The sequence below is a fragment of the Paenibacillus sp. Marseille-Q9583 genome (assembly GCF_976954365.1).
This window is the reverse complement of sequence record NZ_CDRJTB010000063.1, coordinates 1-41,894: the sequence shown is the minus strand read 5'-3', so window position 1 is coordinate 41,894 and position 41,894 is coordinate 1. Positions and strand designations below refer to the sequence as shown.

General features: G+C 42.5%; 40 protein-coding genes and 1 pseudogene. 32 read left to right on the top strand and 9 right to left on the bottom strand.

Annotated elements, in window-relative coordinates; translation table 11 throughout:
* From ACWNM1_RS23715 to ACWNM1_RS23690, 6 genes are all read left to right on the top strand, one after another.
* On the top strand, nucleotides 1-954 hold a 954-nt coding region (locus tag ACWNM1_RS23715; RefSeq protein WP_449602863.1), incomplete at its 5' end, for a LacI family DNA-binding transcriptional regulator.
* Between the two features lie 276 nt (nucleotides 955-1,230).
* Complete coding sequence (locus ACWNM1_RS23710) at nucleotides 1,231-2,172, top strand: ABC transporter permease (protein WP_042193674.1); 942 nt, start codon at nucleotides 1,231-1,233, stop codon at nucleotides 2,170-2,172.
* A 14-nt stretch (nucleotides 2,173-2,186) separates the two neighbouring features.
* Nucleotides 2,187-3,074, top strand: coding sequence for a carbohydrate ABC transporter permease (locus ACWNM1_RS23705; protein ID WP_060622426.1), 888 nt, complete (start codon nucleotides 2,187-2,189; stop codon nucleotides 3,072-3,074).
* A gap of 120 nt (nucleotides 3,075-3,194) precedes the next feature.
* Complete coding sequence (locus ACWNM1_RS23700; protein WP_449602862.1) at nucleotides 3,195-4,832, top strand: sugar ABC transporter substrate-binding protein; 1,638 nt, start codon at nucleotides 3,195-3,197, stop codon at nucleotides 4,830-4,832.
* A gap of 63 nt (nucleotides 4,833-4,895) precedes the next feature.
* On the top strand, nucleotides 4,896-6,239 hold the full coding sequence (locus tag ACWNM1_RS23695; protein ID WP_449602861.1) for a glycoside hydrolase family 30 protein: 1,344 nt from the start codon (nucleotides 4,896-4,898) through the stop codon (nucleotides 6,237-6,239).
* Nucleotides 6,240-6,353: 114 nt separating this feature from the next.
* Nucleotides 6,354-6,782 (top strand): hypothetical protein, encoded by a 429-nt coding sequence (locus ACWNM1_RS23690; protein ID WP_449602860.1) that lies wholly within the window; start codon nucleotides 6,354-6,356, stop codon nucleotides 6,780-6,782.
* Nucleotides 6,783-7,000: 218 nt separating this feature from the next.
* Here the strand turns inward: ACWNM1_RS23690 and thiD are convergent, their stop codons facing one another.
* Nucleotides 7,001-7,813, bottom strand: coding sequence for a bifunctional hydroxymethylpyrimidine kinase/phosphomethylpyrimidine kinase (gene thiD / locus ACWNM1_RS23685; RefSeq protein ID WP_042187061.1), 813 nt, complete (start codon nucleotides 7,811-7,813; stop codon nucleotides 7,001-7,003).
* A 133-nt stretch (nucleotides 7,814-7,946) separates the two neighbouring features.
* A complete protein-coding gene (locus tag ACWNM1_RS23680; RefSeq protein WP_449602859.1) occupies nucleotides 7,947-8,828 on the bottom strand; it encodes a DUF4850 domain-containing protein in 882 nt (293 codons plus the stop codon).
* Between the two features lie 212 nt (nucleotides 8,829-9,040).
* Between ACWNM1_RS23680 and ACWNM1_RS23675 the strand changes: the two genes are divergently transcribed.
* Nucleotides 9,041-10,135, top strand: a complete 1,095-nt coding sequence (locus ACWNM1_RS23675; protein WP_449602858.1) for a glycosyltransferase — start codon at nucleotides 9,041-9,043, stop codon at nucleotides 10,133-10,135.
* 64 nt (nucleotides 10,136-10,199) lie between these two features.
* On the opposite strand, the gene ACWNM1_RS23670 is transcribed toward ACWNM1_RS23675, so the two are convergent.
* Both ACWNM1_RS23670 and ACWNM1_RS23665 read right to left on the bottom strand, forming a co-directional pair.
* Nucleotides 10,200-11,810: a response regulator transcription factor gene (locus ACWNM1_RS23670; RefSeq protein WP_449602857.1), complete on the bottom strand. Its 1,611-nt coding sequence runs from the start codon at nucleotides 11,808-11,810 to the stop codon at nucleotides 10,200-10,202.
* An 18-nt stretch (nucleotides 11,811-11,828) separates the two neighbouring features.
* Complete coding sequence (locus ACWNM1_RS23665; RefSeq protein WP_449602856.1) at nucleotides 11,829-13,547, bottom strand: sensor histidine kinase; 1,719 nt, start codon at nucleotides 13,545-13,547, stop codon at nucleotides 11,829-11,831.
* Between the two features lie 258 nt (nucleotides 13,548-13,805).
* On the opposite strand from ACWNM1_RS23665, the gene ACWNM1_RS23660 reads away from it, so the two are divergent.
* From ACWNM1_RS23660 to ACWNM1_RS23645, 4 genes are all read left to right on the top strand, one after another.
* Nucleotides 13,806-15,410, top strand: coding sequence for an extracellular solute-binding protein (locus ACWNM1_RS23660; RefSeq protein WP_076283055.1), 1,605 nt, complete (start codon nucleotides 13,806-13,808; stop codon nucleotides 15,408-15,410).
* Nucleotides 15,411-15,491: 81 nt separating this feature from the next.
* Complete coding sequence (locus tag ACWNM1_RS23655) at nucleotides 15,492-16,415, top strand: ABC transporter permease (RefSeq protein WP_449602855.1); 924 nt, start codon at nucleotides 15,492-15,494, stop codon at nucleotides 16,413-16,415.
* A 17-nt stretch (nucleotides 16,416-16,432) separates the two neighbouring features.
* Nucleotides 16,433-17,356: a carbohydrate ABC transporter permease gene (locus tag ACWNM1_RS23650; RefSeq protein WP_042187073.1), complete on the top strand. Its 924-nt coding sequence runs from the start codon at nucleotides 16,433-16,435 to the stop codon at nucleotides 17,354-17,356.
* A 45-nt stretch (nucleotides 17,357-17,401) separates the two neighbouring features.
* Nucleotides 17,402-19,006, top strand: coding sequence for an extracellular solute-binding protein (locus ACWNM1_RS23645; protein ID WP_449602854.1), 1,605 nt, complete (start codon nucleotides 17,402-17,404; stop codon nucleotides 19,004-19,006).
* A 108-nt stretch (nucleotides 19,007-19,114) separates the two neighbouring features.
* On the opposite strand, the gene ACWNM1_RS23640 is transcribed toward ACWNM1_RS23645, so the two are convergent.
* Nucleotides 19,115-20,458, bottom strand: a complete 1,344-nt coding sequence (locus ACWNM1_RS23640; RefSeq protein ID WP_449602853.1) for a glycoside hydrolase family 30 protein — start codon at nucleotides 20,456-20,458, stop codon at nucleotides 19,115-19,117.
* 135 nt (nucleotides 20,459-20,593) lie between these two features.
* Between ACWNM1_RS23640 and ACWNM1_RS23635 the strand changes: the two genes are divergently transcribed.
* Entirely contained in the window at nucleotides 20,594-21,388 is a 795-nt protein-coding gene (locus tag ACWNM1_RS23635; RefSeq protein ID WP_449602852.1) for an AraC family transcriptional regulator, read from the top strand.
* A 12-nt stretch (nucleotides 21,389-21,400) separates the two neighbouring features.
* On the opposite strand, the gene ACWNM1_RS23630 is transcribed toward ACWNM1_RS23635, so the two are convergent.
* The 3 genes from ACWNM1_RS23630 to ACWNM1_RS23620 form a co-directional block, all read right to left on the bottom strand.
* Complete coding sequence (locus ACWNM1_RS23630) at nucleotides 21,401-22,447, bottom strand: glycosyltransferase family 4 protein (protein WP_449602851.1); 1,047 nt, start codon at nucleotides 22,445-22,447, stop codon at nucleotides 21,401-21,403.
* 118 nt (nucleotides 22,448-22,565) lie between these two features.
* Entirely contained in the window at nucleotides 22,566-23,411 is an 846-nt protein-coding gene (locus ACWNM1_RS23625) for a sugar phosphate isomerase/epimerase family protein (protein ID WP_449602850.1), read from the bottom strand.
* A gap of 50 nt (nucleotides 23,412-23,461) precedes the next feature.
* On the bottom strand, nucleotides 23,462-24,370 hold the full coding sequence (locus ACWNM1_RS23620) for an alpha/beta fold hydrolase (protein WP_449602849.1): 909 nt from the start codon (nucleotides 24,368-24,370) through the stop codon (nucleotides 23,462-23,464).
* A 377-nt stretch (nucleotides 24,371-24,747) separates the two neighbouring features.
* Between ACWNM1_RS23620 and ACWNM1_RS23615 the strand changes: the two genes are divergently transcribed.
* The 10 genes from ACWNM1_RS23615 (at nucleotide 24,748) to ACWNM1_RS23570 (ending at nucleotide 35,926) form a co-directional block, all read left to right on the top strand.
* Nucleotides 24,748-25,251 (top strand): GNAT family N-acetyltransferase, encoded by a 504-nt coding sequence (locus ACWNM1_RS23615; RefSeq protein WP_449602848.1) that lies wholly within the window; start codon nucleotides 24,748-24,750, stop codon nucleotides 25,249-25,251.
* 224 nt (nucleotides 25,252-25,475) lie between these two features.
* Nucleotides 25,476-27,545, top strand: a complete 2,070-nt coding sequence (locus tag ACWNM1_RS23610; RefSeq protein WP_449602847.1) for a bifunctional aldolase/short-chain dehydrogenase — start codon at nucleotides 25,476-25,478, stop codon at nucleotides 27,543-27,545.
* A 40-nt stretch (nucleotides 27,546-27,585) separates the two neighbouring features.
* Complete coding sequence (locus ACWNM1_RS23605) at nucleotides 27,586-28,344, top strand: DeoR/GlpR family DNA-binding transcription regulator (protein ID WP_042187090.1); 759 nt, start codon at nucleotides 27,586-27,588, stop codon at nucleotides 28,342-28,344.
* A 26-nt stretch (nucleotides 28,345-28,370) separates the two neighbouring features.
* Nucleotides 28,371-29,099: a (Fe-S)-binding protein gene (locus ACWNM1_RS23600; protein WP_449602846.1), complete on the top strand. Its 729-nt coding sequence runs from the start codon at nucleotides 28,371-28,373 to the stop codon at nucleotides 29,097-29,099.
* Nucleotides 29,096-30,649: a LutB/LldF family L-lactate oxidation iron-sulfur protein gene (locus ACWNM1_RS23595; protein ID WP_449602845.1), complete on the top strand. Its 1,554-nt coding sequence runs from the start codon at nucleotides 29,096-29,098 to the stop codon at nucleotides 30,647-30,649. Before ACWNM1_RS23600 ends, ACWNM1_RS23595 begins: the two co-directional genes overlap by 4 nt.
* The gene (locus tag ACWNM1_RS23590) at nucleotides 30,642-31,370 is read left to right on the top strand and encodes a LutC/YkgG family protein (protein WP_449602844.1); all 729 of its coding nucleotides are present in this window, start codon (nucleotides 30,642-30,644) and stop codon (nucleotides 31,368-31,370) included. Before ACWNM1_RS23595 ends, ACWNM1_RS23590 begins: the two co-directional genes overlap by 8 nt.
* A gap of 27 nt (nucleotides 31,371-31,397) precedes the next feature.
* The gene (gene rhaB / locus ACWNM1_RS23585) at nucleotides 31,398-32,885 is read left to right on the top strand and encodes a rhamnulokinase (protein WP_449602843.1); all 1,488 of its coding nucleotides are present in this window, start codon (nucleotides 31,398-31,400) and stop codon (nucleotides 32,883-32,885) included.
* Between the two features lie 528 nt (nucleotides 32,886-33,413).
* A complete protein-coding gene (gene rhaA / locus ACWNM1_RS23580) occupies nucleotides 33,414-34,688 on the top strand; it encodes an L-rhamnose isomerase (protein WP_449602842.1) in 1,275 nt (424 codons plus the stop codon).
* Between the two features lie 117 nt (nucleotides 34,689-34,805).
* Nucleotides 34,806-35,444: a Vat family streptogramin A O-acetyltransferase gene (locus tag ACWNM1_RS23575; protein ID WP_449602841.1), complete on the top strand. Its 639-nt coding sequence runs from the start codon at nucleotides 34,806-34,808 to the stop codon at nucleotides 35,442-35,444.
* A gap of 110 nt (nucleotides 35,445-35,554) precedes the next feature.
* The gene (locus ACWNM1_RS23570; RefSeq protein WP_449602840.1) at nucleotides 35,555-35,926 is read left to right on the top strand and encodes a YkvA family protein; all 372 of its coding nucleotides are present in this window, start codon (nucleotides 35,555-35,557) and stop codon (nucleotides 35,924-35,926) included.
* A 16-nt stretch (nucleotides 35,927-35,942) separates the two neighbouring features.
* Here ACWNM1_RS23570 and ACWNM1_RS23565 read toward each other — a convergent pair whose 3' ends face one another.
* Entirely contained in the window at nucleotides 35,943-36,335 is a 393-nt protein-coding gene (locus tag ACWNM1_RS23565; protein WP_449602839.1) for a winged helix-turn-helix transcriptional regulator, read from the bottom strand.
* 151 nt (nucleotides 36,336-36,486) lie between these two features.
* Between ACWNM1_RS23565 and ACWNM1_RS23560 the strand changes: the two genes are divergently transcribed.
* The 10 genes and pseudogenes from ACWNM1_RS23560 to ACWNM1_RS23515 all read left to right on the top strand — a co-directional run.
* Nucleotides 36,487-37,161, top strand: a complete 675-nt coding sequence (locus ACWNM1_RS23560; protein ID WP_449602838.1) for an NAD(P)H-dependent oxidoreductase — start codon at nucleotides 36,487-36,489, stop codon at nucleotides 37,159-37,161.
* 209 nt (nucleotides 37,162-37,370) lie between these two features.
* Complete coding sequence (locus ACWNM1_RS23555; RefSeq protein ID WP_449602837.1) at nucleotides 37,371-37,781, top strand: CidA/LrgA family holin-like protein; 411 nt, start codon at nucleotides 37,371-37,373, stop codon at nucleotides 37,779-37,781.
* Entirely contained in the window at nucleotides 37,781-38,467 is a 687-nt protein-coding gene (locus ACWNM1_RS23550) for an LrgB family protein (protein WP_076283038.1), read from the top strand. Before ACWNM1_RS23555 ends, ACWNM1_RS23550 begins: the two co-directional genes overlap by 1 nt.
* Before the next feature lie 91 nt (nucleotides 38,468-38,558).
* Nucleotides 38,559-38,738, top strand: a complete 180-nt coding sequence (locus ACWNM1_RS23545; protein ID WP_042126589.1) for a hypothetical protein — start codon at nucleotides 38,559-38,561, stop codon at nucleotides 38,736-38,738.
* A gap of 176 nt (nucleotides 38,739-38,914) precedes the next feature.
* A complete protein-coding gene (locus ACWNM1_RS23540) occupies nucleotides 38,915-39,103 on the top strand; it encodes a hypothetical protein (protein WP_449602836.1) in 189 nt (62 codons plus the stop codon).
* 164 nt (nucleotides 39,104-39,267) lie between these two features.
* Nucleotides 39,268-39,834 carry a putative ABC transporter permease gene (locus ACWNM1_RS23535; protein WP_449602835.1) on the top strand — a complete coding sequence of 189 codons (567 nt, stop codon included), beginning with the start codon at nucleotides 39,268-39,270 and terminating at the stop codon, nucleotides 39,832-39,834.
* Between the two features lie 145 nt (nucleotides 39,835-39,979).
* A pseudogene (locus ACWNM1_RS23530) lies at nucleotides 39,980-40,444 on the top strand (DUF523 domain-containing protein).
* A 61-nt stretch (nucleotides 40,445-40,505) separates the two neighbouring features.
* The gene (locus ACWNM1_RS23525; protein ID WP_156113097.1) at nucleotides 40,506-40,652 is read left to right on the top strand and encodes a hypothetical protein; all 147 of its coding nucleotides are present in this window, start codon (nucleotides 40,506-40,508) and stop codon (nucleotides 40,650-40,652) included.
* A 210-nt stretch (nucleotides 40,653-40,862) separates the two neighbouring features.
* On the top strand, nucleotides 40,863-41,336 hold the full coding sequence (locus ACWNM1_RS23520; protein WP_449602864.1) for an NUDIX domain-containing protein: 474 nt from the start codon (nucleotides 40,863-40,865) through the stop codon (nucleotides 41,334-41,336).
* A gap of 18 nt (nucleotides 41,337-41,354) precedes the next feature.
* On the top strand, nucleotides 41,355-41,894 hold a 540-nt coding region (locus ACWNM1_RS23515), incomplete at its 3' end, for a histidine phosphatase family protein (RefSeq protein ID WP_449602834.1).

The window sequence follows — 41,894 nt, the reverse complement described above, 5'->3', positions numbered from 1 at the left end:
GTTTCCAATGCATTAAATGACGTAGATGTATTAAACCCGGAGACGAAATCACATGTTCTTAAGGTCGCGAAGCAATTAAATTATGTTCCGAACCTAAATGGCAAGCTCCTAAGGAATGGAAAAACTAAAATGCTTGGTTTTTTTACAACGAGTGTATCGGGTCCATACTTCTATAAGCTGGTGGAGTCCATGTCTCGAGAATGTGACCGGCTAGGTTATGGGCTAAATGTATTTGTTACAAAGGATAAACAAGTAATTATGAGCAATATTTTAGGCAGACGTGTCGATGGTGTCATTATCTACGAAGAGATGAGAATTGATGAAGAAGAAATTGCTGCAATGGTGAAAGACAAGATCAAAGCAGTGTTTCTCGATCGACCACTTAAGAATGAAACGATGGGAAGCGTGATCTTTAATTCGTTTGAATCTGCTTACGAAGCAACGAAATATTTAATCAGTCTGGGACACAAGAAAATTGCTTACATATCTGGTGTAGATGAGATGTATGACAGTGTTCAGCGGAAAGAAGGATACTTGGCCGCCTTGCGTCAATATCAGCTTCCAACGAACGAAGAGTATATTATCCAAGGATATTTTGAGGAAGAGAGCACCTATAACGCTATAAAGTCTCTAGTTCACTTAAGTCCTGATAAGATGCCTGATGCTTTTTTAGCAGGAAATGATTTGAGCGCCATTGGATGTATTCAAGCTTTGAAATCGAATGGATATGAAGTCCCGTTGGATATAAGCGTTATGGGGTTTGACGATATTGATATCGCGCAGTATTTCTCACCGCCATTAACGACGGTAAGAAATCAAATTGCCAGACAAGGTATTCTATCCATAAATCACTTGGTTCGCATGATTCAGAAGAAGGAACAGGGCGAAATGATGAAATTGCCGGGTGAGCTAATTGTACGTGGTTCTACTCAAGTGAAGATTGATCGGTACTAACGCTTTCAAGAAGGGCAACAAGATAGTATCCGATCATTTTCTAAATATAAGAAAGTATAAGTTTGCACCTATACTTTATATCTTATATTTCTCGCTTAAACGCATATCGTCCTGATAAGGACACTGAAGGCGTTTATGCTTGATAATTTCATTGCTTTTAGGAGGTTTTTTTTAAAAAAAAATAAAAACGTTTTTATTGTTTTGGGGATCATGATTTGGAGGGAGAAGAAAAACGTGGATAAATTAGCCGTAGTGCCAGTAAACGGGAAGAATCCAATGAACAGTAAGAAACCTATGGGACAGAGGGTCAAAGAATTTGTGATTGATTATAAGAGGCAATGGGAGATTCAGTCCATGGTCATCCCGGGAATCATTTTTATGATTATCTTTTGTTTCATTCCTATTTACGGATTAACGATTGCTTTTAAAAGCTACACCGTAATAGACACGCTCGATTCTGCACCATGGGTGGGGCTTGATAATTTCAGAATTATTTTATCAGACAAATATTTTTGGGATGCTGTAGTTAATACCTTGGGGATCAGCTTTCTGAAATTAGCTATAGGTTTTGTTATTCCAATTATTTTATCCGTCATGATTTATGAATTAAGCGGTGGACGCTTTAAGAAAATAGTACAAACAATCTCTTATTTACCACACTTTCTGTCCTGGATCGTTCTGGGCGGGATGTTGATTGCTTGGTTCTCTTCCTCCGGTATGTTTAATGAAATCCTGCTCAATTTGGGGATCATTTCGAAACCGGTAAATATCTTGCTTGATGCGAACAAGTATTGGTGGATTGCAACGTTATCGGATATTTGGAAAGAGGCAGGTTGGGGAACAATTTTATACTTAGCCATCATGTCCAAAATTGATCCTACTTATTATGAAGCTGCCAAAATAGATGGGGCAAGTCGTATGAGACAAATTTGGAATATTACCCTACCTAATATGAAGCCAATTATCAGTTTAAATCTAATTCTGACTGTAAGCGGTTTATTAGGATCAAATCTGGATCAAACATTGGTCTTGATGAATTCTCAGAACCGTGCCAAAGCAGAGGTAATCAATTCTTATGTGTATCGTATGGGTATGACGCAAGGTGACTTCTCTTATGCTACTGCTGTTGGTTTAGGTGTCTCCATTGTTTCTGTGATCCTACTGATTAGTGCCAACAAAGTGTCCAGCAAATTAAATGATAATCAATCAGTTCTGTAGAAGGAGGCATTTTTGTGAATCGTACGGTAGCTAAAGAAGATCTCGACAGTCGAATCTTTAACACTATAAATATTATTTTACTCTGTATCTGTACTGTAATTATCGTTGTTCCTTTATGGAATGTGGTCATATCCTCCTTAAGCTCAGGTAAGGCGCTCGCGGAAGGCGGATTTATATTCTGGTCTACTGATTTCTCCTTGGAGAATTACCGCGCAGTATTTAATGACGAGACGATTGGATTAGCCTTTCTGGTCTCCATTGCCAAAACGTTCATCGGTGTCATTACCCACGTATTCTTTTGCGCGATGATCGGTTATGGCTTGAGTAAAAAATACATACGTGGCCGCAAGTTATACGTTGCCATGGGTGTAATCACCATGTTCTTTTCAGGTGGTATGATTCCAACGTATTTATTGATTAAATCACTCGGTCTATTGAATAGCTTTTGGGTTTATATTATCCCAGCCCTGTTCAGTTATTATGACGTAGTTATTCTAATGAACTTCTTCAGAAACGTGCCGGATTCACTTGAAGAGTCAGCCAAAATCGATGGTGCGGGTGACTGGCGTATATTCCTGAAGATTTTTATCCCTCTTTCCATGCCGGCTATGGCTACGATCGCGTTGTTTAACGGAGTTGGGCAATGGAATGACTTTATGACTACTAAATTATACATTACCGATCAAGCACTCTATCCGCTGCAGATGAAGCTCTATGAAATTATCGTTCAGTCGCAAACGCAAGCCATGCAAAATGTTGGTGGATCTGCCATCATCGAAACTACAACTAAAGGGGTTCAACTAGCAACAATTGTCATTACAACTTTGCCGATTGTTGTGATGTATCCAATATTACAGAGGTACTTTATTTCAGGAATGATGATGGGGGCGGTGAAAGAATAGAAAGATTGGAGGGGTTTTATAACAAACACATATGTACGGAATGATCCATCGGAAGTGTACCTTGTACTATCAGATCTACACTTCCGTTACTACCAAAACTTTTTTAGGGGGAAACAAGGGATGAACAAAGCATTTGGGAAAAAAGGACTCAAACTTTGTACTGCACTTATGGCTGTTGTATTAGTATTTACGGGATGTGGATCAAAAGGAAATTCTGATAGCTCCAGTAAAGAATTAAGTTCCATTGAAGGCCGTTATACAATAGATCCGGAAACACCGGCATGGAAGCTGGATAAAAAAGAGGAAACTACGGATCTCACTTGGTACGTGAATGCAGACTGGTGGAACACTGATTTCGGTAAAGATCTCGTTACTAAAAAAATTAAAGAGGATCTAAATATCAACATTAAATTTATTAAAGGCGATGACACTAAGCTGAATACTATCTTTGCCGGTGGCGAAATGCCGGACTTGTTGACTATCTTTGATTCGAACTCACCAGTGGTACAAAAAGCGGCAACTTGGGCATTGCCTTTGAATGATTTGGCGGATAAATATGATCCTTATTTCAATAAAGTAGCAGCAAAAGATACGATGAACTGGTTCCAATTAGCAGACGGAAAGACTTATGGCTATCCTAACTATTCTAATACGCAAAATGATTTTGATAGCGGTAACATTCCTGCTAAAACGGCATTTGTCATCCGTAAGGATGTTTACGAGGCGATTGGAAAACCAAGCATTGGAACTCCTGAAGAATTCAAGAGTGTTATACAGCAAATCAAAAAGCAATTCCCGGCAATGATTCCTTTTGGTTTTAACTCCATTGGTACAGGTACTGGTTCTTTGGGAGATGTACTTCAGGACTTTATCGGCGTACCGATGGAAACCGAAAATGGTGAATTCTACAACCGTAACTTGGATGAGGATTACCTAACTTGGTTGAAAACATTAAATGAAGTCTACAGAAATGGTGACATTAGTGATGACAGTTTTGCTGATGATGGTACTGCCTTTGAAGAAAAAGTGAAATCCGGTAAATATGCAACAATGCTGCTCGATGGAACGCCTCAACAAAGTGGTAACCTGCAAATCTTCATGACTGAAAATTCAGGTAAAGAATATATTGCTATTGATGGACCACAAAGCACAGTGGGACATGAGCCAACATTGAATCAGTCAGGAATTACAGGCTGGATGATCACCTATGTTACTAAAAAGGCTAAAGACCCTGCTAAAGCGATTCAAATCTACACTTATCTATTAAGTGAAGAAGGACAAAAGCTAATGAATTATGGTATTGAAGGGGAAACCTATAAAGTTAACGAAGCCGGTAAAATTGAATTTTTGCCAGAAATCAAAGACCTTCAATTGAATAATGCTGATAAATTTAAAAAGGATTACCGGATGGGCGAATTTATGTTCTTTGGACATGACCGCGATAAAGCGCTAAGTAATGACGCATTCGCAGAATCTATTAAACAAATGCAAGAGTGGGGTAAAGGAAAGCTGAAACCACACTTTATTCTTGAAAATATCAACCCGGCTCAAGGAACACCTGAAGCTCGTAGTCTGTCTGCAATCGATACGAATTGGAATACTACGCTTGTGAGTATGATTCGTGCCAAGGATGAGGCAACATTTGATAGCAGCTTAGCTGCTTACAAAGCATTCTTGAAGGATAACAACTGGGATAAGATTGTAGAAGTTCGTTCTGAAAAAATGAAGAAAAACAAAGAAAAACTAGGTCTTAAATAAGTTGGATTATTGAATGCGGCCCCTTAATTGGGGCCTCTTCATAGGAAGATGGAGGGAAACAACATGCCAGAGCTTAAAATTTATCAATCCACAGGGGAGAATTCATTATTTGTAGAGCAAAGTCTACAACAATTAACTCCAATTGCTAACGCTGAGGCGACCACTACTGTAACTATTGATGAGAATCAAACCTTTCAGGAAATGGATGGCTTTGGGGCATCCTTTACGGATTCATCCGCATATTTGATTAACCAAGTTCTTGACAATGAACAGAAAAAAGAAGTCATGAGCAAGCTTTTTGATTCCCAAGATGGAATTGGCTTGTCCGTATTAAGAAATCCAATGGGAGCATCGGATTATGCTAGAGATATTTATAGCTATGACGATATGCCTGCTCAGGAAACCGATACAGAATTAACTCATTTCTCCATCATACATGATGAGGCTGATATTATCCCTTTGTTACAACAAGCGTTGGAGCTTAATCCTGAGATCAAGCTGATGGCTTCACCTTGGAGTGCACCAGGCTGGATGAAGACTAGCGGATCTATGATCGCCGGTGAACTTAAACATGAACATTATCAGGCTTATGCCGATTATTTTGTACGATATATTCAAGCATTTGAAGAGCACGGCCTGCCAACTTATGCGGTAACACCGCAGAACGAGCCTCTTTTTGAACCAAAGCACTATCCAAGTATGTTAATGCTGCCTGAGGCGCAAAGAGATTTTATTAAAAATTATTTGAAGCCTAGCTTCGTGAAAAACAACATCCATACAAAAATTCTCTGCTATGATCACAACTGGGATCGTCCGGATTATCCACTCACGGTGCTCGATTATGCGAAAGATGAAGTGGACGGTGTTGCCTGGCACTGGTATGGCGGGAATGCGTCAGCACAATCAGAGGTGCTGAAAGCTTTCGCGGATAAAGAAGTGCATTTCACAGAAGGTTCTGGTGGCGAATGGATTCCTCCGTTTGAACAAGCCTTCTCAAATGTCATGAGAACAGGGATTGATATTCTAAGAAATCATAGTAAATCCTTTGTCTTGTGGAATATGGCCTTAGATGAGAAGAACGGTCCAACTGTCCCGGGCTTTGGTAAAAGTACTTGTCGCGGTATTGTGACGGTTAATCAAGAGACTAAGGAACTTACGTATACACTGGACTACTATGCACTGGCACACTTCAGCAAATTCATTCGCCCTAAGGCTGTACGTATTGACGCTTCCACTAATCAAGAAGTGATTCGTTCCGTAGCGTTTAAGAATACAGATCACTCTATTGCGGTTGTTCTGTTCAACGATAGTGAAAAGGCTGAGAATGTAGCTGTGAAATTGCAGGGTAAGGATGATTTATCATTCCGTTTAGGCTCTAAAAGTGCTTTATCTATTTTGATTAAATAATAAGTGTATGAAGTGCTCGAATTTAGATTCGAGTACTTTTTTTTGCCAAAAAACGCATAAAAAATCAGTGTTCGTAAATCTTAAACGCATACCTATAGCGAGGAGATATGAGCATTGAATAGAAGGTTTGTGCTGACGCTGCTAGTTCTGTGTTTGATGATTACTGGTGGCTCTAGTATTTATGCAGTTAAAAGTATGCTACCTATAAGGAGTGAAACAACCAAATGGGCAGTGGAGCTTCATAAAAGTAAACTGCCTTCGCCACAGCCGGAAAAATTTAAAAGCTACGAGCTATTAGTCACAAATTTGAGTGAAGATACGATAGATGTAACCTTTGAGTTGTATCGACCAGTACAAGACGCTAATCTGGAACAAATTATCTTAGCTGATCCATTTAGCTATGATATGAGACCGAATGAGATGGTTAGCTTTAGTCAATTTTTTATAAAGAGTGGGGCAAAAGAACTGGAAGTCGTTCTCTCGTGGAATGATCAGAATAGACGTAAGCATAAGCAAAGTATTAGATTTACTGATTTTGAATAATGGATCCTAGAAACACTAAATATTAAGGGGATAATCCAATGGAATATGCTCTTGTTGGTTTGCTCCATCCCTTTATTATGTACTTGCTTTCGTTATGACAGGCTCGGGAAAAGAAGCGGGTTCAAAAATGCGCATGGATAATTTAAAAAATGGCAGTTCAGTGCTGAATTACAGCATCTGGACTGCCATTTTTGTTTCAGGATCTGTAGCTTAGAGGTTTAACGTTCTAAACGATAGCCACCATGAAATACAGGACCCACATATTCATTGAATGCAAAGCCATTGCGAATGGCTGCGGAGACAAAATCTTTAGCTTTTGCTACAGCTTCATGAACGGACAGACCGTTAGCTAAACCGCCTGTAATAGCAGCGGCGAAGGTACATCCAGCCCCATGATTGTGAGCAGGTTCGATTTTGGCTGTTTGAAATACGGTGTACTCAGCACCGTCGAAGAAGACATCAATCGCTTGATCGCCCCCGAGTGCTTTGCCGCCTTTAACCACGACATTACTTGCTCCGAGCTTATGAATCAGACGAGCAGCTTCTTTCATATCCTCTAGGGTAGAAAGTTTGCCAAGACCTGAAAGAACGCCAGCTTCAAACAGATTTGGTGTAACCACAGTGGCAAGTGGCAGCAGTAAATCACGAATAGCCTCCGCGCTGTCTGGGTTCAAGACTTCATCTTCTCCCTTGCAGACCATGACCGGATCAATCACTACATTGGTTTGTAGATTTTCTTTGATCGCTTGCTCAGCAACACGCACAATTTCAACACTTCCCAGCATACCTGTCTTCATGGCATTTACTGGACCACCTGCGAAAATAGTTTTTAGCTGCTCAGCAACAATGGAGGCGTCAATTGGATAAACATTATGGTGCCAACCGTTGTCCGGGTCCATTGTAACGATAGTTGTCAAGGCACTAAAGCCGTAGGTACCATACTCTTCAAATGTTTTTAGATCCGCTTGGATGCCTGCGCCACCACTGGAGTCGCTGCCTGCAATAGTTAGAGTTTTAATAATTTGAGTCATGGTAACGTCCCCTTTATATATGTCTGAATTTATAAACAACGCATTGCTTTGATTATAACAAAAAATAACACCTACGTCTTTCTAAATGCAGAGGCAAACCTTGAAAAAACATTCATCAAGAAATTCCCCATGATTAGTCTGACTTTTCTCCGTTTGGGTCAGCGATGAAGAGTGGTCCATGATGATCTGTAAAAAACTTCATCAGGGTCTCTATTACTTCCTGTTGCGAGGCTGTTTGAGATTGATGTATTTCAATATTGCGGAATAAATAACCCCATTCACCTTTATCGTAATAGGCGGCACCCTCGGCTTGATAGCCGTTTGTGTCTGCTGGAAGTGTATATCTGACAGTACGAGCTTCAGCTCCTGCCGATCCTAAAGTATGCTGTTCGCTGAACTTAAGAGGATTATAAATTGTAAATCCCATTTCAATAGCCCATTTGTCTTTGTTCGGAAAATAGGTTCCTATTCCAGTGATAGCACAGCCTACACAACCCCAAGCATTATCTGAATAGTTCATGTTTTGTGCCGGGTTGCTTGGATCCTGAAAGGTAACCCCATACGAACCATTAGCACCAACAACAGCAGTGGCCAGCCATCCAGCAGGTGCAAGCAGAACATAACCTCCACCGATATCAGGTCTATAGACGAGCGTTGCTTCGATTTGGTTTTTCATTTCTTGAGATAAGGCAAAGGTCATTTCAGGAATGGGGGGAACCTCTGTATTTACATTTCCGTCGCCACTATCGATATTTAATTGCGCCAGCGTGGTGTGCAATGGAATGCGGATCGGTTCATTATCGGGATCGCTGCTAGGAAAATCGAGCCCATTTTGAGAGACGGTAGGTTCGTTATTTGCTTCATTATTTGTTTGTGCGTCGGTGGATGCGGGTGGAATGGTAGGTGTTCTCCAGTCGAAGCCTTTATATCCAATCAACAGCACAAGTGCCATTACGACGCACAATATTGAAGTTAAGATCCAGCCATTTCTAACGCGTCTTCGTTTTGATTTCATATATCGGTACCTCCTTTGATCTTATTAATATAGACCTAAGAATGAAGTGGAAAGTTTCTTGTGAAAATAAGAAATTATAAGATTCACACTAAACATAGCCCTTATTTTCTGAAGTACTTCATTTTCCGCTGGGATAGAAAGGGAGTCCGTTTCATAAACCCTGCATATCAATATAGAAAGAGATTTTAAACAAAACGCTTAGGAGGGCGAGTATGGTCACGATTAGTTTATGTATGATTGTACGAAATGAAGAAAAAAGCCTGCATAAATGTTTGTCTAGCGTTGCAAATCTTGTAGATGAAGTGGTTATCGTGGATACAGGCTCGACGGATAAGACGAAAGAGATCGCAATGTCCTACGGAGCTGTGATTTACGATTTTGAATGGATTGATAACTTTAGTGCCGCACGTAATTTTGCCTTCAGTAAAGCTACTCAGGAGTATATTTTGTGGCTGGATGCGGATGACTATATAAAGGAAGCGGATCAGATTCTGTTTAAAAAGCTAAAGGAGATTCTGCCAGGACATATTCACAGCGTGAACATGCAGTATAATCTGGCTTTTGACGAGGCGGGGAATGTCACAGCTAGCTTGCGTCGGAATCGGCTAGTTCGCAGGAGCTGTAATTTTCAATGGATTGGCCCAGTACATGAGTATCTAGAGGTAAGTGGCCCTTCCTTTAGTAGTGATGTCTGTATTACCCATGAGAAGGATAAGGAATATACAGACCGTAATTTGCGGATTTACCAAAAAAGAGTGGCTGAGGGTGAAACATTCTCTCCAAGGGATCAGTATTATTATGCGAATGAATTAAGGGATCATGCTTTAAATGAAGAGGCTTGCAAATACTACGAGCTGTTTTTGGCGGGTGGACAGGGCTGGATAGAAGATAATTTTCAAGCTTGCTTAAGGCTTGGCGAATGCCGGGAACGGCTGGGGGATAAAGACGGCGCATATGAAGCATTATGCAGAACGTTACAGTACGATAAACCACGTTCAGAGTTCTGCTGCCGACTTGGGGCCTTTCTTTTGGAAAAGGGTCAATTGCAGCCAGCAACATACTGGTATGAGCTTGCGATACAGCTGCCACGGGATAACGATTCGATGGGGATGAAAAATGGGATTTTTTATACCTGGCTGCCGCATCTCCAATTGGCACTCTGTTACGATCGCCTTGGCCAACACGAGTTAGCAAATCATCATAATGAAACGGCGCTTAACTTTTATCCGTCCCATCCTAGCATGTTATATAACCGCACTTATTTTAAAAATTTGCTTGGCGACCAATATGTAGCGTTTCAAGCTTAACAAAAATGCCCCCAGTCGTCATGATAATGACTTTGGGGGGGTTCGTCGTTAAGACACCCTCTTTTTAATATGCTGGATTGTATTGTTGTTCTTTTTTGTAATCGTTGGGTGGGAGTCCGACCTCTTGTTTGAACAGCTTAGAGAAATAGGAGTAGTTGTTATAGCCAACCTTGTTTGCGACAGTATAAACAGACATATTTGTGGTTTCCAATAGATGCTTTGCAGCCGCGATTCTAACTTGGATGACGTAGCTGCCTAATGAAACACCAGTTTCTCGTTTGAATATTCTTGCCAGATAATCAGGATTGAGGTAGACAATTTCGGCCAAATCATTTCGCGATAGATCATCACCGTAATGCGAATGAATGTATTGTTTGATTTCCTCGGCGACGGATTTGGTCTGTGCGGCAAACTCACGGTATTTCATGGCTGTAGTCACTAGATATTTAAGATATTCTTCCATATCCTCAATCGAGTTCAGAGAGTGCAAGGATAATTTATCGTTAGTTTTGCCGGAGTATAGTTTGTGTGACCGTATCCCTTTGAGGTTGAGAAATGAATAGACTAGCTGAACAATATCTAAGCGGAACAAGCTAAGGACAGAGGTCTCCAGAGTTCTATTGTTAAGCATAACCCTTAGAGATTTCGTAACTTCCTCAAGAAAAGTTGTGAATTGATTCTGGTTCAGTAGCTCTTCCAAATAGACAAGATCCGGTGGCGTATAGCCAGTTTTATCTTGATAGAGATAGGCTTCCACTAAAAAAGTCTGATTTCTGCATCTAGTAATTTCCTCATCCATGCGAAGCGATTGTTTCAGGACATTCCCCACATGATTCAGTTTATCGTATAAACCAATATTGCAGCAGACGTCGCATTTTAAATAAGGAATCGCCTTTTGAATAAAGGAAGAGCATAATTCTTCAAGCAAGGGTGTGTCTGGCGTCTGGTTCCATTTTAATATGGCGATCCAATTATAATCTTTATATTCCAGAATGCTCTCGATGGTAAAGCAAGGACTCTGTAACAATTCATATAATACGTTCAGCAGAGCAAAATCAAAAAGATCCTTCTCTTCTTTTCCCATACTGCCGTTGTAAGGAAATAGGTTAAAGATTAAAGGCTGCAGAGTATCGCTCATTTGATAGGAGAGGTTCTGTTCCTCAATGGCAAGGGTGATGTCCGCTAATTTAATCGGAAATGATGTGCTTCCACTAACCAACTTTCGCCAAAAATGCTCGAGAATCTTCGCCTGGTTTTTTTGCCAAAAGTAACCGCCTTGAATGGCTTTTTCATTTCTTTGCTGCTCTTTTGCCTGTGTGACAGCCTTGTGGATAATAAGCATCAGCTTATCAAATTCGATGGGCTTCAGAAAATATTCGAAGCTTTGCAATTCAATGGCTTTCTGGGCATAGTTGAAATCCGCATAATTAGTAAGAAGTATAGTCTGAATACTATAATTCCCTTCGCGAATCCATGCCAGTAATTCCAATCCGCTGCCCTGAGGCATTTCAATATCCGAAATTAGAATTTGAATAGAATGCTTTTCTATTATTTCACGTGCCTGAGCGACATTATTTGCTGTATAGACAGTATCAATGTGTAACGATTCCCAATCTATTCTCTTTTGCAATGCAGCAATAACATAAAAGTCATCATCAACAAGCAGTACATTCATAGTTAGCTCTCCATTCATTTAGATTTTTTTAGGAAGCTCTGGAAGAGATAAGATTACACTAGCGCCGCCGCTCTCCAAATTGGAAAAGGTGATAGTTGCTCTTTTTAAATACAGATATTCCAGCCGTTTAAGCGTATTCATAATGCCGATCTGCATACCGTTGCTTTGATCCAAGGGCTCACCAAGATTAAGCTTCTCTAACACTTGCGGTGGAAAACCGGGACCGGTGTCGGTGAGCTGGATAACGAGCATGTCTTCCTCTTCAATCCGTAATCGCTGGACTGTAAGCCTGATCGCTACTTCATGTTCTCGTGAAATCGCATATTTAATAGAATTTTCAATGAAGGTTTGCAGCACTAATGGCGGGATTTCCACACAGCTTGCCTGATCCTCTTGCTCAATATTGTAAATAAATGCATCCTGATATCGTTGCTTTTGAATCTCTAGATAGGTTCGGACATGCTCAATTTCATCCTCCAGCCGGACAAAATTCTCACCATTTTGAAAAATATAACGGAAATATTTCGACGTAGACAACGTCATATTCTCAATTTCTTTATACATTTCAATTTGGGCCATGCTATAGATGCTAGTCAGGCAATTCAAGAAAAAGTGGGGCTTGATCTGTAGCTTCATATAATCCAGTTGTATCCGCTGCTTCTCCAGTTCCTGCTCATACATAGCGATTTTGAAGGTTTTGATTTGTTCAACTAAATCTTTAAACTGTGTGTTTGCCTGCTCCAGCTCTATAATCTCACTGCTTTTGAAATCTGCGGGTTGCCCAGCCTCATTTATGAAAGCAAGGTTCTCAGAGAAGCTTTGAATCGGGCCTAGTACTCTTTTCTTGAAAAACAGCAGAACGATGCATAAAGTGGAAGTCACAATGAAGAAGAGTAACATTATAAGCAGTTGAGCAATGATGATTTTTTCGAATATGCCATATTTAATGACCATTTTAGTGCTGAAGGTGGTGTCCGAGAAGGCGCTGTTGATTGTTGTACGCGATTGCAAAAGATTAGAGAAGCCTCTCTCTTCCGTTATCAGCTTTCCGCTATTCGATATGGGACTCGATAAAGGCTGTTCATTCTCATCTACGAGAGAAACATAACCATTGGCACCCAGATTAATTTGGCGTAGAGGACGGATCAGATTATCGGCGGAGATCAGTCCAATTAAATAACGATTGTAATAGGGAACGATATTAATCACGTAGTAGTGGTTGTTAACAAGGATAGGCGTCCATTTGGAATAAAACTTCTCATACATCTCCTTATCATCAATAAAAGAAATAATCTTCGTTTTGAGCTGCCTGTAATCCGTATAGGTCACACTGATCGGTGCACAATTTAAAAAGTAGTTCTCATTTTTTAAATAGTAGAAAAAGTTGTACTCATGTCCGTAGTTTTTTTGCAGCTCTGTAAAGCGTTTATGCAGATTATCATTTGCCTTCAAGAACTCGATACTGTTGACCCCGTAAGTATTCATCGCAAGCAAGCTCTCATCGTTCCCAAGCGTCCAGCCCATATAGTGATTAATGTAAGCAAAATCATGATTGATACGATTAATGTAGAGTGCCGCAGTATCCTGTAAATTTCGAATGGACTGCTGCTTAACGATAGAAATGGAAGTAATGCTGATCGCTAAATCCAGAATGAGGACTGTGAACGAGACTGCCATCATGACTTTTATATAATGACGAATGGGGTAGGTTTTGTGCTTCGCTGTTTTTTTGTTCATAAAATCATTATAAGACCTCTGCAGGAAAAATACAGGAGAACTCGCTAGCGATTTACCGCAAAGTCCGGAAAGCACATACAGAAGTCGGGATACTGTTATTAAGTTCCTTCAAGCGAAGGCTTTTGATTTTGTGTTTTTTTGTAAGCGGATTCAAAGGTCTGGATAACCGTCTTAAAGGGTCCGGAATACGAAAAAATAAGACGTTATGATTAAGCTATTCAGATAATCTTTGATTAATTGAAATGGGGGATTAAGAGGATGAGTCAACACAGTAAGAAAAAGACGGCAAAGAAATGGACGGTGGGTCTGCTGGCTGCGGCTATGGTATTTGGTATTGCTGGCTGCGGCGGAAAAGACGGGAATAATGCTGCGACTAGTGAGACGAGCAGTTACAACAAAGAAGGTCTGCCAATTGTTAATGAGCCTGTAACACTTAAGGTGCTGACCGTACGTTGGGGAAGCATGGGAGACACGTTTACGCAGAACCAATGGCTGAAGGATCTAGAGAAAAATACAAATGTCAAAATCGAATGGCAAGTGATGTCCTCCAATGACTGGGCCGAACAGAAGTCCATTCTGCTGGCTAGTGGTACACTTCCAGATATTATCCTCGGAAATCAAACCTTCGGAGATTCCGATATCGTTAATAATCTAAGCTTTTTTCGGCCGTTAGATGATTATATTGAAAAAAATATGCCAAATCTTAAAGCGGCCATGGAAGAAACGCCTGAGTTGAAAAAAATCAGCACTTTTCCTGACGGGAAAATCTATTCACTGCCAACAAGACTTCCATCGCGTCCAAAAAGCTCTCGTCAGCCTGTGATTAACAAAACTTGGCTCGATAAATTGGGCCTGAAGGCTCCTGAAACGATTGATGAGTTATACAACGTACTTAAAGCTTTCAAAGAACAAGATCCAAACGGAAATGGCAAACAAGATGAGATTCCTTTTATTGAAATTGGGAATGACTTGATCAGTCCTTTCGGAATTGCCGACTTGAATAACAACAATATGATCATCAAGGACGGAAAAGCGATCTATTTCCCTGTTTCGGAGGAGTTCAAAGAAGGCCTTAAATGGGAAAATAAATTGTATGCGGAAGGATTGTTAGATAAAGAGGTATTCACTCAGGATGATACGATGAGATCGGCGAAGTTTCAAAATCCGGATGCTCCGATTGTGGGCTTTACTTACCAGTGGACCCCGGACGCTGTGTTTGGTAAATGGAGCGATCAATATGTGACGATTCCACCGATTGCTGGACCGGATGGTAAGCGTTATACCATCGGTAATCCAATTGGGATGAGTCTTAACCGAAATGAACTGCTGATTACTACTTCGAGTAAGTATCCAGAGGTTGCTGCGCGTTGGGCAGACCAGTTCTACACGAACGAAGCGAGCATTCAGAATTTTTGGGGTGCGATTGGAACTGTAATTAAGAAGAATGATGACAGCACCTATACATTGATGGATCCACCAGCTGGAACCAGCGCAGATGCTTGGTATTGGGACCAGTCTCTACGAGATTTCGGACCGAAATATGTGAGCCCGTCCTTTGAACAGAAAATCGTTCTTAATCCTGAAAGTGGAGATGGACTGAAATTGCAGCTGGATAAGCTGGGTAGTGAATATGTTACAGAGCCTTTCCCTAACGTTATGTACACCAGCGATGAGTTCGAGGAGCTGCCAACCTTGACCACGGATATCGACGGTTATGTGAATACAATGCGCGCTCAATTTATTAGCAAAGGCGGAATTGACGAAGGCTGGGATGATTATGTCAAACAGCTTAATAAAATGGGGCTTGAAAAATTAGTTAAGATTCGCACAGATGCTTACAGTCGTTATATGAGTGTGAAATAACCTATTCGTCTTTCGAAAAAGGTGCTGCCCTACATAAATTTGTGGGGTAGCATTCTCTATTTTTAATAAGGAGGGGATGTTATGAAATCTGATCCAATTCATTTGAGTCGGAAACTTGGACAAATCAAACAAAACTGGGGTTTATATACGTTGCTTTTTCCTGCAGTAGTCCTTACGTTATTATTCGCATATAAACCCATGTATGGGGTGCTCATTGCCTTTAAGGATTATAGCCCGGCGTTAGGAATAGGCGGAAGTCCATGGGCCGGATTCAAATACTTCGAGAAGTTCTTTAATTCCTATCAATTTTCTGCAACGATCAAAAATACGCTAATCATCAGTGTGTACAGTCTGATTACGTTTCCGATTCCGATTATACTTGCGCTGATGGTTAACCAGATGAGACCAAACCGTTTCAGACGGTTTTTTCAGACGGTATCCTATATGCCTCACTTTATCTCAACCGTAGTTATGGTGGGCTTAATGATGATTCTGTTCTCACCAAGCACCGGACTACTGGGCAATATATATAGTTTTTTTGGGAAAGAAGCTCCTGATCTAATGGGCTCCTCCGGATTATTCAGCAGTGTGTACGTCTGGTCGGATGTGTGGCAGCATGTCGGCTGGGACAGTATTATCTTTATCGCTGCTCTCTCTGCTGTTGATCCTAGTTTGTACGAGGCTGCAACCGTGGACGGCGCAAGTCGGATGCATAAAATACGTTACATCGATATTCCGATGCTGATGCCAACAGCGATAACATTGCTTATCTTGCGGGTCGGGGGGCTGCTTGGGGTTGGATTTGAAAAGGTGTATCTGATGCAAAATGACTTGAACATCACTTCAAGTGAAATTCTGTCTACCTATGTCTACAAAATTGGTCTGCTCAGCAGTCAGTATAGCTTTTCGTCGGCGATCAACCTGTTCAACACGGTCATTAATTTTATTTTATTGATCATGGTCAATCAGATTTCTAAAAAATTAAGCGAAAATAGCTTGTGGTAGAAGGGAGGCGCATTGAAATGGGAGGTTTAGAGACAGCGACTAAAGGAAATGTAGGGAAAATAAAGAAGAATCGCTCATCAGATACTATAATGGAAATTGTGATGTACGTTATATCGGCAATTTTTCTAATCATCCTGATCTATCCGCTGTATTTTATCGTCATTGCTTCGTTCAGTGATCCTTCCGCGGTTGCAGGAGGTCAAGTTTGGCTATTTCCTAAAGGGTTTACTTTTGATGGTTATAAAGAGCTGCTTCGTCATGAGAATATTTGGATCGGGTATTGGAATACCATCCTGTACACGGTGGTTGGGACTGCAATCGGTTTAGTAGTTAATATCTCAGCTGCCTATGCGTTGTCAAGAAAGGACCTTGTGGGACGGAAATATATTTCGCTATTTTTCATATTTACAATGTTCTTTAACGGGGGGTTGATTCCTACTTTTTTAACGGTTCGTGATTTCCATCTCTATGATACTTTCTTGGTTATGGTACTGCCATTCGCAGTTGGAGTCTTTAATATCATAGTGGCACGAACTTTTTTCCAGACTAGTATTCCGGGCGATTTATGGGAAGCAGCGCAAATTGATGGTTGTGGCAATCTCCGTTATTTTGCACAGATCGTTCTACCGTTGTCGAAGGCTATTATTGCAGTGTTAGGTTTATGGATCGCTGTAGGTTATTGGAATTCATATTTTAATGCTTTGATTTATTTGAAAAATCCTAATATGTATCCTTTGCAGCTGATCCTGCGAAATATTCTGATTACCAATCAGATGCAGTCTGGTATGGGGACCGGAGAAGCCGCACAAATCGCGTTACGGCTCGCTAATATGATGCGTTATTCGGTTATTATCGTGGCAACTGTTCCAATTATGTGTGTATACCCATTTGTGCAAAAATACTTTAACCAAGGGGTAATGATCGGCGCAGTGAAGGAATAAGCTCTTCTACTTTTCAACTAACATTTGTGAGGGAGCAAGACCGTAATGAAAAAGCAACCCAAAAACAGTATCAATAGAACAATCACCGTCATTCTTCTAGTGACAACGTTGCTTGCTGGCCTTACAGCCTGTAAAGGGGATAAAGGGGTAAACTCTGTTGAATCTGATCCGGGTCAATTTCATAAAGAAGGTTTGCCAATCGTGGATAAGCCCATGACACTGAAGGTTCTAACGGTTCGGTGGGGAAGCATGGGAGATAACTTTATCCAGAATCAATGGCTGAAGGATTTGGAAAAAAATACGAATGTCAAAATCGAATGGCAGGTGATGTCTGCTAATGATTGGAGTGAACGGAAGTCCATTATGCTGGCAAGCGGTACACTTCCAGATATCATTTTAGGGAGTGAGACCTTCGGAGATTCGGATATCGTCAATAATTTAAGCTTATTCAGGCCGCTTGATGACTATATCGAAAGCTATATGCCTAACCTCAAAGCAGCCATGCAGGAAGAGCCTGAATTGAAAAAAATCAGTACTTTTCCTGACGGGAAAATCTACTCTTTGCCTGCAAGATTACCTTTACGTCCTAAAAGCTCACGCCAACCCGTGATTAACAAAACCTGGCTGGATAAATTGGGATTGAAGGTTCCGGGTACGATTGATGATCTATACAACGTGCTAAAAGCATTTAAAGAACGTGACCCTAATGGGAATGGAAGGCTGGATGAGATACCTGTTATCGAAGTAAGTAATGATCTCATCAGTCCCTTCGGAATCACGGATCTGAACAATAACTTTATGGTCGTCCAGGACGGAAATGCGGTATATTACCCTGTTTCAGAGGCGTACAAAGAAGGGCTCAAATGGGAGCATAAATTATTTGTTGAAGGTTTGCTTGATAAAGAGTTATTCACGCAAGATGAAACGATGAGATCAGCCAAGTTTCTTAATCCGGATGCTCCTATTGTAGGATTCTCGTATCAGTGGACGCCGGATGCTGTGTTTGGCAAATGGAGTGATCAATATATCACGATTCCTCCGATTGCAGGACCGGATGGTAAGCGCTACACCATAGGAAATCCGTATGGAATGAATCTGGAGCGTAACGAGCTGCTAATTTCCACTTCTTGCAAATACCCAGAGATTGCTGCCCGCTGGGCTGACCAGTTCTATACCAATGAAGCAAGCATTCAAAATTTCTGGGGAGCGATAGACACCGTTATTAAGAAAAATATCAACGGTTCTTATACATTGATGGACCCACCGATGGGTACCAGTGCTGATGCCTGGTATTGGGATCAATCACTCCGGGATTTCGGGCCGAAATATGTCAGTCCAGTGTTTGAAAAATCCATCTTTCTAAACCCAAAAACCGGAGATGGACTGAAGCTGCAGCTCGATAAGCTGGGAAGCGATTATACAACGCCACCTTTCCCTGATGTAATGTACACCGCTGAAGAGTTTCAGCTGCTGCCGGCTTTGACTACGGATATCGATAGTTATGTCAATACAATGCGTGCTCAGTTTATAATTACAGGTAAAATTAACGAGGGCTGGGCTGGTTATGTAAAACAGCTGCGGGGAATGGGGCTGGATAAGCTGGTTAAAATTCGTACCGATGCTTACAGTCGTTATGTGAATGTAGAATAGAGCATGATGTGAAATACTGACGGCTAGGCTGTAACATCCTATTTCACTTATTTAAACAAAGGAGGTTCTCTCTATGCGAGTGGCATAAAGAGAACCTCCTTATTCTTTTTACTTTATTAGCAGGGTTTGAATAGCATGAGCCGGAATCATGTTCTCAGCCAAGTTGTTATGGAAGCGCAGGGTGAAAGGAAGCTCTTGTTCCGTGCGGTTCATAACGATAACAGCAATGGTGCCATCTGGGTTACGGAAAGCCGTTGTTTCAAGTTTATCAGTATATTTAGAGTGCCCAATTCGTTTAGCACCTGGGCGGATGTATTTACTGAAATGCCCGATGTAATAGAAGGAGCTCTCAAATATTATTTCATCGTTTTTCGTATCTCCAATAATTGGAGCATCGCAGTAGTTACCTACATGGTTAGGGCCCCCTTGCTCGTCCAAGACAATATTCCAGTCCGTCCAGCTTGACATCCAGTTGTTCAGGTTACCAATGATATCATGGCCGTAACGTTCGCCTGTGTTCCATGAGCCAAGATGAACGCCACCTTCTTGGCAGCCTTCGCTGAAGAACAGCTTCTTGTCTGGGAAGCGATCATGAACGGCCGATAGGGCTTCGAAGTGATCTCCGGAGTACCAGTGGAAGCAAATTCCCCAAATGTATTTGGAAGCTTCTTGATCTTCAAAAGCAACCTTGGCACGGTCATACACGCGCTCCTTGTTATGATCCCAGATCATAACCTTTACATGAGCCAAACCGGCTTGTTCCAAGGCTGGTCCCAAGTAATCACGAACAAAATCTTTTTCTTCTTCGGCAGTATAAAGGCAAGAATCCCAGATTTGAACAGCCTTCGCTTCATTCTGAACACTAACAGCCCAAATATCGATGCCTTCAGCTATGTAAGCCTGAATATATTTTACGAACATGTTGGCCCAAGCCTCACGGTATTCAGGCTTAAGAGCTCCACCACCGTTCATTTGACCGTTCGTTTTCATAAAAGCAGGTGGACTCCAAGGAGAGGAGAACAAACGGAAATCTTCACCAACAGCTGTTGCAGCATTTTTGATTAGGGGGATAATTGACTCTTGATCTCTGGAAATATCGAACGAACGGAGCTCTGCATCGCCTTCTTCTACATAAGCATAGTTGCCCAGTGAGAAGTCACAGCTCTGGATATGCGAGCGGCAAAGGGTATACCCAATTCCGTGCTCAGGATCAAAATAAGCGTCGATGATTTCTTTTTGTTTAGCTTCACTTAGTTTAGCGATGGTAACAGCAGAAGCCTCGGTAAGTGCACCACCGAAACCTTCCATTTCCTGATACTCCAGATCATCATAAATATTGATGAGCTCTGATTCGACGCCTGACGTATCGGGGAGGAAGATGAGAGGGTCTTTTTCTGTCAGACGGTCGGTAGTTTCTTTTGCTGTTTGTATGACGCGAACAATTTTACTCATATTGGTTGGTAACCTCCTGTACATATAAATTCTGTCTTTATTATAGAAGGAGATTCACTGCTCTTTGAAGAAACAATATGGCTAATAACCTCAACGATCTGGTCATCGACTACTTAGTGAAGAGGAGTGAATGCAATGGAAACTAATAGTGTTCAAATAAGCCTATGCGGCTTAATTCGCCATACTCAGCCTTTTCGGCAATTATATCGCAGTGGGCTGGATACCTATATCATCAGGCTGCAAGCAGAAGGGGAGTGTGAAGTACTGATCGATGGGGACATGGTAACCGTGGTGCCTGGTGATCTGTTATTATTTAAGCCTCAAGATATATATGATCTGAGAATCGGCGAAAAGAAGAGTCCGCTGGGACATAGTGTGGACTATTTTGTAATGTGTACAGGGGAATGGGTGGATCAGTGGTGGAACCTGCGCGAAAGACCGAAGAAGGTTAGAATTGCGGATGATGGCAAGCTGCAAAGTATATGGCAACAGCTTGATCTGGAGAATAGAAGATTAGATGGGGGTAGCCCTGAAATACTTGAGGCGCTGTTTAAAGCGCTATGTCTGCTGTTAGATCGGGCTATGGAAGAAGCACCTGCATCATCATCAGCCTCACTGCTGCACGGGCTTAAGATGAAGAGTTATGTAGAGGAGCATGCTACATCAGAAATTAGGCTAAAGGATGTAGCTGCCCATGCCGGAATTAGTGTAACGAGGGCCGTACATGTATTCAAAATTCAATTCGGCTACTCTATTATGCAATATGCTGGGCAAATTCGGCTTGCAATGGCACTTCGATTAATGGACAACACCAATTATACCTTAGAGCGAATAGCAGAGGAGACGGGGTTTGGAAGCTACACCTATTTCCACAGGGTATTTCGGGAACGTTATGGCGTCTCGCCAGGCAACTATCGTAAGAGAGAGTAGCCTTCACTATTTTTAAGATCGTCTAGTTTTTAACAAGAAGTCCCTAACCGCTTGCTCAAATAACCTGACACTATTTGCCCATGTCCATTTGTGGGAAGATCTTTCACCTTGTGCGGCTAATTTAGTTCTTAAGTTTGGGTCTCGGATTAGGCGGATGACATCATCACCAAGCCGATTCTCGTACCGATAGGAGAGCAGGCAGTTCTTCTCGTGATTTGCGTATTCCATATTTCCACCTGAATAAACACAGACGAGTGCTGCGCCACACCGCATGGCTTCAAGCCCCGGCAAAGAACCCGTATCAAAAATACTAGAACTAACAAAGATATCTGCACCGTTGTAATGGTAACAGAGCTCTTCATCATTCGCTGGTGTGAAGAATCGATATTTGCCAGTAGCTTTCATTCTTTGGAGAACTTCTGAAGTGTTGAACTCGTCGGGCGGACTGATAAAGTTAATATTTACATGGGGACATTGATTTTTTACGTGATCCAGCTGCTCTATAAGAAAGTCTTGCTCACGGTGCCATGAGAAACCACGTTCTGCTTTTCTTAATATAGCTGTTATGTTTAAAGGCTCCTGAAGACTGTAACGGATATTCATATTCTTGAAGGAGGAGCTTATGCCAATGGGCACGATTTTTCCTGTGATCCCATGATTTAAACGAATCAGCTCCTGCTGCCAATGCGATAAAACAATTAGATGCTCTGTGACATGATAAGAAGGGAACGACAGTGAACTATCTGGTAAAAAGGGGGGTTCATAACATAATGACAATCTTACATGAATTCCTTTTCCTTGATTGCAAGCTGCTTGAGAGGTAGTGACTGTCGTATGAAAATTAGAAACAATAACATCGCCTGAGGGATAGTCCTGTTCTTGAAGCTCCATATGTGTGGAACGGATTAAGATGGAGCGGACATCATAGGAAACAACCCCATCCACAGGCATGAGGATAGTAACCTGATGCCCCATAGCTGTTAGCCCATTGGTGAGTTCTACCAGCATGCGTTGAGCTCCACCATGAGATAAGGTCAGAATAGGGAATGTGAATCTCATCGGTAATCCCGTCCCTTCCAAGTTAGGGCTTAATCGTCAAACGATGTTACTCAATCGTTCTGTTTCTTATCTTATTCAACTCGCTTAGAAAGGTACCATTTATCCAATTTGAAAAGCATTATTTTTCAATAGAAGCAATATTCTTCAGTAACGCAACGGTCTCATTAATCTCGAGGTTCGTTATATCTTCTAAAGATACGTCGATCATGGGCTTGAATTTTTGGAGTCTGCTCAGGAAAGCCTCGGTATGGAAATGCCCTCCACCAGCTTTACCGTGGTAAATTCTCTCTCCATCTTGATAGATGTCTTTTAAATGCGCCAAAATGATCCGATCCCCGAACAACCTGAAGGCGTCATCAATAATTTGATCCTGCATATCTACAGCGTCACCAATAAAATTGCATGGATCCAGGACAACCCCGATATTGCCAGAGGGAATTTCATCTAAGATGCGGCGCATCTTGTCTGGTGTAGAAAGAGTATGTGTGCAGACCCCCTCCAATCCGAGAAAAACACCCCATTTTTCAGCTTCCTCTGCAAGCTCTTGTACAGTTGCCTTTAATATATCCCAGCCGATCTCTTCGTAATGGAGCGGATCTTGTGCTTGGAAAGTAGTCAGTGCGCCCGTCTCCGTAGCCACCATAGGGGCGCCGAATTGGCGGGCATACCGTAGATGTTCTTTAAAGCGATCTATTTCTAATCTCCGAATAACAGGATCCGGGTGAATGGGATTGATATAACAGCCTAACACTCCGATACGTATACCTGCTCTGTCAAATTGTTCGCCAATATAGTTTGCGAGGCCTGGACTTAATTTACCTGTGGAGGTATCGATGTCCTGAATAGCTTTGGATAAAGCAAGTTGAACAAAATCGATATCATAATTCTGAAGCGTTGCTGTCAACGATTTGAGGGGTAAACAACCAAATGTGTGCGCTAATGTTCCGTATCTGATGGTAATCATCTCCTTATCTAGGATGGGTATGTGCAATTACAAACATAATAGTAGCGCTTTCATCTGGATGCAAGTGATTTATCCTTATCGTCTGTCAGGAAATTGATAATCTCAGTGTTTACTCTATCCGGTTGCTCATGATTAATCCCGTGTCCCGCATGGGGGATGGCTTGGTAATAGAACTTTCCATCTTCTAAAATATTTATGAAATCCTTCGATTGTTTTAGCGCGTGCTCACCGATTAAAAAATAGAGCTTGTCTCTGATTGCAACAGCGGCGTTCTTATCGTATGGATGAAGCTTATGCACAAACATAGCTTGCTGATTATGAGTCCGCATTAAAAGGATTAGATGAGCCGCCAATACTGGATGGTTATCAAATAAAGGGGAGTTAGGTGCGCTTAACTTCTTTAGAACTTTTAATAAATTACGATCTGTTGGAATTAGAATCTCCGGGAACATCATCATTAAGGTTTGGATCATGGCTTTAATCGGTGCAGTGACCATCCCGCCCTCCAAACAAACGACACGGTTCACTTTGTCCGGTTGCTTGGTCGCATAATTAAAAGCAATATAGGCACCATTGGACACACCCGCAATATTAAAGACGTCTATATTCAGATACGTCGCTATTTCATTAATCCATTTTACTTGCTCAAACTTCTGTTTGTTAAACTGCTCGTTAGGTATGCTTTTTCCGGGTCCACCCAAAGTATCAATCGCGATGCAATAAAAATGCTTCGATAATTCCTCTATGTTTAAGATCCACATGACCGCCGAGTTATCACCAACACCATGAAACAGTAGTAAAGGTGGATTACCCTTTTGACCAGCAAGGATACAATGCGTCAATCCATATGTGGTTGGAACATCGATCTCCTCAAGTGGAATGGGCCACTGCTTAACCATCTGCTCATAGGAGTGCCACACTCGTTCTTGCGCCTTGGCATTCTTAAAGCTATTTACCATCTCAAACCTCCTTATCCAAAATAAAACATCTGTATCTTATTCCAATTAGTATACTACGAGAGTCCGCAAGGAGGAGGTAGGAATAGAAACATTACTGTGAAAAAGAGGGTGGGAGCAGATAAGTGTATTTTATACAACTAAACAGCTACTTTACTTTGGTTATTGTGATATAGATGTACTTTGTACAACTATATCTCTGGAAATCAGCGGATACAGCTTAATTGGGGGAATTTAGTTGCACAAAGTACACTTAACGATAGACAGGCGTGCTGAAGTTAATTTTAGTTGTAGAAAGTGCAAATAAATAATGCAGAGGGCTCTATTTTGCAGTAATATTTTTTGATACGGTAAGCAATTTTTGTGTTCTAGGGGGGACTATGATGTTGATTGAGCTAAAGGAAGCGAGTTTGTCAGATGGACGCGATATTTTTGAAATGATTATGGAGATAGGCCCTGGGGAGAATGGATTCGTTAACAATGGGTTTGATTTGGCTTACAGTGAATTTCCTGATTTCATCAGAGATCGGATAGCACTCTCAAGAGGCGATAATCTCCTACCAAACTATGTCCCTCAAACGAACTATTGGTTACTGATTGACTCTTATCCTGTTGGTGTTGGAAAGCTAAGACATTCCTTAAATGATCAATTAAGAAAATCAGGTGGACACATCGGATATAGCATCAGGCCTAGTGAGCGAGGTAAGGGCTTTGGCAAGATTTTTCTAGCAGAGTTGTTAAAAAAAGCAGCGGATCTGGGGATTGATAAGGTCATGCTGACTTGTGAGCCCAATAATGTAGCTTCGAGAAAGGTCATTGAAGCGAACAGAGGAATACTTAGCGGTATCGGGGATGGAAAATGTAACTACTGGATTAGTTTATGAGTCGGTGTGCTGAATAGTGGAGGTGAAGGAGTTGCTAATTGGCAACTCTTTTTTTGTTTTTTCGCAATGGAAATTCAGTTCATCCAAGGAGGATTTGTCTAACTTGTGAAATAAATTTTAAATTTTGTTGAAAACGCTCTATTCAAACATAAACAAATAGATTAAAATCAAAACAAACAAAAATAAACAAAAAAATAAACATTCAAAAACGGAGGTATTCACAAATGGTACAAAGTTTATGGGATTCTGCACGGGAAAAAATCATCAACGGAGGTCTGGATGCACTGGTCTATCGCTCCAATCTGTTAGGTGAAGATCGTAGAGTCTGTAATTTTGGAGGAGGGAATACCTCTAGTAAAACAATAGAATTAGATTTTCGTGGTCGTGAGGTTGAAGTCATGTGGGTGAAGGGTAGCGGCTCTGACCTAGCTACGATGAAAGCAGGCAATTTTACCGGATTGCGGCTACAGGATATTGCGCCATTGTTTGATCGGGAGGAAATGCCTGATGAGGAAATGGTGGCTTACCTCGCGAATTGTATGATTGATCCTAAGCATCCGCGTGCTTCAATTGAGACGCTGCTGCATGCTTTTTTACCATTCAAACATGTAGATCATACGCATCCAGATGCGATTATCAGCTTGTGCTGTGCTCATAACGGTAAAGATATTGCGCGGGAAATCTATGGGGATCGTTTCGTGTGGGTGCCTTACATTCGTCCTGGGTTCACTTTATCCAAAATGATCGCTGAAGGCGTGCTTGCTAATCCTCAAGCAGAATTGGTGTTGATGGAGAAGCATGGCCTCGTGACTTGGGGGGATACGCCGGAAGCTTGTTACGCGAAGACGATCTCTATCATTAATGAAGCAGAGCGTTACATCCAAGATAGAATTGAAGATGAGAATCTGTTCGGAGGTCGCAAATCGGAAGCGCTTCCGGATGAAGAGCGGAGAGCTGTAGCAGCTGCAGTGATGCCATTGATTAGAGGGGCAGTCAGTGATGAGCGCAAAATGATACTGACCTTCGATGATGCAGAGGATGTGCTGCGTTTTGTAGGTGGAGTTAACTCGGAGAAATTATCCAGTGTAGGTGCAGCTTGTCCGGATCATTTGGTACATACCAAAATGCTGCCACTATTTGTGAATTGGGAACCAAATGCCAGTGATATTGATGGTTTGAAAACGAAGCTGAACGAAGCGATTACCGCATACAAAGAGCAGTACAAAGCGTACTTCGATCGTAATAAGCATGAGGGCGATGTAATGTTCGAAGCCGCACCGCGTGTGATTCTAATTCCCGGAGTGGGAATGATCAACACCGGCAAAAGCTGGAGCAACTCTAAAATTAGCGGTGCCTTGTATCACCGGGCGATTGCTGTTATGCGCGGAGCTACCGCATTGGGCGATTTCGTCTCTCTAAGTGAAAATGAATCGTATAATGTGGAATATTGGCCTTTGGAATTATATAAATTATCGCTGGCACCAGCAGAAGCAGAATTCTCGCGTAAGGTTGCGTTCATTACTGGTGGCGCAGGAGGAATCGGGAGCGAAACTGCTCGTCGTCTAGTGTCCGAAGGGGCGCATGTTGTGCTGGCAGATCTCAATCTGGAGGGCGCACAGAGAATTGCCGAGGAGATTAACGATAAATACGGTGAGAATCGTGCGTTCGCTGTTAAAATGGATGTAACGCAGGAGGAGCAAGTTACCGCAGCTTATGCAGATACAGCACTCTTTTATGGCGGAGTAGATATTATTGTGAACAATGCTGGGCTTGCGACTTCCAGTCCTTTTGATGAGACTTCATTAAAAGAGTGGAACTTGAACATTTCCGTGCTAGGAACTGGATATTTCCTCGTTGCACGTGAAGCCTTCAAGGTGATGAAGGAGCAAAAAATCGGCGGTAGCATGGTATTTATTGGCTCTAAGAACTCTATATTTGCTGGGAAAAGCGTATCGGCTTATAGTTCTGCCAAAGCACTCGAAGCACATTTGGCTCGCTGTATTGCAGCTGAAGGCGGAGAGTTCGGTATTCGCGCCAATACAATTTTGCCGGATGCCATTCTACAAGGCTCAGCGATTTGGAATTCAAACTGGCGGAATGAACGGGCTGCTGCTTACGGGATTGAGCCGGATCAACTGGAGGAACATTATCGTAAGCGCACAACACTGCTTGTAAATATTTATCCACGTGATATTGCTGAAGGGGTGGCCTTTTTCGCTTCATCCAAGTCAGAGAAGACTACGGGCTGCATGCTGACGATTGATGGTGGAGTGCCAGCAGCTTTTACTAGATAAGTGGAAGATGGAATATAGATAGATATAACGGAGGGAAGCCATGCTGATTGCAGACAGATATGAAAGAATCGTAGAACTAGTGAATGAACGTGGCAGCATTCGTGTCTCGGAACTGAGTACATTATGCCAAGTGACGGAGGAGACCATCCGCCGGGATCTTGATCGCTTGGAAAAGGCGGGGAGGCTGCTACGCTCGCACGGTGGTGCAGTTAGTCTACGTGATCGTCAACCAGAGACGCCATATGCTGAACGTGAAATTATGAACGCAGCGGAGAAGCAGCAGATTGCTCGTGAAGCAGTGATGATGATAAAGCCGGGAGATCGTATTTTGCTGGATGCTAGCACAACTGCATGGTATATGGCCTCACATTTGCCGGATATGCCACTAACTGTACTGACTAATTCTATTAGGGTAGCTGCGGAGTTAAGTGGGAAGGAACGAATAGATGTGATCTCAACTGGCGGTCAACTGAGCCGCAGATCGATGTCTTTTGTTGGTCATTTAGCCGAGCGTTCGCTTGAGTTGTATCACGTGGATAAGATGTTTTTTTCCTGCAAAGGATTTCATCTCGAACGTGGCGCCAGCGAATCGAATGAGCTGCAAGCGATGGTGAAGCGAAAGATGATTTCTATCGCGGAGCAGGTGATCCTACTTTGTGACTCCAGTAAATTCGGAATTCAAGCGTTCACACATGTTGCCACGACTAGTGAATTGGATGTTGTGATAACGGATTACAGCCCTGCCACAGAACAGCTAAAGCAGCTACAGGAGCTGAACATCGCAATAACAACCGTGTAGAAAATAGTGTTGCAGGAGGTGAGGACATGAAGGTATCGATGTTTATTACTTGCATCAGTGATGCTGTGTACCCGAAGGTCGGAGAAGCGATGACACGTCTGCTTGCCAGATATGGCGTGCAGCTGGATTTTCCCGAAGTGCAGACCTGCTGCGGACAGCCTGCGTACAATAGTGGCTATTGGAATGAGGCACGTCAAGCTGCACTTACGATTTTGCAGGCTTTTGAAGACAGTGACTTTGTCATTGCTCCTTCCGGGTCTTGCACCGGGATGCTTCATCATTATCCGAAACTGTTTCAAGATGATCCGATTAATTTGGTCAAGGCGCAAAATTTGCAGCGTAAATCCTATGAGTTCAGCCAGTTCATGGTACAGGTGCTTGGCGTAACGGATCTAGGGGCAGTATTTCCGCATAAAGTTACCTATCATCCTTCCTGTCATGGCACTCGGATTCTGGGGATTCGTGATGAGCCTATGTTACTTATGCAGAATGTGAAGGCGATGGAGCTAGTGCCATTACCTTTTGCTGAGGACTGTTGTGGGTTTGGTGGAACCTTTGCCGTGAAGATGTCTGATATCTCCGGTGCGATGGTCACCGAGAAGTCAGATCATGTGCTGGAGTCGGAAGCAGAAGTCTTAACGGGTCTGGATATGGGCTGTCTCATGAATATTGCTGGGAATTTGCGTTATCGCCACAAACCGGTCCGAGTCATGCATTTAGCAGAGCTACTGTATGAGGGGGTGAGTGCACAATGAGTCAGAATGCCGCTCAGACTAAATCGGAATCGATTAATGTGAAGCCAGCTACGGTAAAAGAGCGTGCCGACTTGGCGCTGAATAATGACTTTTTGCGCAAGGCGGTTCGCTTTACTACGGAAAGGCTGCGTGACGGGAAACAGAAAGCGGCGAACGATCATGGACACTGGGAAGAATGGCGCGAACGTGGGCGGCAAATTCGCCTGCATACGATCGCTCATCTGGATTATTACTTAAATCTATTTGCGGACAATGCAAGAGCGAACGGCACGCATATTCATTTTGCGGCAACGGGTGAAGAGGCAGTGAAGATTGCTTTAGAGATTGCGCAGCGAAAACAAGCGGCTTCCGTGGTCAAATCCAAATCGATGGTGACAGAGGAGCTGCATTTGAATACGGCGCTTGAATCCATTGACGTGGAGACGATTGAAACAGATCTTGGCGAATATATTATCCAGCTTGCCGGAGAAACTCCGTCTCATATCATTATCCCAGCCATCCATAAGAACCGCTATCAGATTGCAGAGCTGTTGTCCAAGGAGGCAGGGGAGGAGCTTTTGCCTGAGACTACAATCCTTGCAGGATTTGTACGGCGCAAGCTACGAGAGAAATTCCTAGAAGCGGATATTGGGATGACGGGATGCAATTTTGCGATTGCAGAGACAGGTTCCATGGTGCTATTCGAGAATGAGGGCAATGCTCGCATGGTCACCACCTTGCCGAAGACGCAAATCACTTTGATGGGGATGGAGCGGATTATTCCTTCTTGGAGCGACCTTGAGGTGATGGCTACGTTATTACCTCGTTCAGCAACTGGCCAGAAGCTAACAGTGTATATGTCCGGTATTTCAGGACCCCGTAGAAAGGATGATGGGGACGGGCCGGAAGAGCAGCATATTATTATCCTTGATAATGGTCGATCTGAGCAGCTCGGTGATCCAGAATTTCAGGAGCTACTGAACTGCATCCGCTGTGGAGCTTGTCTGAATGCCTGCCCTGTCTATCGTCATATTGGCGGTCATGCCTATGGTGGGACTTATAGCGGACCGATCGGAGCAGTGTTGACCCCGGCGCTGAACAAAAATGTAGATCAATGGGATGATATCGCAGGTGCATCGAGTCTATGCGGTGCGTGTTATGAAGCTTGTCCAGTCAAAATCCCTCTGCATGATATGCTTATCTATTTACGGCGACGTAAGGTAGAGAGAGGTTATGGAGACAAAGCAGAAAGTCTTGTCATGAAAGGTTTTGGTGCGATTATGGCGAAGTCACAACGATTCAGTAGTGTGATGAAAGTAGGCAGAATCGGACAAAAGCTACTTGTGAGAGACGGCGGAATTCCGTCCAAGCTTGGGCCGCTGAAAGGCTGGAATAACTACCGGATCGCTCCGAAGCTGGCGGATGAATCCTTCCGCGAGAGCTGGAAAGAGCTGCAGGAGGAGTTAGACAAAAATAGTCGCGAGATGGACCCGTCGATACAGAAACGGATGGAAGATTTATTAGCGAAGCGGAAGGCGGAGGAACTGAAAGGAGAGCCCGGATATGACTAAGGAAACGCACAGAGAATGGCTGGAGCGTATGGACCATGATTCTCGTGAGAAACAGCAGGCATTCATGAACGATATCGCTCGTCGCCTGAAGCGGCCAAGAACGACTGCGGCTCCGGTACATCCTTTTCGCGGTGCTCCAGATTATTGGCAAGAATTCCAGTGGAGTCCAGAAGAACGCATCGATCAATTTACTGCGAATTTTCAAAGTGCAGGTGGACATGTGTTTCGCATGGCAACGATGGATGAAGCTAAAGCTTTTATCGTCAATAAAGCGAGTGATATGCTCGCCCGTTATATTCTTCGGCAAAATGTAGCTGAGCTTGCGGCACTTCGTCTAGAAGAAGAACTTGTAGATACGCAGGTATCTGTCTGGAATACGGATATGCAAGAAGCATGGAAAGCTAGGGCGGCGGAAGCCGATATTGGGATTGTGATCGCGGATTATGCAGTTGCTTATACAGGCTCTATTACAGTGTTATCTTCTACGGATAAAGGGCGCTCTGTCAGCCTGTTGCCAACCGCATTAATTGCCATCATTCCGCTGGAGCGGCTGAAGACTCGTCTGGGTGAGGTGCTTATTGATTTTGATGAAGCGGGACAATCGGGTCTCCCAGCAGGTATTCACTTTATCTCTGGACCTAGCCGTTCAGCGGATATTGAGAATGATCTGACAATAGGTGTGCATGGCCCTGGAATCGTATTCGCCTTGCTGGTAGGCTGATGAGGAGATAAGGAGTGTTGTTTAAGAATGAATGCTGGGGCACATAAACAGGGTCAGAATCATATTGCTATTGATATTGGAGCCTCTAGTGGGAGAGTCGTTTGCGGAACCTTGCAAGAACCGGAAGGAACCTTATCATTAACAGAAATTCACCGTTTTAGTAATGGGTTCTCTGAGAAGAATGGTAATCTTTATTGGGACGTCGATTATTTATTTGCTGAAATTGTAAAAGGCTTGCAGAAGGCGAAGTCAAAAGGAATTGAGCATTGTACCGTCGGAATTGATACTTGGGCCGTGGATTACGTACTTCTAGATCAGAAGGGGACACGAATTCATGAAGTTTTTTCTTATCGTGATTCCCGAACAGAAGAAGCGGTACAAAGCCTACATCGCAATATATCAACTGAAAGCGTTTACCGAAAGACGGGGATACAAGTTCTCCCGATTAATACGTTGTACCAGCTGTTTGTGCATGATCAGGCAGATCTTGAAGCAGCACATTCAATCCTGTTGATCCCTGATTATCTCTACTATCGGCTTACGGGACGAAGAATTAGTGAAGTCACGAATGCTTCAACCACGGGACTGCTGAATTTGCAAACTAGGGATTATGATACTGATTTACTGGCACTGCTTGGTCTTTCAAAAGAGCAGTTTCCTCCCTTAACGGAACCTGGGGAACGAATTGGCGGATTGACTGATGACTTGGTGGCACGCGATGATCTTCCAGATTGTGAGTTCATAGCAGTTGCCACTCATGATACAGCATCAGCTGTACTAGGCGTTCCTGCAATTAGCGACAAATGGGGATTTCTCAGTAGTGGTACTTGGTCCCTCATCGGGGTGGAACGAGTTTCAGCCATTACAAGTCCAGAGGCGATGGAACGTAACTATACGAACGAATGGGGCGCCTTCGGTTCGTTCCGTTTTCTTAAGAACATTATGGGGATGTGGCTGATCCAAAAGGTTCGTGAGGAATATGGCGGGCAATACAGCTTCGGCGAACTGGTGGAGCTGGCAGAGCAAGAGATTCCTTTCAGATCCATCATCTACTGCAATGATGAACGATTCATGAATCCAGCTAACATGATCAGCGAGATACAAAGCTATTGTGCGGAAGTCGGACAGTGGGTACCAAAGACACCAGGGGAGATCGCCAGATGTGTGTTTGACAGTCTTGCTCTTTCTTACTATTTCTATGTTCAGGATCTTCAGCTATTGACCGGCGAGAAGTGGGAGCGGCTGCACATCGTAGGCGGAGGGGCGAACAATGGATTGCTATGCCAAATTGCGGCGGATTTACTTGAGATGGAGATTTACGCTGGACCAACGGAATCCACCGCATTAGGTAACGTAGTTATGCAAATGATCAGTATGGGTACGGTCACAGATATTAAGAAAGCAAGAGAAATTATATATCGTTCATTTGATGTAACAATCTACATTCCACAAGTGATGGACCCCACCTTAAAAACCGCGGCATTGGCAGAGTTTGCTCGGCTGCAGGTCGTATAAGAGTAACTAATAAAGTAACCGAGAATATACGGGATGATTATTAGACAGCTATGGATGAGCACAAGAAGGGTATAAATGCCCCTCATTGAGCGCAAATAGCGGAAAACGAGTAAAAGAAGGGTATAAATCCCCCTCATTGAGCGTAAATAGCGGAAAACGAGAAAAAGAGGGGTATAAATGCCCCTCATTGAGCGTAAATAGCGGAAAACGAGCAAAATAAGGGTATAAATGCCCCTCATTGAGCGTAAATAGCGGAAAACGAGAAAAAGAAGGGTATAAATCCTCCTCATTGAGCGAAAAAAGCTGAAAACGAGTAAAAGAAGGGTATAAATCCCCCACATTAAGCGTAAATAGCGGAAAACGAGCAGAAGAAGGGTATAAATCCCCCTCATTGAGCGTAAATAGCGGAAAACGAGCAAAAGAGGGGTATAAATGCCCCTCATTGAGCGTAAATAGCGGAAAACGAGCAAAAGAAGTACAAAAATACCCCTAAATGAAATCACTAAGATAATATCAGGAGGCTCAAGCATGGAGCAGAATACAGAAAGCTTAAAGAGCATTCAGACGAGCTATAATGAGGCGAAAAAGCTCTACGCACAGCACGGCATTGACGTAGATAAAGTATTAGAGCAGCTTGCAGCAATCAAAATTTCATTGCACTGTTGGCAAGGAGACGATGTAAAGGGCTTCCTGAATAAGGAAAAGGAGCTAAGTGGCGGGATCGCGGTCACGGGCAGTTACCCGGGGCGAGCTAGAAATCCGGAGGAGCTGCGCCGTGATTTGGAGCAAGCACTAGCACTTATCCCTGGACGTCATAAAGTTAATTTACATGCTATTTATGCCGATACGGAAGAAACTGTAGATCTTGATGCGTTAGAGCCAAAGCATTTTGATAGATGGGTGGACTGGGCTAAGGAGCAGGGACTTGGATTAGATTTCAATCCCACTTGCTTCTCTCATGAAAAAGCTAATGATGGCTTTACACTAAGCCACTCGGATCCTGAAATCCGCAATTTCTGGATTGCTCATTGCAAGGCTTCACGCCGAATCTCCGAATCTTTCGGTCAGGCACTAGGTCAGCCTTGTGTAACCAACTTCTGGGTTCCAGATGGATATAAAGATACACCGATCGACCGTCTGTCACCGAGAGCGCGACTTCAGCAATCCCTGGACGAGATCTTCAGCGAGGAGATCGATGAGCAATATAACATTGATGCTGTAGAAAGCAAGCTGTTCGGAATTGGCTCAGAAAGTTATGTGGTAGGTTCGCATGAATTTTATATGGGTTATGCACTAAGTCGGGGCAAAGCGGTTTGCTTCGATGCTGGGCATTTTCATCCGACCGAGACCATCTCGAATAAACTATCCTCTTGGCTGCTGTTTGGTGATCAATTGTTGCTGCATGTTAGCCGTCCAGTACGCTGGGATAGTGATCATGTGGTGACTATGGATGATGAACTGCTGGAGATTACTCGTGAACTAGTTAGAGGTCAATTCCTAGAAAGAACTCATATTGGACTCGATTTCTTTGACGGAAGTATTAATCACATTGCCGCTTGGGTGATCGGAACACGTAACACAATCAAAGCCTTGCTACGTGCGATGCTGGAACCGATAGAGCTATTGAAGCAAATTGAAATGGATGGGGATTATACTACTAGACTTGCACTGGTAGAGGAATTGAAATCTTATCCGTTCGGAGCTATTTGGGATTATTATTGTGCGACGAATGGTGTGCCTGTCCGAGAAAGTTGGCTGAGCGATGTGAAGCAATACGAAGTAGATGTTTTATCAAAGCGATAAAGTACTTGTAAGGGCGGTTACCACACGGTAGCCGCTTTTTATGTTCATGATTCGTACTTATTTGAAAAGATATGTGATCTCTGCTATGTTTTATCAAAAAGAGAGAGAGGCGTTATTATGGAGAAATATGGACCGAATCCGAATGTGCTCTATCCGAATGAACAGATCAAAAGTATCTGTTATATCAAAAATGTGATTACAAGAAAAAATATAACGGTTGGCGATTATACGTATTATGATGATATAGACGGTGCCGAAAAGTTTGAGGAGCATGTGACTCATCATTATGATTTTATTGGTGATAAGCTTATTATTGGGAAATTCTGCGCAATTGCCAAAGGTATTGAATTTATCATGAATGGTGCGAACCATCGAATGAATTCTGTTACGACCTACCCTTTTAATATTATGTCTAATGGCTGGGAGCATGCGGTTCCAGAACTATCAGATTTACCCTTAAAAGGAGATACGGTGATCGGCAACGATGTGTGGATTGGGCAGAATGTTACGGTTATGCCGGGTGTACATATTGGTAATGGAGCCGTCATCGCGGCCAATTCAACAGTTGTGAAAGATATCCCGGCTTATAGTGTCGCTGGAGGAAATCCATGTAAAGTAATTAGACAACGTTTTGATGATGAATTGATTGAACATCTAGAAGTGCTTAAGTGGTGGGATTGGGATGCCGAGCGAATCTTTAAGAATCTTGAAGCGTTATGCAGCAGTGATTTGAATAAAATCAAAGAAATTAAATAATATTGTGTAAGTTTCATAGAACGAGCTGTAGTTTATCTTAAAGATATAACTAATAGCTGAGGGTATACTGACTGTATGTATTCATATGAACCTTGCGGAGGGAAAATCTATTGAAGAAAGATGATGATAAGATCACTGCGGAACTCACAGCAGAGAAGTTTCCATACAGTAAAGAGAACGAGGAGATGGTGACGCGGAATTTTTGGACAAAAACTAAAAAGTTCGCAGGTAAGATCCCATTTACTAAAGATGCTATTGCGATGTATTATTGCGCAGTCGACGCAAAGACCCCTTTATGGGCAAAAGGAATTGCCTTCGGAGCGTTGGCATATTTCATCTCCCCGATTGATGCGATACCGGATGCGATTCTCGGACTTGGATTTACGGATGATGCGGCAATTATTGCAGCAGGTATCAAAGCGATCTCAGGTCAGGTTACGGATGAACATAAGGAAAAGGCCGAAGCGTTTTTTGAAAAATAAAAGGTGCAGCTTTGAGCTACACCGTAATATCCATACCTTCTGAACAGCTTTCTGCGGAAAGCTGTTTTGTTTTGTAAACCTCGCCCCAGTCTTTCATAAGTTTAATAATAGGGGTCAGTGTCTTGCCAAATTCAGTTAACGAGTATTCGACTTTCGGGGGAACCTGATGGTAGACCTCACGGTGAACAACCCCATCTTCTTCTAGCTCTCTAAGCTGCAAGGTTAACATGCGTTGAGTGATTCCTGGGCATATCCGGCGAAATTCGTTAAAGCGTTTCGTTCCATCCATCAAGTGATAGATGAGAATCCCCTTCCATTTTCCTCCTATAACATCGAGTGTGAATTCCACAGGGCAAGCTTCCTTATTTCCCCCTGGGAAATCTCCGAATCCACCTTTTCGATCACGCATAGCCGTTCAACTCCCATAGTATCATTTTGTATACTACATAACATTAATGTGCGTACTTTTAAAGAAGTGATATATATTCTAATATTAAGCATGAGAACGGCAAACAGTCAAATGGGCCGTTGATTCTAAGCAAACAAAAGGAGTGTTAACCATGGAAACTTTATCATTAAACAAGAATGAAATCCTGTCTGCTTACCAGTTCAGACATGCAACTAAAGAATTTGATAGTCATAAAAAAATTAGTGAGTCAGACTTTCAGTTTATTCTGGAAACAGGACGTCTGTCACCAAGTTCATTCGGATTCGAGCCTTGGCGTTTTGTCGTAGTACAAAGTCCGGAAATACGCGAGAAATTACGAGCTCATGCCTGGGGAGCACAAAAGCAATTGCCAACCGCAAGTCATTTTGTATTGATTCTCTCCCGTCTTCCTAAAGATATGGCTGCTGATTCTGATTATATAAAAGGGATTATGGAGCATGTGCAGGAGCTACCTCCAGAAGTGATGGAAGGGAAAGGTAACATGTTCGATAAGTTCTTGAAGGTTGATTTCGGTTTGATGGAGAATGAGCGTGCAATGTTTGAATGGAGCTGCCGGCAGACTTATATAGCTCTTGGTAATATGATGACATCAGCCGCTTTAATTGGAATTGATTCTTGCCCAATGGAAGGATTCGATAAGGCGAAGATAGAGCAAGTTCTTACCGAAGAGGGGATTATGGATGCCGAACATTTTGGAATCTCCTGCATGGTAGCCTTTGGATATCGTTTGAATGAACCACGTGGAAAAACAAGACAAAGCGCAGAGCAAGTCGTTCAGTGGGTTTAAATAAGCTGGGACTTCAATTTTGAGCAGCATAACGAAAATAACTAACCTGCAAAGTCTCCAACATTCTGGAGATCATGCAGGTTATTTTTGTTTAATTCTTACAAGATTCGAAAAGTAATTGAAATTTTCATGAAAACTCTGATACTCTTATTGAGGTGACCCATTTTAAGCTTTATCGAGTTAATTTAATAATGAAGGGATCCTGCATCATGAAAATCATTCGCATAACTATCCAAGTGTTCCTGCTTTATTTGTTCTACTTGGCTGGAGACTTCCTGCAAAAGCAGCTGCATCTTCCCGTTTCTGGGAGTATCGTCGGTTTACTGCTGCTTTTTGTTTTATTGCTGTTCAAGGTTGTACCAGTGAAGTGGATTGAAGATGGTGCAACAACAATATTAGCTTACCTTCCGTTATTTTTTATTCCTGCGACGGCTGGGATCGTGAAACATATGGATATTTTTAGTGGAAGAGGGTTGCTCTTAATCTTGATTCTTATCGTTAGCAGCGTCCTCACAATTGCAGCAGCAGCACATACGAGTCAATGGCTTTCGACCTTGAAAGGAAAGAGCAAGGCGGGCTGGAGCAGCAAGAGCTTAAGCGAAAAGGGGAAGGAATTATAATGTTTTTTATCGCGACAGGAATTGTCCTGCTTAATGTTGCTATTTATTTGATGATGTCCGTAATTTATAGACGTTTTCGGTTTCCTGTACTGATTCCCGCGTTAACAGCAACAGTCCTTGTTGTAGCAATACTTCTATTTTTTCATATTCCGTATGATACATATATGATAGGCGGTCAGTGGATCAATCAGTTACTCGGTCCTGCTGTAGTGGCGCTAGCCTACCCATTGTATAAACAGCGTAATGTGTTAGTTGAGAATCTTCCAGCCATCCTGGGGGGAGCGATTGCAGGTCTGTTATTAGGGATGTTTAGTGGTCTGCTTTTGGCAGCTGGTCTAGGATTCTCTAAATTGTATGTTCTGTCCATTTTGCCAAAATCGATCACAACACCTGTGGCGATACAAATCTCAAATGGTTTAGGTGGGGACTCCTCGCTAACCTCCGTATTTGTAATGATTGCCGGATTTACAGGTGCGATTGGCGGCCCTCTCATTATTAAACTGTTTAAGATTCGAAGCGAAGTTGGGATTGGGATCGGGTTAGGAACGGGTTCTCATGCACTTGGAACTGCAAAGGCACTGGAATACGGTGAACAGTCAGTTTCAATGAGCTCCGTAGCGATGACCGTTTGTGCTATTGTCGGTTCATGTATCGGTCCGGTGGTAGCTTGGATCATGTATCCTTAAATTCATTCATCGTAGCTATGTTTGCAAAACACTCCATCGGGTAACTATAACTAAGGAACAAATAAAGCAAAGCACCTGAGGAGGATTTCACATGTCAGATTATTCTCAAGATGAAGCGGAAATCCGCAACAAGGAAAATAAAGACGGCGATTCATTAGCTGAAATTAAGAAGATGGAGAATGGTGTGGACATCGAGCCAGAAGCAGACGATTGGGTAGCCAAGCCTGCAGAGTCCTCGCATCCTGATCCTCTTCCTAACGATTTGGACTAAATGATTCGGAAGACAGGCTGTCCTTCATTGGGCAGTCTGTTTTTCTTGAGATGATTTTAGCAATTATTGTATAATGAATTCAGGTACAACCTCATCAGAGAGTTTTCTCCAAATTCTTAGTAGCTTTTCGCAAATTTCACAGATCTCAGCCATTCTTGTAGCAGGGAGGAAATGAAATGCGTAGTCGGAATGAGAACAGCCGATATCGGCAAAAACGTGGTGAGGCTCTTGTAGGCAACTTTGAGAAAAAGTATGGTTCAGACTTTGGCGTACGTAGTGAACTTTCAACGGATACGTTAAAGAAACAAGACGACGATCAGTCGCTAATATCGGATCAGAAACATGAAGAACGGCTTAAACCATAAGCGTGGATGGATAGAGAATACGCTTCACTCCAAATATTTTTGTAATGAAGGCATAACCTTTGGGTTATGTCTTTTTTGTTGCGCATATCTCCTGAAGGATTAAGGCATAATAGGGCCGGATGGATATTTAAGAAAATAATGACAACTAGGAGCGGTGTATAAACATGATGACTTCTATATTTTCTTCAAGCGGAGATTCTGCGATGGCAGTGGCGGGCCAATATTTCTTTTATTTTATGATCTACTCTTTTTTAGGCTGGGTATTGGAAGGTACATATAACTTATATAGTAATGGAAGCTTTCGCAAAGAAGGCTTTCTAAAAGGCCCTTTTAAACCAATGTATGGATTTGCACCACTGCTTCTATTGATTGCCAGAGATCTAACCCTGCCTTTCCCAATTTTCCTCCTGCTTGCGTTAGTCGTTCCTTCAGCTGTTGAATATGTAAGTGGTTGGTTGCTGAAGACTGTCTTTCAAAAGCAATGGTGGGATTACTCAGGGATGTCTTATCAACTGCAAGGGCATATTTGCCTTCGATTCTCCCTATATTGGTGGGCGCTATCGGTTGCTTGTGTATATGGGATTCAGCCGTTTATGGAGCGTTTGTATTCACTTGTCTATAATGTTTGGGGAATTATATTTCCTTTCGTGGGACTCTATATTATGGCTGATTTATTGTGGACTTGCTGGAGTCGGTATAGAAGTGAGAAGACCCCCCAATATCAAGATTAATGATGCCTATATGGACATAATAAGCATTCTTTTGTATATGAAGCACAAACATTTCAGTGACAAGCATTTCGATCTTGCATATCAGTTTTGTGTTGTAAATAATATAGCCATATATTAAATACTAGACGGACTGGTGGAGATAACGATGACAGGAAAGATTCTAGTAAGCGCATGTCTGTTAGGACATAAAGTGCGTTATGATAATGGTGATGTACCGTGTCTCGATGCTCGTTTCTTGAAGTGGTATGAGGAAGGGCGTTTTGTCCACATTTGTCCTGAGGTGGTCGGAGGGTTATCAACGCCTCGTCCTGATGCCCAGCGGCAAGGTGAGCGGGTGGTAACAGGTGCAGGTGCGGATGTTACGTAAGCTTTTATGAAAGGTGCTCAAGCAACGCTGAAGCTGGCTACAGAACATCAAGTTACATTAGCGATATTAAAACAGGATAGTCCTTCTTGTGGAAGTCTTTATATTTATGATGGTACTTTTAGGGATACGAAGATGTCAGGAGAAGGTACAACTACGGAGTTATTACGGCAAAATGGCTTTAAAGTGTTTGGCGAAGATCAACTAGATGAAGTGGAAAAAGAACTTGCACGTATGGAGGGGTAAGTCAATCTTAAAGTAATAATTGGAACTCATGTTACATAGTGTGTATAAGGGGAACGAAGCAGTGTCCTTGGGAGAGGAAATGCCGTCCGAAGAGCCATCCTTCATTTGGGATTGGAGGCGGACGCAGATGAGTATTGACCAGCTCATTTCATTGCTTGTTCTTGTCATCATGATCGTACAGCTTGCCGGCTACAAAGGGAAACATTAAGCTCAAAGTCTCACCTCATTGTAACTGCTTCCGGACCTCAGAAAGTATTGAGCCGTTCGGAAGCTTTTTTTGTTCCATGCTTAGCATATTACCGAATCTAAAGGATTCCATCACAGTGATGTCTAATATATACATAATGTGGGTTTTTGGGAAGCCGGAGGAAAATAGGATGATGTTCTACAAAACGGTGTGAGAGGATGGATGAATAGCGTGCCGATGTCTGAGTATTATCAGGAGATCCGAGGAAAAGTGGGTTCAGAGTTATTAATGATGCCTTCCGTAGCTGCAGTAATAAGAAATAAAGAAGATGAAATTCTATTTATTCGAAAACCTGAAGAGTCCTTGTGGGGATTACCAGCAGGCGCCATCGAGCCAGGGGAACGGCCGGGAAGAACTTTGCGCAGAGAAGTATATGAAGAGACTGGATTAATGGTGCATCCTACTTCCATTCTTGGGGTTTTTGGTGGAGGGAAATATAGATACGAATATAACAATGGAGACCAGGTGGAATATACAATCATCGTATTTGAGTGTTCTATCATCCGTGGAACGCTGAGAGCAATGGATGGAGAAGTCGAAGAATTTAAGTTCTTTAAAGAGAGTGAGCTGCCCGAGATGGCCATTCCCTATCCAGTGGAGATTTTCAAGAAAGACCGTGAAGTGGCAAAAACGATATTTGAATGAGCTGGAGAGGTGTAACTCATGAAGACTTTTATTTATATGATTAGGCACGCAGTATCACCTTTTGTGCTTGGAGATGAGAGGGAACGAGGATTATCTGATAAAGGGCATAAGGACGCATATAGAATTAAAGAACTATTGGCGGAGGAAGAGATCACACATTTTGTTTCTAGTCCTTATAGACGAGCCATAGATACGATTAAGTATTTAGCTGAGGCATCGGATCAAGATATTGAGCTGTATGAGGAACTTAGAGAAAGAGCTATCGCAAGCGTTGAAATCGAGATCAGTGAACAAGAATTTCTTCAAGGTATCCGGGTATCATTCACAGACTTACAATATAAAATGCCAAATGGTGAGAGTACTCAGGAAGCACAAGAGCGTGCGATCCCCATCATGAAGCAATTGATCCAGCAAAATAAAGGCGGCAAAATTGCACTAGGTACCCACGGGAATATCATGACCATTATCCTGAATTACTTCAATAAAAAGTATGGTTATGAGTTCTTTGAACAGACTTCGAAACCAGATATTTATAGGCTGGAATTTGATGAATTAGAG

What these genes read in the sequence shown, in the direction of transcription:
- ACWNM1_RS23710 (WP_042193674.1), top strand. Translation starts at nt 1,231, where the DNA reads ATGAACAGTAAGAAACCTATGGGACAGAGGGTCAAAGAATTTGTGATT.
- ACWNM1_RS23700 (WP_449602862.1), top strand. Translation starts at nt 3,195, where the DNA reads ATGAACAAAGCATTTGGGAAAAAAGGACTCAAACTTTGTACTGCACTT.
- ACWNM1_RS23695 (WP_449602861.1), top strand. Translation starts at nt 4,896, where the DNA reads ATGCCAGAGCTTAAAATTTATCAATCCACAGGGGAGAATTCATTATTT.
- thiD (WP_042187061.1), bottom strand. Translation starts at nt 7,813, where the DNA reads ATGACTCAAATTATTAAAACTCTAACTATTGCAGGCAGCGACTCCAGT.
- ACWNM1_RS23680 (WP_449602859.1), bottom strand. Translation starts at nt 8,828, where the DNA reads ATGAAATCAAAACGAAGACGCGTTAGAAATGGCTGGATCTTAACTTCA.
- ACWNM1_RS23675 (WP_449602858.1), top strand. Translation starts at nt 9,041, where the DNA reads ATGGTCACGATTAGTTTATGTATGATTGTACGAAATGAAGAAAAAAGC.
- ACWNM1_RS23670 (WP_449602857.1), bottom strand. Translation starts at nt 11,810, where the DNA reads ATGAATGTACTGCTTGTTGATGATGACTTTTATGTTATTGCTGCATTG.
- ACWNM1_RS23665 (WP_449602856.1), bottom strand. Translation starts at nt 13,547, where the DNA reads ATGAACAAAAAAACAGCGAAGCACAAAACCTACCCCATTCGTCATTAT.
- ACWNM1_RS23660 (WP_076283055.1), top strand. Translation starts at nt 13,806, where the DNA reads ATGAGTCAACACAGTAAGAAAAAGACGGCAAAGAAATGGACGGTGGGT.
- ACWNM1_RS23655 (WP_449602855.1), top strand. Translation starts at nt 15,492, where the DNA reads ATGAAATCTGATCCAATTCATTTGAGTCGGAAACTTGGACAAATCAAA.
- ACWNM1_RS23650 (WP_042187073.1), top strand. Translation starts at nt 16,433, where the DNA reads ATGGGAGGTTTAGAGACAGCGACTAAAGGAAATGTAGGGAAAATAAAG.
- ACWNM1_RS23645 (WP_449602854.1), top strand. Translation starts at nt 17,402, where the DNA reads ATGAAAAAGCAACCCAAAAACAGTATCAATAGAACAATCACCGTCATT.
- ACWNM1_RS23640 (WP_449602853.1), bottom strand. Translation starts at nt 20,458, where the DNA reads ATGAGTAAAATTGTTCGCGTCATACAAACAGCAAAAGAAACTACCGAC.
- ACWNM1_RS23635 (WP_449602852.1), top strand. Translation starts at nt 20,594, where the DNA reads ATGGAAACTAATAGTGTTCAAATAAGCCTATGCGGCTTAATTCGCCAT.
- ACWNM1_RS23630 (WP_449602851.1), bottom strand. Translation starts at nt 22,447, where the DNA reads ATGAGATTCACATTCCCTATTCTGACCTTATCTCATGGTGGAGCTCAA.
- ACWNM1_RS23625 (WP_449602850.1), bottom strand. Translation starts at nt 23,411, where the DNA reads ATGATTACCATCAGATACGGAACATTAGCGCACACATTTGGTTGTTTA.
- ACWNM1_RS23620 (WP_449602849.1), bottom strand. Translation starts at nt 24,370, where the DNA reads ATGGTAAATAGCTTTAAGAATGCCAAGGCGCAAGAACGAGTGTGGCAC.
- ACWNM1_RS23615 (WP_449602848.1), top strand. Translation starts at nt 24,748, where the DNA reads ATGATGTTGATTGAGCTAAAGGAAGCGAGTTTGTCAGATGGACGCGAT.
- ACWNM1_RS23610 (WP_449602847.1), top strand. Translation starts at nt 25,476, where the DNA reads ATGGTACAAAGTTTATGGGATTCTGCACGGGAAAAAATCATCAACGGA.
- ACWNM1_RS23605 (WP_042187090.1), top strand. Translation starts at nt 27,586, where the DNA reads ATGCTGATTGCAGACAGATATGAAAGAATCGTAGAACTAGTGAATGAA.
- ACWNM1_RS23600 (WP_449602846.1), top strand. Translation starts at nt 28,371, where the DNA reads ATGAAGGTATCGATGTTTATTACTTGCATCAGTGATGCTGTGTACCCG.
- ACWNM1_RS23595 (WP_449602845.1), top strand. Translation starts at nt 29,096, where the DNA reads ATGAGTCAGAATGCCGCTCAGACTAAATCGGAATCGATTAATGTGAAG.
- ACWNM1_RS23590 (WP_449602844.1), top strand. Translation starts at nt 30,642, where the DNA reads ATGACTAAGGAAACGCACAGAGAATGGCTGGAGCGTATGGACCATGAT.
- rhaB (WP_449602843.1), top strand. Translation starts at nt 31,398, where the DNA reads ATGAATGCTGGGGCACATAAACAGGGTCAGAATCATATTGCTATTGAT.
- rhaA (WP_449602842.1), top strand. Translation starts at nt 33,414, where the DNA reads ATGGAGCAGAATACAGAAAGCTTAAAGAGCATTCAGACGAGCTATAAT.
- ACWNM1_RS23575 (WP_449602841.1), top strand. Translation starts at nt 34,806, where the DNA reads ATGGAGAAATATGGACCGAATCCGAATGTGCTCTATCCGAATGAACAG.
- ACWNM1_RS23565 (WP_449602839.1), bottom strand. Translation starts at nt 36,335, where the DNA reads ATGCGTGATCGAAAAGGTGGATTCGGAGATTTCCCAGGGGGAAATAAG.
- ACWNM1_RS23560 (WP_449602838.1), top strand. Translation starts at nt 36,487, where the DNA reads ATGGAAACTTTATCATTAAACAAGAATGAAATCCTGTCTGCTTACCAG.
- ACWNM1_RS23555 (WP_449602837.1), top strand. Translation starts at nt 37,371, where the DNA reads ATGAAAATCATTCGCATAACTATCCAAGTGTTCCTGCTTTATTTGTTC.
- ACWNM1_RS23550 (WP_076283038.1), top strand. Translation starts at nt 37,781, where the DNA reads ATGTTTTTTATCGCGACAGGAATTGTCCTGCTTAATGTTGCTATTTAT.
- ACWNM1_RS23545 (WP_042126589.1), top strand. Translation starts at nt 38,559, where the DNA reads ATGTCAGATTATTCTCAAGATGAAGCGGAAATCCGCAACAAGGAAAAT.
- ACWNM1_RS23540 (WP_449602836.1), top strand. Translation starts at nt 38,915, where the DNA reads ATGCGTAGTCGGAATGAGAACAGCCGATATCGGCAAAAACGTGGTGAG.
- ACWNM1_RS23535 (WP_449602835.1), top strand. Translation starts at nt 39,268, where the DNA reads ATGATGACTTCTATATTTTCTTCAAGCGGAGATTCTGCGATGGCAGTG.